At 62.7% G+C, this 57,434-nt stretch carries 50 protein-coding genes and 3 pseudogenes (1 of these 53 running past the window's edge); 20 read left to right on the forward strand and 33 right to left on the reverse strand.

Features of this window, described 5'->3' with window-relative positions; all coding sequences use genetic code 11:
• From VGN68_RS15565 to VGN68_RS15605, 9 genes are all read right to left on the reverse strand, one after another.
• On the reverse strand, positions 1-646 hold a 646-nt coding region (locus tag VGN68_RS15565; RefSeq protein ID WP_327477765.1), incomplete at its 3' end, for a DUF2231 domain-containing protein.
• 86 nt (positions 647-732) lie between these two features.
• Positions 733-1,182 (reverse strand): DUF411 domain-containing protein, encoded by a 450-nt coding sequence (locus VGN68_RS15570; protein WP_327477767.1) that lies wholly within the window; start codon positions 1,180-1,182, stop codon positions 733-735.
• Positions 1,183-1,240: 58 nt separating this feature from the next.
• Positions 1,241-1,624: a DUF305 domain-containing protein gene (locus VGN68_RS15575; RefSeq protein WP_037472990.1), complete on the reverse strand. Its 384-nt coding sequence runs from the start codon at positions 1,622-1,624 to the stop codon at positions 1,241-1,243.
• Positions 1,625-1,672: 48 nt separating this feature from the next.
• Positions 1,673-2,971 carry a copper resistance protein B gene (locus tag VGN68_RS15580; RefSeq protein WP_327477769.1) on the reverse strand — a complete coding sequence of 433 codons (1,299 nt, stop codon included), beginning with the start codon at positions 2,969-2,971 and terminating at the stop codon, positions 1,673-1,675.
• A complete protein-coding gene (locus tag VGN68_RS15585; RefSeq protein ID WP_327477771.1) occupies positions 2,961-5,003 on the reverse strand; it encodes a copper resistance system multicopper oxidase in 2,043 nt (680 codons plus the stop codon). The genes VGN68_RS15580 and VGN68_RS15585 overlap by 11 nt, the downstream gene beginning before the upstream one ends.
• An 88-nt stretch (positions 5,004-5,091) precedes the next feature.
• Complete coding sequence (locus tag VGN68_RS15590) at positions 5,092-5,664, reverse strand: RNA polymerase sigma factor (RefSeq protein ID WP_327477773.1); 573 nt, start codon at positions 5,662-5,664, stop codon at positions 5,092-5,094.
• Complete coding sequence (locus tag VGN68_RS15595; RefSeq protein ID WP_313922333.1) at positions 5,661-6,080, reverse strand: periplasmic heavy metal sensor; 420 nt, start codon at positions 6,078-6,080, stop codon at positions 5,661-5,663. The genes VGN68_RS15590 and VGN68_RS15595 overlap by 4 nt, the downstream gene beginning before the upstream one ends.
• A 20-nt stretch (positions 6,081-6,100) precedes the next feature.
• A complete protein-coding gene (locus VGN68_RS15600; RefSeq protein WP_327477780.1) occupies positions 6,101-6,379 on the reverse strand; it encodes a hypothetical protein in 279 nt (92 codons plus the stop codon).
• Between the two features lie 590 nt (positions 6,380-6,969).
• Entirely contained in the window at positions 6,970-9,114 is a 2,145-nt protein-coding gene (locus VGN68_RS15605; RefSeq protein ID WP_327477782.1) for a TonB-dependent siderophore receptor, read from the reverse strand.
• 294 nt (positions 9,115-9,408) lie between these two features.
• Between VGN68_RS15605 and VGN68_RS15610 the strand changes: the two genes are divergently transcribed.
• The 3 genes from VGN68_RS15610 to VGN68_RS15620 are packed head-to-tail and all read left to right on the forward strand — an operon-like array spanning position 9,409 to position 11,166.
• The gene (locus VGN68_RS15610) at positions 9,409-9,774 is read left to right on the forward strand and encodes a DUF7673 family protein (RefSeq protein ID WP_004212937.1); all 366 of its coding nucleotides are present in this window, start codon (positions 9,409-9,411) and stop codon (positions 9,772-9,774) included.
• Between the two features lie 37 nt (positions 9,775-9,811).
• Complete coding sequence (locus VGN68_RS15615) at positions 9,812-10,207, forward strand: hypothetical protein (protein ID WP_062069509.1); 396 nt, start codon at positions 9,812-9,814, stop codon at positions 10,205-10,207.
• Positions 10,204-11,166 carry a tyrosine-type recombinase/integrase gene (locus tag VGN68_RS15620; RefSeq protein WP_004212934.1) on the forward strand — a complete coding sequence of 321 codons (963 nt, stop codon included), beginning with the start codon at positions 10,204-10,206 and terminating at the stop codon, positions 11,164-11,166. Before VGN68_RS15615 ends, VGN68_RS15620 begins: the two co-directional genes overlap by 4 nt.
• Here VGN68_RS15620 and VGN68_RS15625 read toward each other — a convergent pair.
• From VGN68_RS15625 to VGN68_RS15635, 3 genes are read right to left on the reverse strand one after another with little or no spacing between them, the layout of a single operon-like run.
• Positions 11,163-11,783, reverse strand: a complete 621-nt coding sequence (locus tag VGN68_RS15625; protein WP_062069522.1) for a histidine phosphatase family protein — start codon at positions 11,781-11,783, stop codon at positions 11,163-11,165. The genes VGN68_RS15620 and VGN68_RS15625 overlap by 4 nt on opposite strands.
• Positions 11,784-11,792: 9 nt before the next feature.
• Positions 11,793-12,074 carry a type II toxin-antitoxin system YafQ family toxin gene (locus VGN68_RS15630; protein ID WP_004212931.1) on the reverse strand — a complete coding sequence of 94 codons (282 nt, stop codon included), beginning with the start codon at positions 12,072-12,074 and terminating at the stop codon, positions 11,793-11,795.
• A complete protein-coding gene (locus VGN68_RS15635; RefSeq protein ID WP_004212930.1) occupies positions 12,061-12,327 on the reverse strand; it encodes a type II toxin-antitoxin system RelB/DinJ family antitoxin in 267 nt (88 codons plus the stop codon). Before VGN68_RS15635 ends, VGN68_RS15630 begins: the two co-directional genes overlap by 14 nt.
• 403 nt (positions 12,328-12,730) lie before the next feature.
• On the opposite strand from VGN68_RS15635, the pseudogene VGN68_RS15640 reads away from it, so the two are divergent.
• The 3 genes and pseudogenes from VGN68_RS15640 (at position 12,731) to VGN68_RS15650 (ending at position 14,411) form a co-directional block, all read left to right on the forward strand.
• Positions 12,731-13,371 (forward strand): annotated as a pseudogene (locus VGN68_RS15640) (transcription elongation protein SprT).
• Between the two features lie 75 nt (positions 13,372-13,446).
• The gene (gene parA / locus VGN68_RS15645) at positions 13,447-14,100 is read left to right on the forward strand and encodes a ParA family partition ATPase (RefSeq protein ID WP_327477790.1); all 654 of its coding nucleotides are present in this window, start codon (positions 13,447-13,449) and stop codon (positions 14,098-14,100) included.
• Positions 14,097-14,411, forward strand: coding sequence for a ribbon-helix-helix domain-containing protein (locus VGN68_RS15650; protein ID WP_327477792.1), 315 nt, complete (start codon positions 14,097-14,099; stop codon positions 14,409-14,411). Before parA ends, VGN68_RS15650 begins: the two co-directional genes overlap by 4 nt.
• Positions 14,412-15,083: 672 nt before the next feature.
• Here the strand turns inward: VGN68_RS15650 and VGN68_RS15655 are convergent.
• The 3 genes from VGN68_RS15655 to VGN68_RS15665 are packed head-to-tail and all read right to left on the reverse strand — an operon-like array spanning position 15,084 to position 16,679.
• Positions 15,084-15,380, reverse strand: coding sequence for a GNAT family N-acetyltransferase (locus tag VGN68_RS15655; protein WP_257011066.1), 297 nt, complete (start codon positions 15,378-15,380; stop codon positions 15,084-15,086).
• 28 nt (positions 15,381-15,408) lie between these two features.
• Positions 15,409-16,008, reverse strand: a complete 600-nt coding sequence (locus VGN68_RS15660) for a GNAT family N-acetyltransferase (protein ID WP_004212923.1) — start codon at positions 16,006-16,008, stop codon at positions 15,409-15,411.
• Positions 16,005-16,679 carry a YgjV family protein gene (locus tag VGN68_RS15665; RefSeq protein WP_080604539.1) on the reverse strand — a complete coding sequence of 225 codons (675 nt, stop codon included), beginning with the start codon at positions 16,677-16,679 and terminating at the stop codon, positions 16,005-16,007. Before VGN68_RS15665 ends, VGN68_RS15660 begins: the two co-directional genes overlap by 4 nt.
• Positions 16,680-17,207: 528 nt before the next feature.
• Here VGN68_RS15665 and VGN68_RS15670 point away from each other — a divergent pair.
• A complete protein-coding gene (locus VGN68_RS15670; protein WP_004212919.1) occupies positions 17,208-17,606 on the forward strand; it encodes a hypothetical protein in 399 nt (132 codons plus the stop codon).
• A gap of 72 nt (positions 17,607-17,678) precedes the next feature.
• Here VGN68_RS15670 and VGN68_RS15675 read toward each other — a convergent pair whose 3' ends face one another.
• On the reverse strand, positions 17,679-18,392 hold the full coding sequence (locus VGN68_RS15675; protein WP_004212917.1) for a TonB-dependent receptor: 714 nt from the start codon (positions 18,390-18,392) through the stop codon (positions 17,679-17,681).
• Between VGN68_RS15675 and istB the strand changes: the two are divergent.
• The 3 genes and pseudogenes from istB to VGN68_RS15690 form a co-directional block, all read left to right on the forward strand.
• Positions 18,313-18,651: pseudogene (gene istB, locus VGN68_RS15680) on the forward strand (IS21-like element ISSsp5 family helper ATPase IstB); the annotation flags it as partial. The gene VGN68_RS15675 and the pseudogene istB overlap by 80 nt on opposite strands.
• A gap of 72 nt (positions 18,652-18,723) precedes the next feature.
• Positions 18,724-19,878, forward strand: coding sequence for a TonB-dependent receptor (locus VGN68_RS15685; RefSeq protein ID WP_004212916.1), 1,155 nt, complete (start codon positions 18,724-18,726; stop codon positions 19,876-19,878).
• On the forward strand, positions 19,878-21,578 hold the full coding sequence (locus tag VGN68_RS15690; RefSeq protein ID WP_327477800.1) for an alkaline phosphatase D family protein: 1,701 nt from the start codon (positions 19,878-19,880) through the stop codon (positions 21,576-21,578). Before VGN68_RS15685 ends, VGN68_RS15690 begins: the two co-directional genes overlap by 1 nt.
• Here the strand turns inward: VGN68_RS15690 and VGN68_RS15695 are convergent.
• Positions 21,571-21,840 (reverse strand): hypothetical protein, encoded by a 270-nt coding sequence (locus VGN68_RS15695; RefSeq protein WP_004212913.1) that lies wholly within the window; start codon positions 21,838-21,840, stop codon positions 21,571-21,573. The two genes, VGN68_RS15690 and VGN68_RS15695, sit on opposite strands and share 8 nt — an antisense overlap.
• Positions 21,841-22,011: 171 nt before the next feature.
• Here VGN68_RS15695 and VGN68_RS15700 point away from each other — a divergent pair, with 171 nt between their 5' ends.
• The 3 genes from VGN68_RS15700 (at position 22,012) to VGN68_RS15710 (ending at position 26,188) form a co-directional block, all read left to right on the forward strand.
• Positions 22,012-22,194: a hypothetical protein gene (locus VGN68_RS15700; RefSeq protein WP_143058613.1), complete on the forward strand. Its 183-nt coding sequence runs from the start codon at positions 22,012-22,014 to the stop codon at positions 22,192-22,194.
• A 419-nt stretch (positions 22,195-22,613) separates the two neighbouring features.
• Complete coding sequence (locus VGN68_RS15705) at positions 22,614-25,070, forward strand: TonB-dependent receptor (RefSeq protein ID WP_004212911.1); 2,457 nt, start codon at positions 22,614-22,616, stop codon at positions 25,068-25,070.
• Positions 25,070-26,188: a glycerophosphodiester phosphodiesterase gene (locus tag VGN68_RS15710; protein WP_004212909.1), complete on the forward strand. Its 1,119-nt coding sequence runs from the start codon at positions 25,070-25,072 to the stop codon at positions 26,186-26,188. The genes VGN68_RS15705 and VGN68_RS15710 overlap by 1 nt, the downstream gene beginning before the upstream one ends.
• Positions 26,189-26,915: 727 nt before the next feature.
• On the opposite strand, the gene VGN68_RS15715 is transcribed toward VGN68_RS15710, so the two are convergent.
• The 3 genes from VGN68_RS15715 to VGN68_RS15725 form a co-directional block, all read right to left on the reverse strand.
• On the reverse strand, positions 26,916-29,399 hold the full coding sequence (locus VGN68_RS15715) for a TonB-dependent receptor domain-containing protein (RefSeq protein ID WP_004212907.1): 2,484 nt from the start codon (positions 29,397-29,399) through the stop codon (positions 26,916-26,918).
• 82 nt (positions 29,400-29,481) lie between these two features.
• The gene (locus tag VGN68_RS15720; RefSeq protein WP_004212906.1) at positions 29,482-30,378 is read right to left on the reverse strand and encodes a FecR family protein; all 897 of its coding nucleotides are present in this window, start codon (positions 30,376-30,378) and stop codon (positions 29,482-29,484) included.
• A complete protein-coding gene (locus tag VGN68_RS15725; RefSeq protein WP_004212904.1) occupies positions 30,378-30,953 on the reverse strand; it encodes an RNA polymerase sigma factor in 576 nt (191 codons plus the stop codon). Before VGN68_RS15725 ends, VGN68_RS15720 begins: the two co-directional genes overlap by 1 nt.
• A 124-nt stretch (positions 30,954-31,077) precedes the next feature.
• On the opposite strand from VGN68_RS15725, the gene VGN68_RS15730 reads away from it, so the two are divergent.
• A complete protein-coding gene (locus VGN68_RS15730) occupies positions 31,078-32,574 on the forward strand; it encodes an alkaline phosphatase D family protein (RefSeq protein ID WP_037472268.1) in 1,497 nt (498 codons plus the stop codon).
• Between the two features lie 74 nt (positions 32,575-32,648).
• Here VGN68_RS15730 and VGN68_RS15735 read toward each other — a convergent pair.
• The 3 genes and pseudogenes from VGN68_RS15735 to VGN68_RS15745 all read right to left on the reverse strand — a co-directional run.
• A pseudogene (locus VGN68_RS15735) lies at positions 32,649-34,082 on the reverse strand (catalase); the annotation flags it as partial.
• A 7-nt stretch (positions 34,083-34,089) separates the two neighbouring features.
• A complete protein-coding gene (locus VGN68_RS15740) occupies positions 34,090-34,956 on the reverse strand; it encodes a recombinase family protein (protein ID WP_004212898.1) in 867 nt (288 codons plus the stop codon).
• A gap of 142 nt (positions 34,957-35,098) precedes the next feature.
• Positions 35,099-38,008 carry a Tn3 family transposase gene (locus VGN68_RS15745; protein WP_021224283.1) on the reverse strand — a complete coding sequence of 970 codons (2,910 nt, stop codon included), beginning with the start codon at positions 38,006-38,008 and terminating at the stop codon, positions 35,099-35,101.
• 149 nt (positions 38,009-38,157) lie between these two features.
• Between VGN68_RS15745 and VGN68_RS15750 the strand changes: the two genes are divergently transcribed.
• Together VGN68_RS15750 and VGN68_RS15755 are read left to right on the forward strand one after the other, a co-directional pair.
• Complete coding sequence (locus VGN68_RS15750; protein ID WP_327477811.1) at positions 38,158-39,660, forward strand: DHA2 family efflux MFS transporter permease subunit; 1,503 nt, start codon at positions 38,158-38,160, stop codon at positions 39,658-39,660.
• 194 nt (positions 39,661-39,854) lie between these two features.
• Complete coding sequence (locus VGN68_RS15755; protein WP_327477813.1) at positions 39,855-40,301, forward strand: GNAT family N-acetyltransferase; 447 nt, start codon at positions 39,855-39,857, stop codon at positions 40,299-40,301.
• A gap of 89 nt (positions 40,302-40,390) precedes the next feature.
• Here the strand turns inward: VGN68_RS15755 and VGN68_RS15760 are convergent, their stop codons facing one another.
• The 5 genes from VGN68_RS15760 to VGN68_RS15780 all read right to left on the reverse strand — a co-directional run bounded on the left by VGN68_RS15760 (position 40,391) and on the right by VGN68_RS15780 (position 44,774).
• Positions 40,391-41,503, reverse strand: coding sequence for a replication initiator protein A (locus VGN68_RS15760; protein ID WP_062069515.1), 1,113 nt, complete (start codon positions 41,501-41,503; stop codon positions 40,391-40,393).
• A gap of 733 nt (positions 41,504-42,236) precedes the next feature.
• Positions 42,237-43,913, reverse strand: a complete 1,677-nt coding sequence (locus VGN68_RS15765; RefSeq protein WP_066268898.1) for a type IV secretory system conjugative DNA transfer family protein — start codon at positions 43,911-43,913, stop codon at positions 42,237-42,239.
• 6 nt (positions 43,914-43,919) lie between these two features.
• Positions 43,920-44,210 carry a hypothetical protein gene (locus VGN68_RS15770; protein ID WP_062346066.1) on the reverse strand — a complete coding sequence of 97 codons (291 nt, stop codon included), beginning with the start codon at positions 44,208-44,210 and terminating at the stop codon, positions 43,920-43,922.
• A complete protein-coding gene (locus VGN68_RS15775; RefSeq protein ID WP_066268892.1) occupies positions 44,207-44,431 on the reverse strand; it encodes a conjugal transfer protein TraD in 225 nt (74 codons plus the stop codon). Before VGN68_RS15775 ends, VGN68_RS15770 begins: the two co-directional genes overlap by 4 nt.
• Positions 44,432-44,468: 37 nt before the next feature.
• Positions 44,469-44,774 (reverse strand): conjugal transfer protein TraD, encoded by a 306-nt coding sequence (locus VGN68_RS15780; protein WP_066268908.1) that lies wholly within the window; start codon positions 44,772-44,774, stop codon positions 44,469-44,471.
• A 174-nt stretch (positions 44,775-44,948) separates the two neighbouring features.
• On the opposite strand from VGN68_RS15780, the gene traA reads away from it, so the two are divergent.
• The 3 genes from traA to VGN68_RS15795 all read left to right on the forward strand — a co-directional run bounded on the left by traA (position 44,949) and on the right by VGN68_RS15795 (position 49,694).
• Complete coding sequence (gene traA / locus VGN68_RS15785; protein ID WP_066268888.1) at positions 44,949-48,053, forward strand: Ti-type conjugative transfer relaxase TraA; 3,105 nt, start codon at positions 44,949-44,951, stop codon at positions 48,051-48,053.
• Between the two features lie 14 nt (positions 48,054-48,067).
• Positions 48,068-48,778: a DUF6118 family protein gene (locus VGN68_RS15790; RefSeq protein ID WP_066268885.1), complete on the forward strand. Its 711-nt coding sequence runs from the start codon at positions 48,068-48,070 to the stop codon at positions 48,776-48,778.
• Between the two features lie 469 nt (positions 48,779-49,247).
• Complete coding sequence (locus tag VGN68_RS15795) at positions 49,248-49,694, forward strand: flagellar hook-basal body complex protein FliE (protein ID WP_197421634.1); 447 nt, start codon at positions 49,248-49,250, stop codon at positions 49,692-49,694.
• A 304-nt stretch (positions 49,695-49,998) separates the two neighbouring features.
• Here the strand turns inward: VGN68_RS15795 and VGN68_RS15800 are convergent, their stop codons facing one another.
• The 5 genes from VGN68_RS15800 to copC form a co-directional block, all read right to left on the reverse strand.
• Complete coding sequence (locus VGN68_RS15800) at positions 49,999-50,391, reverse strand: YybH family protein (protein ID WP_327477831.1); 393 nt, start codon at positions 50,389-50,391, stop codon at positions 49,999-50,001.
• Between the two features lie 364 nt (positions 50,392-50,755).
• Positions 50,756-52,639 carry an FTR1 family protein gene (locus tag VGN68_RS15805; protein WP_327477833.1) on the reverse strand — a complete coding sequence of 628 codons (1,884 nt, stop codon included), beginning with the start codon at positions 52,637-52,639 and terminating at the stop codon, positions 50,756-50,758.
• Positions 52,640-52,948: 309 nt separating this feature from the next.
• Entirely contained in the window at positions 52,949-55,639 is a 2,691-nt protein-coding gene (locus VGN68_RS15810; protein WP_327477835.1) for a vitamin K epoxide reductase family protein, read from the reverse strand.
• 62 nt (positions 55,640-55,701) lie between these two features.
• The gene (gene copD, locus VGN68_RS15815; protein ID WP_327477838.1) at positions 55,702-56,628 is read right to left on the reverse strand and encodes a copper homeostasis membrane protein CopD; all 927 of its coding nucleotides are present in this window, start codon (positions 56,626-56,628) and stop codon (positions 55,702-55,704) included.
• A gap of 4 nt (positions 56,629-56,632) precedes the next feature.
• Positions 56,633-57,001 (reverse strand): copper homeostasis periplasmic binding protein CopC, encoded by a 369-nt coding sequence (copC, locus tag VGN68_RS15820; protein WP_037475981.1) that lies wholly within the window; start codon positions 56,999-57,001, stop codon positions 56,633-56,635.
• 222 nt (positions 57,002-57,223) lie between these two features.
• Between copC and VGN68_RS15825 the strand changes: the two genes are divergently transcribed.
• Positions 57,224-57,434, forward strand: partial view of an NAD(P)/FAD-dependent oxidoreductase gene (locus VGN68_RS15825; RefSeq protein WP_327477841.1) — the 5' portion only. It continues 245 nt past the right edge of the window; the window shows 211 of its 456 coding nt (coding positions 1-211); its start codon is at positions 57,224-57,226; its stop codon lies off the right edge, out of view.

Here is a 57,434-nt window from a genome sequence, read left to right on the forward strand (position 1 = left end):
CCCCCCCCCCCACGCCGAAGACCGCGATCAAGGTCCCGAGCCAGCGATGCGTCATCAGGATCGGGTTGCGATCGGTCAGGTAGAACCCGCCCGCGAACCAACCCAGAAACGCCGCCGCGATCGCTCCCAGCGCGCCGACCACCAGCATTATATGTGCGACATGCTGATAGTCGCGGTTGCGGCGCCACAACCCGAACAGCTCCACCCCGAACGCACCGATGAACAGTGCGATGGGAAAATGAATGACCATGGTGTGCAGCCGGCCCAGCCAGCTCACAAGCCGTTCACCGAAACTCTTGTTCTTGTTGGCGGTCTCCTCGTGCATGCCGCCCATGTCCATGTCGTCGCCGGCGATGTCGCGGCCGCCCATGTTCATGTCCACGGTCGACATAGAGCCCATGCCCATGTGGCCGTCGCCAGCGTCTGCTCCATCCTTTTTCTGAGTCTCGACTGCGCTGTTAGCACCTGGCCCGGCCCCGAGCGCATCGTGATCTTCATGCGCCGCTGCCGATGTGCTTACTGACATTGCAACCGCAAGGAGCAAAGCGAAGGCTCCGCTTCGTTTACCGCGCATCACCCAACCCCTTGTTTCGTGTTCATCAATGCCCGTTTGCCTCACCCGGCCAAATCCTTTCGTGAAACCCATCGCCCGCTCTTCAAGACGAACTGGGCCGTGGAGCTACACCAGCTGCGGCGACCGCGTCTGCCGCCCCAGCCTGAAAAAACCGCCGATCAGCTGCCGTGGCGGGCGAACAGGCGGCGCCCCCCGGGGCCGAAGGCGACCACGTCATAGGCCTGTGCCTTGACGCCCGGCACTTCCATTCCCGGCGAGCCGAGCGGCATACCGCCGACCGCGAGGCCCCGTACGCCCTCGGGCCGGGTCGCCAGAGCTCGCTTCACGTCGGCAATCGGCACGTGGCCCTCGAAAGCCATGCCATCGGCGATTGCTGTGTGGCAGGACGAGACGTCCGCTGGGACTCCCGCGCGCTTCTGCAGCGCCGGGCGATTGGAATCATCGACGACGCGCACCTGGCGCCCGAGCTGCCGCTGCACCTGCGCTGCCCACTTGGCGCAACAGCCGCAGCCGGGATCGCGGTGCATAACGATCGGGGTGGCCGCGCTGACGGCAACCGGAACCAACAAGGCTGCGGCAGTAAGCGCGGATCGTAAAGCTGTCTTCATGGAAAAACTCCTTGGTCATTCCTCCCGCCCCCTCGTGGGGCGGGAGGAACGAAGATTATCACTGAGGTCGCTTGCTCATCGACCGGAGCATCGCCTGGAGTTCACCGATGCTCTTGTTTTGCTCGGCAATAGACTTCTGAGCCATTTGCCGGGTCTTCGCATCGGGCGCCTCGCGGAGAACGATCTGCGACATGGCAATCGCACCGCGGTGATGCTCGATCATCTTGCGGGCCCACGTCTCATTTGCATTGGCGCCTTTGGCCCTCATCATCTTCTCGTGCATCGCCATCTCGGCGGGCATGAAGGGCGTGTTCATGCCAGGCATGTTGTCGTGGTTCATGCCCTGCATTTTCGAGTGGTCCATGCCTTGCATCTGCTGCTGAGCCAAAGCCGGGCTCGCTGCCATCGCCGCCAGAGCCAGAGCTGTAAGTGTCTTAAACATTGCCTGCTCCTTCTTGGACTTAGTCAACGCAACAAAGCCCAATCGGCCTCAAAACCATGTGCGAATGCCCAGAACAAGGCTGGTCGATGACGCATCCTCGCCGTCCTCGCGTGCAAAACGAGCAGAGCGGCCCACTCTGCGCTCGTATGAAACACCGATATAAGGGGCAAACTCGCGCTTCACCTCGTAGCGCAGCCGCAAGCCAAGCTCGAGGTCCGACAAGCCCGAGCCGATCCGGTCTTCCGGAACGTCTTGCGCCGCAAATTCCGCTTCGAGACGAGGCTGGAGGATCAGGCGCTGGGTGATACGCTGATCGTAATACCCTTCAACGCGGCCGAGCACGTCACCCTTGCTAGACAAGAACAGTGCGCCCTCCACATCGAAAAAGCCTGGGGCCAGGCTCTCGAACCCAACCGTAGCGTAGACACGGGAGGGGTTGGGCTTGAAGTCGTAACGAATCCCGGCCTGGAAGTCGGTGAAGGGTCCGATCGCCCGTGCATAGAGCGCCTGCAGCTCCGCCCTTTCCAGGCTTCTCCCAAAGTTCCCTTCGCCTTCGGTTTTAAGAACCAGGCGATTGATGTCGCCACCGTACCAGGCACCGCCATCCCATCGATAGGCGTCGCGACCGTCGCGGACCTGGTATTCGGCCAGATTGAATATGACCTGTGAGAAATTCTGTCCCCCGTGCATCTGCAGATGCTGCTGCGAATGCGCCATAGCGGCGGCAGAGTAGACTTGGTCCGCGGCCCGATCCGTCGGGATCGGCGGCGGCGGAGCGTTGCCGGCCGGCAGGTTGGTCCCGACCATCGTCGTCCCCGTGGTCGGAGGAGACATGCTTCCCATATCGTGACCCGCCATGCCTTGCATGGCCCCCGAACCCTGATCCATTCCCGGCATCGAACCATGGTCCATGCCCGGCATGGCACTTGGCTGGCCGGGGGCGGCACCGCCGGAGGTATCTGGCATCGCCGACATGTCGTGCCCGGCGTCAGGATTCGGGTTGGCTTCAGGCGTACTCATGCCCGGCATCGCCGTCATGTCATGACCGGCGTGAGGATCTACCACGACCGTTCCCGGTGCCGGAGGCCTGGCGGACCGATCTGCGGCGGACCTGGCCCCCGATCCCGCCTTCGCGCGCGGTATCGACCTGGCAGCGGGCTTCACGGACTTCTTGCGCGCGGCGGGCTTGGCCGCTGCTGGCTTCTTAGTGGCAGGCTTTTTCACCGTTGTCGTCTTTGGCGGTGGCATCTTCATGCCCGGCATATTGGAATGGTCCATCTGCGCGGCCGCAGATGTTGCCAAGCCAAGCGCCGCGCCGCCCGCGATCAGGAGGAGCTTAAACTGCATCGCGGTTCTCCTCGCCCATCGGGCGAACGGTCACGACACGCATCATCCCTGCGGTCATGTGATAAAGATTGTGGCAATGGAACGCCCAGTCGCCCACCGCATCGGTCGTCACGTCGAACGTCATTTTGCCGCCAGGCGCTACATTCACCGTGTGCTTGCGAGGCGCGAAGTCGCCATGCCCGGTCACCAGTTCGAAGAAGTGCCCGTGCAAGTGGATTGGATGCGGCATCATGGTGTCATTGATCAGGGTGACGCGCGCCCGCTCGTCCTTGCGGAACGGGATTGGGTCAGCGGGATCGCTGAGCTTCTGGCCGTCAAAGCCCCACATATAGCGCTCCATATTGCCGGTCAGATGGAGTTCGAACTGGCGCGCCGGGGCACGAACGTCCGGGTTGCGATCCAGCGCGACAAGGTCGCGATAAGTGAGCACGCGATGATCGACGCCTTCCAGCCCCTGCGGCGGCTCGCCCGTGCGGTCCTTCGGCATCGGCGAGATGGTCTGCACCCCAGGCCCCATCTTGACGCCGGGCGCGTTCTTGGGGTTGCGCATGTTCATGTCCATGCTCATGCCGCCGGAGCCGTGATCCATTCCAGCCATGCCGCCCGCGCCCATGCTGCCATGGTCCATCCCGGCCATGCTTCCGCTTCCCGTCTGGGGCGGGGTTGTGCCCGACGCGCCGGCACCCATCTGGCTGTGGTCCATTCCCGCCATCGCGCCGGAGTTCATTTTGCCATGATCCATGCCGGCCATGCCCGCCATCCCGGACCCAACCGCGACCGCTCCGTGGTCAGTCGGTCCCTTCCAGCCGGTTAGCTTCCACAGGTTACGCGATGCGTTCTGCTGCACAGTGGGGTCCAGGCCGCGCTTAGCCACCGGGTTCTCGTCGGACATCCCCGACATTCCCTCCATCCCTCCCATGTCCATGCCCATGTCGGTCATGGTCAGGAGCGTGCGCGGGCGGAGCGGCGGGACTGGGGCGATCATGCCCTCGCGTGGTGCCAGGGTCGCGCGTCCCATGCCGGAACGGTCGATCGCTTCAGACACGAAGCTGTAGGCGCGGTCGCCGGGCGTCACGATCACGTCGAACGTCTCGGCGACCCCTATCTGGAATTCGTCCACGGCGACTGGCCGGACGTTCTGGCCATCGGCCTGCACCACCGTCATCGGCAGGTCAGGGATGCGGACGTTGAAGTTGGTCTGCGCCGCGGCGTTGACGATGCGCAACCGAACCCGCTCCCCCGGCCGGAAGAGACCCGTCCAGTTGTCATAAGGCCCAAAGCCATTGACCAGGAAGGTGTAGGTCGAACCCGTGACGTCCGCGATGTCCGCCGGGTCCATCCGCATCTGCCCCCAGTTCAGGCGATCCTTGAGGGGCATTTCACGGCCGGCCAGCAGCCCGCTCAATGTCGGGCGCTGATAGTTGAAATAGGCACCGCCCATCTGCTTGAGCTTGCGGAAGATCTCCTCACCGGTCATCTGGCTGTGATCGGAGAGCACGATCACATGCTCGCGGTCGAATGCGATCGGGTCGGGTCCCGCGGGATCGATGACGATGGGGCCGTAGAGCCCGCCCTGCTCCTGCTCGCCCGAGTGGCTGTGGTACCAGTAGGTGCCTGACTGCACGACTGGAAATTCGTACACGAAAGTCGAACGTGCCTTGATGCCGGGGAAGCTGATGCCCGGCACGCCGTCCATTTGGAACGGCAGAATGAGGCCGTGCCAGTGGATCGAGCTATCCTCGTCAAGATTGTTGGTCACCGCGAGCCGGACCTTCTGGCCCTCCTTGAGGCGGACGAGTGGCGCCGGGACCGTGCCGTTCACCCCGATCGCGGGCGTTGTAATTCCGTCCATGACCAGCTTCATCCGGTCGATCGTCAGCGCGATTTCCGTGCCTGATACGGTCGGCAGCGGCTTGGCGATGCCGCGCGACACAGGTTGCGCCCAGGCTGGCAGATAGGCCGACATGGCCAGCGTGCCGCCGAGCATGGCGGTTCCGCGCATCACGTCGCGCCGGTTCAGATTGCGGCTCATGCTGTTCCTTCACTCCAATTCAATGCTTGCAGCCGGGGGACGCCGCCGCTGACATTACCCCTTATTACGCATGAACCAGCCCGCCCCCTCATGCGCAATTAAGAATATTCGACAATTTTATTCGCGCGCGCCGGAGCCGCGTCTCCACGGCCTTGCCGCTGATCCCCAGCGCGGCGGCAGTTTCCCCTTGGGACAAGCCTTCCACGGTCCGCAGCAAGAGCGTCTCCTTGAGCGTGGCCGGCAGCTGGGACACCGCGCGCGAAAGCCGGACTAGTTCTGCGCGATCGAAGGTTACCGCGTCGGCGCCTGGCGCCTCGTCTCGCTCACCCTCGATCGTCTCAGGCGGCAGCGAAGAGGCGAACGATAGTATCTGGCGTATGCGTCGCCGCCGAAGCCAATCGCGGCTCTTGTTGATTGCCACGCGGGCCAGCCACGCAGCGAGCGGCCGATCTCCGTCATACTTTCGCAAGTTCTGAAAGGCGGCCGCGAAGCATTCCTGAGTGAGGTCAAGCGCCTCTTCGGCATCGCCGATATGTGCACGGATCAGGCGGTAAACCGGCCCCTTGTGCCGGCGCATGATCTCGGCGAAGGCGGCCTGACGTCCAGCGAGCGTCAAGGCGGCGAGTTCGCCGTCCGTGCAGGCCGAAAGTTCAAGACTCACCGCGCGTCTGCGGTCAGCGCCTTAACCACCGCGCGGTCGAACGTCCTCGCCTGGTCGGGCCGCAGGATCTGCCGCATCGCGAACATATGGTTCAACGTCTCCTTTTGGAGCTCGCCCATCGCGCCGTGCGAACGATCGACGGCCGCCGCGACCTGCGGCCCATTGCCATGCTCGACCTCGATGGCGTCGGCGAGCCGCGCGTTGTCGGCCCTGAGTTCCAGCTCCAAGGCACGCCTTCGAACGGCGAAGCGGGACTCCAGCGTCTCGAGCTTGGTCCGTTGAGCCTCGTCCAACCCGAGCCCGTCGTGGAGCAAGCTATGAAGTTCCACGCCCGGGCTCGGTGGGGAAGGGAACAACTCGCGCCCAGCCCACACGCCTGCGATCGCTGCCAAGAACACGACGGCCGCGATCAGCATCGTTCTCCGGGCGCTGCTCGTCACTGGAACGCCAGCAAGGTCGAAGGCGCTAGCGGCGTGGCGGGCCCGAAAGGCGTCAGCGTCGGCATCTGCGCAGTCGCCGCTGCGGACGACAATCCGCTGCCCAGCACTCCCAAGACGACTGCGCCTACCGCTGCCAGCATGCCAGCCCGCAGTGTCACTCCGCTGCCGGCGCGCTGCTCCGCTGCGATTAACCGCATGACATCGCCTTCCAGTTCAGCGAGCCGGGGATGAAGCGGCTGCTCGGCAAGGCGGCGCAACGCGCTGTCTAAATCCATATCCATGTTCATTCCTCCGTCGTGCTAACATCCATTACGCACGGCCGGCGAACACCCCTCGAATCCGACGTGAACGAATACCCCGAAGCGCGAACGCCCCCGAGCGCCGCGGCGCACTCTTCCATTGCATCCAATCGTTCACAGCTCGCACGCAGGCCGGCGATCCACGCGTCCCGCTGTTTTCAAGTTCCTGATTCACCTCTGTTGGCAGGCCGAGCACAGCTACGGCGGCAACCATGGTGTTTATTAGGTTAATTGAGGATGGTGACTATTACGTGCGTGGCGGATGCGGGTAACGGCATGGCCGTGCATATGTCGACGTTTGTCGCGACCAGATAGCGCGATTGGCAACAAGCCGCCGATATTGCTCGTGAGCCGGGCAGCGGCACATGACCATTCCGCTGTCCGCAGGAGTTGGGTGACGGCAAGCGGAATGGTCCAAGAACGGGCAGCGGCGATAGATCGACACTATCGTCTTCTGGAGGAAATGGAGGGGCCATGTCTGTGTCTGCCCCCCCGCCGAGGAGGCGGTTTAGTGCGTGCTGAACAACTACGGTGAAAGCATCCAGCACCAAAGGAAAAGCCTTTGTCTAAAAGCTCATTCTAACCGTCGCTCGCGCGGTTGTCGGCGCACCGGGCATGATGTTGTTATCGTTGTAGGCGGACGAGAAATAATTGCTGTCGAGGAGGTTCTCGACGTTGATTTGCGCCTCGATGTGGGGGGTGAGCTTGAAGAACGCGGCGGCATCGACGCGGGTGAACGCAGGCAGGACGGCGGCATTGCTGACGGAGGTGAAGCTTTTTGTCTGGTGGTAGACGCCGACCCCGGCTCCCAAGCGAGGGGTGAAGTCGTAGCGGGTCCAGAGCGAAGCCTGCTGCTTGGGCACAAGCGGGACCTCGCGGCCGGCAGGAGCCGCACTCGTTGTCTTGCGGATTTTTGCGTCCTGCAGCGTGTAGCCGGCGCTGATTTGCCATTGGGGTGTGATCGCGCCGTTGAGGCCGATCTCAAGCCCTTTGCTGCGCTGCGCGCCCGTTAGCACCGTCCGCGTGGCGTCGTTGGGGTCGGTCGCGCGGGTGTTGGTGCGATCGAGCCGGTAGACGGCAGCGGTCAGGTTAAGCGTTGGGGAAACATCCCATTTGAGGCCGACTTCGTAATTGTCGAACTTCTCTGGTTCCAGCGCGGCGGTTGTTATGTCGAGCGATGAAAACTGATCGCCCGATTGCGGCAGGAAGGACCGGCTATAGCTGGCGTAGATCGAGACGGGTTGCACCGGCTTCAGCACTACCCCAAGGCGGGGAGACCAGAGGGTGTCGGTCCGGCTATAGCTCCGCCCGGCGACGAGATCATCGATGCTGAGCTTGAAGCGGTCGCGGCGAACGCCGCCGATGACATCGACATGTTCGCCGATCGAGATCTGGTCCTGCACATAGAAGGCCGTGGCGTCGGCATTTGTCCGGATAGACCGGTAGCCGGTGTTGGCGGTGGTGCGCAGCGTGACTGGCGGCACCGTGATTCGGTCAGCCAACGCGACAAAGACGCGCCGCCCTCCATTGACGATATCACCACTTCCGAAAAAGCCATTGATCCGCTGGTTGCGCGTGCGCTGATCGCCATATTCGAAGCCGGCGAGCAGCACGTGGCGGACGGGGCCGGTGGTGACGGTCCAGACGAGATCGTTCTGGTTGAGCAGGTTCTTGCGCGTCGTGGGATCGCTATATGCCTCGAGGCCGACGCTCTGGACGGCGCCGCGCGGGGTGGCCGGGGTTACCGCGAAAGTGTTTCGATAGAGCTTGTCATAATCTCCGTAGAGGACGCGACTGGTTACGGTCAGGTTGTCGCTAAACCGATGCTCGATGCGCCCGCTTAGGACCTTAGCCTCGAAATCGCTGACGTTGAATCCCGGCACACCAAAAAAGGTATCGCGAAAACCGGTAAGGGGGCGTGACGGGCTGGTCAGAGAGCCTTGGGCAGCCGAGGGAACGCCTCGATCGATCGTGCGCTTGTCATTGTTGTATTCGAAGCCCAGGTCGATCCGTGTGGTGCCGCCTAGCGATACGGCAAAGGTCGGATTGATCGCGAGCCGGCGTCCGTCGTAGAAGTCCCGGTTGCTGTTGAACTCCTCATAGACGGCGTTCAGTCGAGCCGAGGCGGACTGGCTGATCGGTTGGTTGATGTCGGTGTCGATATACCATGCGCCATATGTATCCGCCGAACCGCTGCTACTGATGAAGGCGTTGGCACCGGGGCGCTTGGTGACGCGGTTGACGATCCCACCCCCACCACCGCGGCCGAAGATCATTGCGTTGGGACCTTTCAGGACCTCGATCCGCTCTGCGTTGTAGAGGCCGCGGTAATATTGCACGTCGTCACGCAGGCCATCGACAAAGAAGTCTGCGGTGCTGTTGTTGCCGCGCAGAATGATCTGATCGCGGTGACCCTCACCCTGAGATATCACCGCGCCGGGGACATAGCGAAGCACGTCGGCGATCGAGCGCATAGCTTGATCGTCAATCTGCGCCTCGGTGATGATCGATGCCGCCTGTGGAACGTCCTTGAGACTGGTCGGAGTGCGGGTGGCGGTGCTGGTCGCATCGACCTGGTAGCCGTCCCGGACGCCGGTGACGATGATTGTTTGGCGTGCGTCCGTAGCCGGGGGAGCTGGCTGGTCCTGGGCCGTTGCGGGCACGGCCATTAATCCAAGGCCTAACGCGCCGCTTAATGTACTTTTTTTCATTTTACCCCCTTGCGAATCGTTCTCAATCTGTGCGCCGCCCTATGATATATGCAACTGCTTCGCAATAGCCGATGTCTGACTTGAAAGTGCGTGATGAAGGTAATGGTGCGCATCGACCCCCTAAGTTGGAGACGCCCGAACGGTGTGCCGCCAGATCGGTGAGCAAGCCCTGCCGTCGCTCACCAGATTAGGGGGCGAGTTCGGGATCTCGGCGCCTGCGGTGGTCGTTTCGCTAGCGTCGCGCCTCTATATGTGATAATGTCCTTTATCACACACTCTAGGGACCATGATCGCATGACCGGGACGGCCGCCACGACACCCCCGCAACGTCGCCCCGTCATCCGGGCCGTCAGTTTCGATGAGGCCGGCGCGGCGATCGGCAGCTTGCTGCCGATCGCGCGGCCGCCCACACGCGCGGCCGAAACCGGCGCATCCGGCAAGGTCGCGGATTTCCTGCTGGCCTGGTGGAACGGCGACGAGTGCGGGCATTTCCCGATCATCCACCTTTGCAACGTCGATGCCGTCATTGCCGAGGATATGCTTACGGTCATGGCCTATCTGGCGCAGGAGTCGACCACCTACGCCGATGCCTGGGGCTACCGCGACGCGATGGGCGACCTTTGGGTGCGCTATCGCGGCGACCCCGCAGAGAGCGTTTAAACGCCTCCGAAGATCCACCGCAAAAAGGGATGCCGGCATGATCGAAAATGACGACGAGGCTTTTGCCGACAACTACGCCGAGCGCGACCAAGCCAAGGCGCTGTGCGAGCAGGCGCGCGCGGGCGGGTTGCGTTTCGAGGCGTATCTACCCGGCGACATGGCCGATTGGCTGTTGGCGCAGGTCGAGCGGGGCCATTTCGTTGATCCGTCCGAGGCGGTGTTCGCGATCGTCAAGAACTTTATCGACATGGAGCCGCACCGCGATTTGCGCGACGAGCTGCTACGCCGGATATTAGACGAGTCGGTTGCGCGCGGGCTTGAGGACGTGAAGGCGGGCCGCGTTCGTCCCGCTGATGAGATGTTTGACGAATTGCGCCGGGAGCTGGCGAAGCCTCGCCCCGAGCCGGCCCGTTGGCAGAAGATCGCACGATGAACCAGCTCGCCCCCCTGCCCTCGCCGGCGCTGGCGTTGCCGGCCTTGATCGCGGCGGCCGACGACGCCACGCGGCTGCGCTTCCTTGAGTTCTTCGCCGTCACCATTCGCAACCCGCATACGCGCCGCGCCTATATGCGCGCGGCCGGCGACTTCCTGGCCTGGTGTGAGGCGCGCGGCGTCGCCTCGCTTGAGGCCGTGCAACCGCTCCACGTCGCGGCCTGGGTCGAGGCGCTGGGGCGCGAGCTGGCCGCGCCCAGCGTCAAGCAGCAGCTCGCCGGCGTGCGCCACCTGTTCGACTGGCTGGTGACGGGCCATATCGTGCCGGTGAACCCTGCCGGATCGGTGCGCGGGCCGGCGCATAGCCAGCGGCGCGGCAAGACGCCGGTGCTGGCCCCGGACGAGGCGCGGCGGTTGCTCGACAGCATCGACGTGACCACCCATGCGGGCCTGCGCGACCGCGCCCTGATCGGGTTGATGGTCTATAGTTTCGCGCGGATCGGCGCGGCGCTAGCGATGCGGGTCGAGGACGTGTTCATGCAGAACAGGCGGCTATGGGTCCGACTGCACGAGAAAGGCGGCAAGCGCCATGAAATGCCCTGCCATCACAATCTAGAGGATTATCTGACCGCCTATATCGACGGGTGCGCGCTGCGTGAGGATCGCAAGGGATCGCTGTTCCGCACGATCGCACGCGGGACTAAGCGACTAAGCGATACCCCCCTGCCCCAAGCCAATGCCTTCGCGATGGTGCGCCGGCGCGCAGGCGCGGCCGAGATCGGGACGGCGATCGGCAACCATTCGTTCCGCGCGACCGGAATCACCACCTATCTGAAAAACGGCGGCACGTTGGAGACGGCCGCGACGATGGCGAACCACAGCTCTACCCGCACGACCCAGCTCTATGACCGCCGGCCCGATGACGTGACGCTGGACGAGGTGGAGCGGGTGTTGATCTAGGCGGCGATCGCTGGCGCACATCCCCAGCGCCCGCCCTGCCAATGGAACCCTACCTGCTGCGCGTTGCTGATCGCGGGCGGCTCGCCCTTGTGCCAGAAACCGAGCATCTTGCCCCGATCGTCCAGATGAGCGTCGGCGACGATCGCGCGCGCGGCCTGGATGAATTGCCCATGCCCGAACACATAGACCAGCGAAGCGGCCGGCATGGCGGCGAGGCGGGCAAGCGCCGCCTCGCAGCGCCGGAGCAGATTGGCGAAGCTCTCCGCCCCCTCCCCGTCGCAATAATCAGGATCGGCCTCGCTCCAATAGCGTTCGAGGTGCGGCATCCGCTCGGCGCTGCGCGTGCCGTTCCAGCGCGCCGGTTGCAGATAGGTGAACTCTTCTATCGGCCAGACTTCGACCGGGACGCCGGGGAAGCGCGCGATCGTCGGCGCGGCCGTCTGCCGGGTGCGGGTATAGGGCGACGTGACGATGAGCGCGGGCGCTTGCGTCCAGCTCGCCGCGACCTGGCGCGCTTGTTCGTGGCCGTGCTCCGTCAGCTCGATCGTCGCGAGATCGCGACACGGCACGCCGGCGTTGCCTGTAGATTCGCCGTGGCGGATGAAGATCGCCCGCATATGCGTCATCTATCCGAATACCTCGCTATGCGAGCCAAGGCGCGCGAGGCGCAGCGTTTCGTCGTCGGGCTTGGCGTAGATCAGCACCAGATCGGGCTTGACGTGGCAATCGCGGTAGCCCGCCCAATCGCCGCTCAGATCATGGTCGCGGTATTTGGGATCAAGCGGCGTGTCGGTCGCGAGCGCGGCCAGGACGGGCAGAAGATCGGCATCGAGGGTCGCTCGATGTCGGCCCTTTGATTCCCGCTTGTAGTCGCGCTTGAACCGGGTCGAACGATCAATCGTCCGCATGGAGGTCCGCCATCAGCGCATCGACGCTGGCAAACTTGGTCCCCTTCCCCGCCGCCAGCTCTGCCATTGCCTCGCGTGTCGCGGCGTTCGGAACCTTGACCTCGAAAGGCAAGCGCCGTTCGTCGGCGATACGCAGCATCAGCAGCCGGATAGCGTCGGAGATCGAAAGGCCCATCGCGCCCAGCGCGGCGGTGGCGCGTTCCTTCGTCGTATTGTCGATCCTGGCGCGGACATAGGTGTCGGAAACAGCCATTGGGATTTCCTTCTGAAAACGTAGTCCCAATGTAGTCACAAAATCTGATTTTGGCAATGGGTGCGGTGATTATGCGCCTGCCGCTGGCGCGGCACCGTGGCTCTAGTCGCTCACGCTCCCCAAGCCCGCAAGCGGTCTTGGCCCAAGGTAACGATCCACATGGCGGAAGCGAGATCGCTGCGCGGATCTCGCGCAGCAGTGCCGGGGGAAAGGCGGTCCCGGCCGCCTCTCCCCCGCAACGGCAATCAGCGGGACCGTGGCTCACTCGGCTGCGCCTCCCTGCGCCGCGCACCACTCCCGCAGATTCCCGCTGCCCCCCTCTCTCGCCGGCGTTCTTGGGCGTCCGTGTTCCGGCCGATGGCATGGCCATCGCCGGACAGGCGATTTGAAGGGAGTAAAGACGATGACCCACGAAACCCGCGAAAGCTGGCTCAATGCCGTGGCGCAGGGCATGGCTCTGCTGTTCGAGGCGCTGGACGCCCCCTGCCCGACCGCTTACGCGTGGCGATCGGCTTCACCAGCAGAGGCGCGAAGGGCAAGGCGATCGGTGAGTGCTGGGACAACCGACTTAGCGCGGACGGGCATTTTGAAATCTTCATTCGCCCGGACCTAGCGCACGCGCCCGATGCGATGCCGGCGCAGATCGCGGCCATCCTCGCGCATGAGCTGGTCCATGCCGCCGTCGGCATCCCGGCAGGGCATGGGAAGGCGTTTAAACGGGTCGCGCTGGGGCTGGGGTTGGTCGGGCCTATGCGCGCCACCACCCCCGGCGAGGCGTTCCTTGCGGCCGTCGCACCGATCCTCGATGCCGCTGGCCCCCTCCCCCATGCCCGTCTCGACACGGACGGGGAGTCGACCGCGCCCAAGGAGCAGAAAACCCGGATGCTGAAATGCGAGTGCGCGACGTGCGGCTATACCGCGAGGACCGCGCGCAAATGGCTTGAGCAGGCCGGAGCGCCGCTTTGCCCGATCGAGGATCACGGCCAGATGAGCCATGAGGCGCTGGACGATGACAGCGAGGATGAGGGCGGCGAGGACGGCTAGACGCCCTGCCCTTTCATCCGATAGCCGCTTGCGCTATGACCACATGCAAACATGAGTTCATGTAAGGATATTCACATGCCAACAATCGCGATCATCAGCCAGAAGGGGGGCGCGGGCAAGACCACCCTCGCCTTGCACCTGGCCGCAGCCGCCGAGGATTCCGGGCATACCGCGCTGGTGATCGATCTCGACCCGCAGGCGACGGCGAGCCAATGGGCGGCATGGCGGCAGGACGCGCCCCCGGTCGTGATCGACAGCGCCCCCCCTCGCCTTGCCGCCAAGATCGAGCAAGCGACGGCGCAGGGCGCGGAGTTCATCGTGATCGACACCCCGCCCCATGCCGACAGCGCCGCCAGCGCCGCCGTCGAGGCGGCCGACCTGGTGTTGATACCTTGTCGGCCGAGCGCGTTCGACCTGGCCGCGATCAAGACCACGGCCAGCCTTGTGAAGATGCGCGGCAAGCCCGCTTTCGTGATCTTCACGGCGGGAAGCCCGACCGCGCCACGCATGTATGACGAGGCGGCGCAGCTCGTGCAGGGTTACGGGCTGGACGCCTGCCCGCTGCGTGTCGCGGATCGCGCCGCGTTCCGCCATGCGGCGACCGAGGGAAAAACCGTGATGGAGATCGAACCGAATGGCAAGGCGGCCGATGAGGTGCGTCAGCTTTACAAGTGGGCATGTGAACATGTAAACATGCCAGCAGATAGGAGGCGGAGGGCCAGCGCATGAGCCGGAAGGGATCATTGCTTGCATTGCGGGATCGGGACGCAGCGCCGACGCCGGCGACGGCCGAGCCGGAGGGAAGGGCGGCCGCGCCGCGCGCCCGCAGCACTGGCATAGGCACCGGCAGCAGTTCGAGCAGCAGCCCGGTTGCGCCGAGCCGTCAGGGCAAGAAGGCGATGACGGGCTATTTCAGCCCGGAAATGTCGTTCGCCATGCACATGACCGCCCGCAAGCACGGCATGAGCTTGCAGGACGCGATGGCCGAGGCGTTCAACGACTGGCTCCGAAAGATGGGGGAAAGTCCTGTAGGCAAGTGAGCATGTTCACATGCAAACATATAGCTTAGGGGAAAACTCATGGCCGTGCTAATCGTGTCCGCCATCTTCGCACTGGTGATGATCGGATTGTCCATCCGGGCAAACGCCCGTTTCCGGCAGGAAAGGAAACTGCCGATGCAATGGCGGCTTTCACGATGATTGTGTTGAAAAACTCTCAGAGGCATTTCCTTGGGTAATATTCGAATTCAGGCGCAGTGGCAGGCGCATCAATGATTCGCAGGGCGCGGGCCGTCTGCATCATTGTTACCGAAAATCGGCGGGACGCACCTCAGCACCGACTTTTTCAACACAATCACGATCAGAGCCGCTTTCCAATTTGGTGAATTGGTCCGCACCTCGCGTTCTAGCTCTCAGCTTCACGCCCTTCCTTGCGATCTGTGTGCTGGGGCTGTTCAATGTTACCGCGATGACCCTAACGCCGAGGCCAGGGCAGGAGGGGATGCTGTTACCGTCCCCGATCTTTATTGGAGGCGCGTTCGTGGCGGCCCATGTTTTCCAGCTTTGGTTGATCGGAAGGAGCCTGGGCCGAAGTTAAACTCAATGTCGTCATGTTCACATGCAAACATGGCAGTTAACGCCACGACACTGGGGGCGTTTGCGGGAGGGGGCGGAATCCTACGCCAAGCTCGCCCAGATAGCCGGCGCGAGATCTTACTTGTTGCTGCCTTCTACGGTCGCGCCAGAAAGGCGACGGCTCAGTTCTATCCGGCGATGGCTACGCATTTTGAAGGTGTCTGGCCCAACGCGCCGATACTCAATGAAGCCGAGAGAACGCCAAAATCGCTCTGCCGCTTCATTCGCTTCCAGCACGGCCAACCGAATCTCTGTGGCACCTCTCGCAGCGGCCCAGCTTTCGACCGTCGAGTAAATTGAGCGTCCGACGCCACGACCACGCTGTCGAGCCGCTACCGTGAATCCGTGTCCCGATAATGTACAGGGGCCAGTCAGTCTGGAAAGGCGGGATGATAGTTATGCATCACGCTAACGCATCCTCCTCAGCATCAGCATCGAGCATTCGGCCCATCGCGTAGTAATCGCCAATAACGCCTGATTCTTTATTGGCTGCCACAACATCTCCGCACACGGTATAGCCAAGCCGTTCATAAAATGCGAACGCCCGGTCGTTGCGAACAGCGACGTGGAAGATCAGGAAGAGCAAGCCACGGCGACGTACCCATTCCTCGGCGGACTTCACCAGGCTTGCTCCAAGCCCACGTCCCTGCCACCGTGTCCGGATAGCCAGATTAAAAGAGGCAAATTCTGCAGCGCCTTCGATGCACACGCTCCGTACATCTATGTAGCCGACGAGGTCGCCTATGCGTTGCAGGACGAAGATGCCTCGCTCGCCGGCTACGGCGGCGTTTAGTTCGGCAGTTGTGCGGCGCAGGAGTTCCCCTCGATCCCGGACATCGAAGATCATATGTTCCGCTTCGCGAGCGAGGGCGATCTTCAAGCGTACCAAAGCTTTAGCGTCGTCAAGGTTCGCCGGCCGTAGCTCGCTCCAGCTCTGCTTTCCGCCTACTTGAGCTATCGAACGCGCCGGCGGGAGTGGGCGCGCGTATATTACCTGTGTCATGTGAGGATCTGGACTCCCTGTAACGCGCGCGCGCGCTTTGAGATCGCGAGTTTGCCGAGGGAAAGGTGACCAGAGCGGAAAGCGTGACGTGGGGAAAGCCGCGCCGGATAGCTGAGGCTGCGCGGCCCGTCCGCTTGACGCTGTTCCCGCTTCCAAAAGGCAAAAAGCCCGAGCAGATTCCCCGCGACCGATACAAGATCAACGGCCAAGGCGAACGGTGCGCCAATGAGAAGATTGTGGGCCAGCCAGAAGGGCGCGGCCACGAGAAAGACGATCTTCATCCGCGTCGTTGATCGCTGGGTCCGCGCAATGAAAGAAGATGCACCGCCGCAAGCGGCAAGGCCGGACAGGATTCCATGCCAGGTCGCCACGGTGAGCAACAGCAGCGCGAGCAACGTCGCGCCGTCGAGCGCGAGCTTGGCAACCCGGTCACGAACCACCAGCGCGACGGTGAGCTGCATCAGGGAAAGAAGGCATGCGGCCGAAGCGGTAGGCGCGCCGATCAGCGCGAAGTGAAGCGCGAATGCGCCCGCGCCCGCGCCCTGCACCATGAGCGCTCCCCGGCGCGAGGGTAGGAGCGGCCAGCTCACCACGCAGCCGAGACCAACAGCCCCGAATAGGATCGCAGCTAACCCGGTGCTCGCAAACGTTTGATCGAGGAAAAGCGACATGCACGCTCGCGTCGGGGTTGGTCCGGCTTCCACCGTGAAGGAAGAAGGTTAATGTGGCGTTGTCGTCGACCGCTTTCCCATCGCGAGTCCCGGCCACAATGGCATTTGGCTTTTGACGAGGACTGGTTCATTCTGCGTCCAGCGCGGCGCTCTTCCCCTTGGGTTCCGCCCTTGTTTGGACCAGGACAATGGTGCGTGACGCTTTCAAGCTTCTCGCCATCTCGACGTCGCTCGTGCTTTCTGGCTGCGTCAGTCCGCGAGAAATGGCCGCTCGCCATCGGGCGGCGTGTGCGAGCTACGGCTTCCAGCCTGGAACGGAGAGCTATGCGAATTGCCTTCTCCAGCTCGACGTAGGTGATTACGGCTACGGCCATCATAGGGGTGGCGTGCCGTTGTTTCCCGCCCGGCATCAGGCGCCCGCGCCGCCTCCGCCTATCGCCACGCAGGACTAAGGTCGGCTAAAGTTCACTGATGCCCCATCGTCCTGACCTATTGATCTACGCACTTTCGCTCGGAAGCGCAGCGCCCGTGGCGGCTCAGCAGGTGGTGCCCGCCAAACCACGAACCGCCGCGGGTGCGTCGAAGTTCGTCCAGGACATGCTGACCCGCGGCACAGCCGTCGCAAAGCCTTGGCCGGGTTTCGTGCGGAACAGCAGGATCACGAGCGTAGGAGTGAAAGGTGGTTGCCTCGTTACGCTCACGCTCGCCGACAAAAGCGCCCTCAGCGTGAAACTAGATCAGGTGGTTGCGATCCGACCGCTTTACTCGGCCAACGCGCCCCAGGCGTCGGTGGAGATCAAAGGGGGCGCGCAGCCCTACGAGGGTCTCGATATATTCGTCGGGGACAACGACGCGGTGCGCCGCGTCGGTGATGCCCTGGAGTTCATGCGCCAGTCCTGTGATCCATCGGCGAAGACTGGTTTCTAAACCGGCCAGCGGCGTCTCACCGACTTTTGCGAGGGCGGCTTGATCCGCACCCGACCAAGTTGGCCAACACCGTTATAATCTCATTCTAACCGTTGCGCGCACCGTCGTCGGCGCGCCGGGCATGATGTTGTTGTCGTTGTAGGCGGACGAGAAATAATCGCTGTTAAGCAGATTCTCGACGTTGATTTGCGCCTCGATCTGGGGGGTGAGCTTGAAGAATGCGGCGGCATCGACGCGGGTGAAGGCGGGCAGGATGGCGGTGTTGCTGATGGACGTGAAGCTTTTCGACTGGTGGTAGACACCGGCGCCGGCCCCCAAGCGTGGGGTGAGGTCGTAACGCGTCCAGAGCGAAGCCTGTTGTTTTGGAACCAGCGGAACCTCGCGCCCGGCCGGGGCGGCACTCGTCGTTTTGCGAATTGTCGCGTCCTGCAGCGCATAGCCCGCGCTGATCTGCCACTGGGGTGTGATCGCGCCGCTAAGGCCGAGTTCGAGCCCTTTGCTGCGCTGCGCGCCCGTGAGCACCGTCCGTGCGGGGTCATTGGGGTCGGCCGCGCGGGTGTTGGTGCGGTCAAGCTGGTAGATGGCGGCGGTCAGGTTCAGCGTCGGGCGGATATCCCATTTGAGGCCAAGCTCGTAATTGTCGAACCTCTCCGGCTCCAGCGCGGCGCTGGTGACATCGAGCGATGAGAATTGATCCCCCGACTGCAGCGAAATGATGGAGGCCCGCGACGAGCGCCGTCTTCTGCGCTTCCAGAAGCAGATGGCCGGATACAAGCTGCTCATCATCGACGAACTGGGCTTTGTGCCGCTCTCCAAGACCGGCGCCGAACTGTTGTTCGAGCTGATCTCCCAGCGTTACGAACGCGGCTCCACCTTCATCACCAGCAACCTGCCCTTCGACGAATGGACCGAAACCTTCGGATCTGAGCGTCTCACAGGCGCGCTCCTCGATCGCCTGACCCATCACGTCAGCATCCTCGAGATGAACGGCGAAAGCTATCGCCTCGCGCACAGCCGGGCCCGCAAGGCCAAAACCAGACCCTGAAAATTACACCAATGCCGGGGGGAGTGGCCCTCGGGCTACGCCCTCACGCCACTCCCCCCGGCATGTAACACGATGGCCTGGTTTTACGCCGCCGAATGGCCGACTTTTGCTCCGCCGTTGACAATCGAGGCACGGCTGCAGAATCGCGACAAGGGCAACATCAACTGGACGGTCGGCGGTGCCTGGTTCAAGGACAAGATCAGCCTGTTCAGCACGCTGGACGGCGCCGACACCTTCCGTACCGTGTTCGAAGCGAACTATCTGCAGCGGCGCGAAAGCCTCGCGGCCTTCGCAGACGTCGATTTCAAGGTCGCGCCGCGCCTTCGTGCCGATCTGGGCGTGCGCATCAGCAACGAAAAGAACCGCTTCAGCGGCTACACGCATGATCTCAACCCCTATGGCGTGTCGATCGGATCGCTGGTGTTCGCCCTGCCCGCCGAATTCGACAACAAGCTCAGTGAGACGAGCCCTTCGGGTCGCGCCACGGTCACGTATGAACTGAGCGAGGATGCACGGGTCTATGGCTCGGTCGGACGCGGCTTCCGTGCCGGCGGTTTCGACGGCAGCACGATCTGGTCGACCCCCGAAGCCGATGCATTCAAGTCGGAAAGCGTATGGGCCTATGAAGGCGGGGTGAAGTTCATGCCTGCGCGCGGCCCTGTGCAGTTCGAAGTTGCGGGCTTCTATTATGATTTCTCGAACATTCAGGCCGGTTCCTTCCGCACCTATGATGGCGCCACCACCAGCGTACGCACCAATGTGGGCAAGGCGCGCAGCTATGGCGGCGAGGCCAGCTTCACGATCCGCCCGGTGCGCCCGATGACCATCAATTTCGGCGTCGCGCTGCTCGACACGAAGGTCACCGCGATCGAGGCGATCACCGCTGCCGAAAAGGCGCGCCTGGGCAACGACTTGCCGTTCGCGCCGAACATGACGCTGAACGGCTCGATCCGCTACGAGTTCGCGCTGAACGATCGCATGACGCTGACGCCTCAGGTCGATGCCCGCTACGTCGATGCCTATTATGGCGATCTCGACAATACGGCGCCGGTCGGGGACTTCGCGCTCGTCAATGCGCGCATCGATCTCAAGATCGACCAGCGCTGGACCGTGGCCGGCTTCGTGCGCAACATCGCCGATGTCGATTACACGACCGGCGGATCGGCGACGCAGGCATTCAGCGGCACGCCGCGCACCTGGGGCGTTTCGCTCGGGGCGCGTTTCTGATGGCGCTGACGCGGCGCGGCGTTCTTGCGGGATCGGCGGCGGGCGGGCTTTTGCTCGCCGCCGGTCCCGCCGGGGCAAAAACGAACATGGTCTTCGCGCATGGCGTGGCGAGCGGCGATCCGCATGCCGACAGCGTCCTGCTGTGGACCCGCGTGACCGATCCTGCCCATGGGCCGGTCAGCGGCACATGGGAAATGGCCGAGGATGAACTGTTCACGCGCATCGCTGCGCGCGGATCGTTCAGCACATCGGCGGCGCGGGACCATACGGTCAAGGTGATCGCCTCCGGCCTGAAGGCGGGCCGCAAATATTTCTACCGCTTCCGTGCCATGGACACGGTATCGGCGATCGGGCGGGCAAAAACCCTGCCAACGGGACGCATCGATCGTCTCGATATCGTGCTCGCCTGCTGCGCCATGTATATGTTCGGCGAATTTCACGCCTACCGGGCCATTGCCGATCGGGAAGCGGTGGACCTCATCCTCTTCGTGGGCGACTATATTTACGAATATGGCGCCAACTCGATGCCCGCACTCATGGATGTTCGGGCGATCGAGCCAACGCACGACACGGTCACGCTCGCCGACTATCGCGCACGCTATGCACAGTGGCGTCGTGATCCGGCCCTGCGCGACGCCCATGCCCGCGCGTCGTGGATTTGCATGTGGGACGACCATGAAATCGCGAACGACGACTGGATGCATGGTGCCCAGCATCACGATCCGGCGGCCAACGGCGACTGGGAGGAGCGCAAGGCTGCGGCGGTTCATGCCTATCTGGAATGGATGCCGATCCGCGATCCTGTCACTTCCGATCCCTATGGCATCACCCGCAGCTTCGCGTTCGGCGATCTCGCGACGCTGGCCCTGCCCGAAACCCGGCTCAAGGCCCGCCAGCAGCAATTGTCGCTGGCCAAGGATCTCGACTGGCATGTTGTCGACCGGCGCGGCAGTGGGGAGCGGGTGATATCCGACCCGGCGGAACTCAAGACACTCGACCTCAAGGCCCTGCCGCAAGGCGTCACGCGCGAACCCGATGTCGCAGCCTTCCGCGAGAAACTTGCCGATCCCGCGCGCGAAATGATCGGCGCGGAACAATGCGCATGGCTGGCGGACGAACTGAAGGCCCATAAGGATGCTCGCCGCCCGTGGTTCCTGTTCGGCAGCGCGACCATCCTGTCCAGCTACGTCTATCCCGATCTGACGAAGTTTCCCGATGGCAAGGTAGCGCTGGCGCCGATGTACGCCCTGACGCGCTATGGCCTGCCGCTTCTCAATGTCGATTCCTGGGACGGCTATGCCGGCGAGCGGGACAAGCTGTACGACCAGTTCGAGAAAAGCGGCGCGAACCTGCTCGTGCTGTCGGGCGACAGTCACATGGCCTGGATCAACGAACCCCATCGCGGGGACCGCCGGATTGGTCTCGAGCTTTCCGCCTCCACGCTGACCGGTCCTTCGATCGGGGAACTGCTCCTGCCGTCGGGGCCGGTCGGCGACGCCTTTGTCCACGACAATCGCGATATACGCTGGTGCGACACCAATGCCGTTGGTTTCGTAACGGTATCGCTGACACGCGACCGGGTGGAGGCCGACTTCGTCCGCGTCCTAACGCCGCGCCAGGCGATCGGAAAGCTCGACATCGCGCGCCATGCCAGCGCACGGATCGCCGAAGATGGGTTGAGCGGCTGGGAGATCAGCTGACCGAACGGCACTGCGTCGGAGCGATCCGGCGCAGTGCCAGCAGGCCGATGAGGCCAGCCAGGCATGAGGGCAGCGCGTAGATCGCCCGCAAGGTGGTTTCGCCTAGCCCATGCGCGGCACCCGGCAGGAAGCCGATAAAGGCGAGCGCCGTGAGCGCCCCGAAAACGCCCAGCGCGGCGGCGAGCTTGTTCGCGACATTGAACGGCGCATAGTGCGTGGCAGCAAAGCCATTGCCGCCCGATCGCACCAGATCCGACACCATCGCCCGCAGCAGCTATATAGTCCGCACCCCATGCGAAACTGCGGATGAGCAGATGGGCCAGCAGCAGCGCCCCGGTCCACCCGTGAATCCCCAGTGCCTCCTCTATGAAGAAGAGCGTCACCGCCCCTTCTGCCGCGTCGGCGGCGCCGAGCGCCCGCATAGAGCAACAGGATGAGCACCAGTTCCCGGCGCAGCAGTATCGGGACCAAGGAGTCTCGATTGCCTTGGTACATCCACATCGACGAGGAAAAGACCGCGAGGTCGCTGGCGCTCAAAGGCGCTTTTCTTGCTCCTTTCATGAACGGCTTGTCGCTGACATGGAACGACCGCCTTGCAGGATCTGATGATGATTGAGTTACAAATTACGACGCGGACTTTTTTGTACGAGAGATTCTATCCGTAAAACTGACTCACGGCATAGCAACCGGGCACAACAACTATCGGCTCGGGAGAAAATAGTCTCTGAGCCCAACCCACTATCGTCATTTGCTGCACAATGCCCGATGCTCGCCTGCGAACTTTCCCCTTACCGAAAAGCTTGGGCTACTTACTGAGCGCAGACGGACCAATACACAGCCACGCCTGATATCTCTCGCCGAAATTCGGACCTACACCGCACCTTGACCGCCATCATAAGCGTCAGGACGCAATGCAACATGTCCGCCGCCCAAATGTCATCAAATCGACCCGAAACGGACCGGAAATCGCAACTCGCTCCATTTAACGCGATGCTGCAAGTGCGAAATTGCGCGCTGCTTTGGGGATATTGGGTCATGAATATTTTGCACACGCGTTCGCGCGCCTGCCTGCTAGGCAGTGCCGGCCTGCTCGCTCTGGTAGTAAGCGCGCCCGCTTTTTCGCAGACGCCCACGCCCGCAGCAGACCAAGCGGCGCAGGTCGATGGCGAGGCAACGTCCATCGTCGTGACCGGTGTTAAGGCTACACGCTCTGCGACCGCCATTACCACAACCGAAATCCAGAAGATCCTGCCGGGCGTTGCGCCGTTCAAGGCGATCCAGACCCTGCCGGGTGTCATGTATGTGACTGCCGATCCGTGGGGCAACAACGAGCAGAACGCCTCGCTCTTCATCCATGGCTTCAGCGCTCAGCAGTTGGGCCATACCCTGGACGGCGTGCCGCTGGGCGATCAGAGCTACGGCAATTTCAACGGCCTCTCTCCGCAGCGCGCTATCATCTCCGAAAATGTCGGCAGCGTCGTTGTCGCCACCGGCACCGCGGAACTGGGCATCGCGTCGACCAGCAACCTGGGCGGCGGGATCGAGAATTTCTCCAGCGATCCGCGCCAGCAGATGGGCGCACAGTTGAACCACACTTTCGGCAGCTACGGGACGGCCCGCACATTCGTTCGCCTCGACAGCGGCGAGTTTGGCGACGGCAATAGCGGCTATGTCTCGGTCCTGCGCCATCGTGCGCGCGCCTGGGATTTCCGCGGCAAGCAGAAGGGCTGGGCCGCCAACGCCAAATTCGTCCATGACGACAGCAATGGCAAGCTGACCGCCTATTTCAGCTATTCCGACAAGCAGGAACCCAATGAGGACGCGACCACCGTCTTCAAGAACCCTACCAATGCGGCGCAGGCCTATCAGCCCTATACCCGCCCCTTCTTCTACCCCGATTTCGCCGGCGCGGTCGCTTATCTGAACGCCAGCGGCAATGTGCCGGCCGCCGAGGCGCAGAATTATCGCAACTATTACAGCGCCGCGATCCGGACCGATTATCTGGGCTACATCAAATATCAGGCCCATCTGTCCGACCAAGTCGACTGGTCGAACCAGGTATATTATCATAATAATGACGGCGCGGGCATCGTCGCCGGACCGATCACGGTCGCGGGCCTGCCCAACCTGTTCTCGCTCTATTTCCCCGGCCAGAATCTGAAGACGGCCACCGGCAATTCGGGCTATGCGATCCGTACCACCGAATATCGCATCGATCGCGGCGGCATCCTGTCCTCGATCGACGCGACGTTGGGCAACCATCAGATTCAGCTTGGTGCGTGGTACGAATATAACAGCTCGGCCGCCTATCGGAACTGGTATGCGCTCAATGTGACCCGGCCGCAGGACTACAACCCCTATTCGCTGCCGCCGCATGATCCGCTGTTCACCCAATATGCCAGCGAGATGCGCACCAATGTTCTGCAACTTCATGTGCAGGACAGCTGGCAGGTCACGCCCAGCCTGCTGGTCCAGGGCGGTTTCAAGTCCAGCCTGCAATTTGCCAGCGGCACCTTCCCGGTCCAGCCGATCATCGGATCGCTGCCTGGTTCGGCAAGCGCCCTGCCCGAAGGCGAGATCAACACCAAGCGCTGGTTCCTGCCCGCGATCGGCGCGAAGTGGGACTTCACCGACAGCGAGCAGGTCTATGTCAACGTGCAGAAGAACCTGCGCCACTTCCAGCCTTATGGCGGCGGCGGCGTCACGCCGTGGAGCAGCGGCAGCCAGGCGGCATTCGACAATCTGAAGTTCAATGGCCGCCCCGAAACCTCCTGGGTCTATGAAATCGGCCTACGCAGCCGCCGGACCATCGACAGTTCGTTCCTGACCGGGATCGAAGCGCAGGTGAACTATTATCATGTCGATTTCAGCGATCGCCTGCTTGGCATCACGCCTCCCGGCGCGATCGGCGGCATCGGCGGCAGTGGCATCAGCGGCGGCACACCCGCCGTGTTCAACGTCGGCGGCGTGAAGACGGACGGTATCGACGCGGCGCTGACGCTGCGCTTCGGGCAGGTCTTCTCGCTCTACAACGCCGTGTCCTACAACCGCTCCATCTACGACAGCGACTATAGCACTATCACTGGCGCCGCGACTGGCACGCGGATCGGCGGCATCGCGACCGTGGGCGGCGTCGTGCCCACCGGCGGCAAGCTGATCCCTGTCAGCCCGAAGTGGATGAACAAGACGGTTGCGACGCTGACGCTCGGCGATTTCGATGCCCAGATGATCGGCGACTATGTCGGCCGCCGTGTCACCACCTTCACCAACGATGCATCGGTCAAGTCGGTGTTCCAGGCCAGCGCCCGGATCGCTTATCGCCTGCCCGCCAGCATGGTCGGCCTGCAAAAGGCGGAGATCAGCCTGAACGTCACCAACCTGTTCGACACGACGGGTGCATCGACGGTGCAGGCGAGTGCGAACACCAACAATTACAATGTCTACCCAATCCCGCCGCGCCAGTGGTTCGCCACATTGTCGGTGAACTACTGATGCAGGACAGGTCGGTATCCCGCCGTTCGCTGCTTCAGGCGGGTGCCGGCCTGACCGCCGCATTTGCGACGGATGTGGGGGCAGCGATCGCCGCCCCTGCCCGTCGCAAGGGTCCGCCGCTGCTCATCGCCCATCGCGGCGCATCGGCGCTGCGCCCAGAACATACGCTTGCCGCCTATGCCAAGGCGATCCAAGACGGGGCCGACTATGTCGAGCCTGACCTGGTCGCTACGAAGGACGGCGTGCTGGTCGCGCGGCACGAGAATAATATCGCGGAAACCAGCGACGTTGCCGCCCGGGCCGATTTTGCCGCGCGCAAGACGGTCAAAACGATCGACGGCGAGCGACAGGAAGGTTGGTTCACGGAGGATTTCACCTTCGCGGAACTCAAGACGTTACGCGCGAAAGAGCGGCTGGGCGCCATACGGCCCGAAAGCCAATCCTATGACGGCGCATTCCAGATCGTGTCGATGGAGGAAATCGCCGATTTCGTGGCGGCCGAATCCGCCGCGCGCGGCCGGACCATCGGCCTGATCCCGGAGATCAAGCATTCCACCTATTTCGCAGGCATCGGCCTGCAACAGGAGCAGCGGCTGATCGATATCATCGGCAAGAGCGCCTATCTGCAACGCGCGCCGTTCGCCATCCAGTCGTTCGAGGTCGCTAATCTACGCGCGTTGCGCGGCAGGATCGGCGCCTATCCCAACATCCAGCTGGCCCAGTTGATCGGCGACCCGGCCCAGATGCCGGCCGATGTGCAGGCGGCGGGCAACAAGCGCTTCTATCGCGATATGCTGACGCCCGCAGGTCTTTCCGAAATCGCCAGCTATGCAGATTATCTTGCGCCCCATGTCCGGATGATCATTCCTGTGGACGAGGATCAGCGCCTGACAAAACCCACGGGGCTCGTCGATGCCGCACATGCGGCGGGCCTTCTCGTCAGCATCTGGACCTTCCGCCCGGAAAATCAGTTCCTGGCCGCCGATTTTCGCAGCGACAAAGGCGTTTCCGCGCGCAACGAAGAAGGCAGCATTGCAGAGATGCAGCGCTATCTTGCAACGGGTGTCGATGCGATCTTCACAGACGATCCGGCTTTGGGACGGCGTGCGATTTCCTAGGATAGAGAGAATAAAAACTGCCTATTCCAAATTCACCTCTACCGGTCATTTGATCGCCATCTGGACTGGCCAGCCACAGCAAGTCCACTTCTCTTGACCATCTGCAAGCCCGATCGCAGTTTCGGATCTTCGCGCCGCTTGTGGTCGAATTGCAGCCGTTGGTTGCGCCACCCGAGCCGGCGCGCGCAGTTGCTCCCAACGTCGATCGGCTTTCCAGTCACGTCAGGCCTGATTGGGAAAGCCTGATCCTAGTGCATCTGGAACCCGGCCCGCGCCCGTGCAATTCGTCAGCAGGGCACCGCCCATATATGCTTCGGCGTGAACCGCGTCCGCATGGTGCCATCCTCTGCTATCGTCGGGGAATCGTGATCTTTCGACCTGGATCAGGCCGCACTCGATATGCTCATACGTGCCCAGCCCCTGCCGGCAATTCCCGCCGAGAGCCTGATGTCGTCGAGCTGACGATCCTCGTCGCTTTCAGCCTGCGGTGATCCATGCCATCTGAAGCTGCCACGGTGATGGATAGGCGTCGGCAATGAAGCCGCCTCGTCACCTAGCGCTACCTCCGGCCCGTTTGGCTGCCGATATCGACCGATCTCTTCTACCCGTCAGGACAAATGCGCCATAATGACAAGGCGCCACCTGCCAAGGCATTGGCAGATGGCGCCTCACCGGGCGACCCGAAGGCTGGAGGCCCCGCATAAGCGGAGCCACCTTCGGCCGGTTTTTAGAAGCTCATGCGAACGCCCATCGCATAGGTGGCGGGCGCACCGACCATACGCGACGCGCCGTTCATTTCGGGATAATAGACTTCGTCCGTGATGTTTCGGCCCATGGCATAGATCGACCAGCCATGCGGCGATTCCAGCTCGATCCGGGCATTGAGCAGCGTGTAAGCCGGCGAGGTGTTGCCGACGACCGCGTTCAGGCGGTTCGATTCCTTGCCATGATGGAAGATGTTGGCGCGGCTCTTTAGCACCCAGCCATCACCGAATCTGTAGCTGTGGACGAGGCCGACCCGACCGGTCCATTTCGGCGCACCGGGCAGCGGATCGCCGACAGTCGCGGTCACATCGGCGATGCGGTTGGAATTAAACTCGGTGATCTTCGAATAGAGATAGGTGCCCGATGCGTCGAAATCGAGTTTGTGCCCGCCGCTGTTCAGCAGGTTGACGTCCAGTGCGGCTTCGAAGCCGCGGGTCTTGGCCTTACCGACATTAGTGCGGCCGTTGGTGTCATTGTCGAGGCGCGTCGTCGCCTGAAGATTGTCGAAATCATTGGCGAAGGCGTCAAGCGACAGACGGATCGGCCCTTTATAATAACGCACGCCCGCTTCATAAGCCCAGACCGTCTCGGACTGGAACGGCTCCGTCTCGGCCAGCGTCATGATCGACGTGCCATCAAAGCCGCCCGAACGATAGCCGCGCGCGACCGACGCGAAGACATTCAAATCGTCGGTGATGAACCACTGCGCGGCAGCACGGCCGGACAGGTCGTCATCCTTGAACTGCTTGTCCCACTGAAAATTGGGCGTCGTCGCGAAAAATGTGGCGTAATTGGATATGCCCCAAGGGTTATCGTCGATGTTGCGGCCCTGCGAATCCACATCGTCCTTGGTATAGCGCAGGCCCAGCGTCAGCTTGATCTTGGGCAACAACTCATAATCAGCCTGACCGAACAGCGCGGCGCTACGGCGGCGCTGATTATGGACATTATGATATATGGTCCGCGCGGCCCAGCTGGTCCATTGGCTCTGATAGTCGATCTTGTCGCTCATGTAGAAGCCGCCGATCAACCAGTTGAAACGCCCCTGCTGCTCGTTGCGCAGGCGCATTTCGAGCGATGCCTGGCTCAGATCTTCATCGAACAGATATTCATATTGGGGATAGGGCGTGCCATCGCCATTGCCGCCGATATTGCGCTGGCTCGACTGCCAGCCGGCGACCATGTCGAAGCGGGTGGCATCGTTCAGCAGGTGCGAAAATTGTGCGGACGCGCCTTTGATGTCGATCCGTTGCTGAAAATAGGCCCGCGAATAGAAGCTGTAGGGGTCTTTATCTTCGCCGGCATTGAGAACACTGCTGTCCTCCGCTGCGCTGATGCGGTCATATTGACGGGCATCGCCACGGTCGCGACTGGCAAAGGCCTTCAGCGTCAGACTGGTATCTGGACCGAAATCGATATCCACCGTACCGCGCGCGGCGAACAGATCCTTGTCGCCAAAGCCCTTGCGTGCGCCCGGATCGTTGATCGCAGGCACCTGTCTCTGGACCACGCCGCCGACGCTCAGTTGCGCGCCCGCCAGATCGCCCGCGCCCTTCCCGTTCATGAAGCCGCCGCCCTGATCGGTCATCACTGCCAGTCGCACGCGCATATTGTCGCTGACCGGACCGCCGATCGCCGCTTCCGCGCGCAGGCTGTCATAGCTGCCATAACGCACATCGGCATAGCCGTCGAACGTGTCGCGGCCGCCGCGCGTGATCGCGTTGACGACGCCGGCCGTGGTGTTGCGGCCATAGAGAGTGCCCTGCGGCCCACGCAGCACCTCGATCCGCTCCAGATCGAACAGAGGCATGCCGAGATAGGCGTTGGAGCTTTGATAGACGCCGTCCACATGAAGGGCGACCGACGGGCTGCCATTGGGCTTGTAGTCGTCGGCGCCGCCGATCCCGCGGATGGTCAGCAGGCCATAGCTTTCGCCGCCCGTGCTGTAGTTGATCGACAGGCCCGGTACTTCATCGACCAGACTGGCGAAATCGGTAATCTTGCGTTCTGCCGCTTCCACGCCCGAAACGACGGTGATCGCCTGCGGTACTTTCGACAGGTCTTCGACCCGCTTTTGCGCGGTGACGATGATGTCACCGCCACCCGCAACGCCCGCCCCCGCTTCGGCAGCCGACAATTCGGTCGGCGCCTTGGCGACGGCGAGCGAGATCATCGCCGCGCCCTCGTAGGAAATGGCCACGCCTCGTCCGGCGATCAGGCGGCGCAGCGCCTCGGCACGGGAAAAGCGCCCCTTGAGCGCGATCGAGCGGCGACCGGCGATGGCGTCATAGGGGAAGACCATCTGCACGCCGGCCTGCCGACCGAACTCGTTCAGCGACGTCGCCATATTCTGCGCCGGGATGTTGAAGGCGATAGCGCGATCGCTCGCGGCACTGGCGGGCGCCGCGGCGAGGATCAAGGGTAGTGCGACGACATGAAAACTCATTATTGCCCTCCGATGGAAGCGTCTCTCGGAGGATGGGATGGGTGGGCGCGGCACGACCTCTATCGCAGCTGCAAAAAAATTATCAGCCGGCCGTGAGGGTAATGGCTCCATTTTCGCTGCGCTGCGATCGGATGCCGAACGACGCATGCAATGCGGTCAGCAGATCATTGGGGTTGGTGGTCGTAAAACGCCCCCCCAGCCGAATGCGCGACAGCGCCGGATCGGCGATGACGATCCTGGGGTCGAGATAGCGATTAAATTCGGCCACGACGAAGTCGAGGCTCTCGCCTTCGAACACCAGTTGACCATCTTTCCAGCTGCGCGCCCGGTCCAGCGTTACCGGGTCGGCCGGTCCGATAGCCACGTTCTGGCCGATCACGCGCGCCATCGCCCCTGCTGTAAGCCCATCGCCCCGTACGCTATCGGCCATGCCATTCAGCACGAGAAAGTCGAAGGATTCAGGTTGCTGTCGCGCATTGAAGCTGCCGGTGCCGAGTGTGAATCGTGCGCTTCCTGCCTCCAATGTCAGCTTGCCGCGCAGCGAAGCCGGAACCGTAAGGCCGATCTCGCCACGCTCCAACCAGATGCGGCTTTCCCCCTTGTCGATCCGCCAACTGATCCGCGTGCCTGTATTAAGTTCGATCCGGGTGCCATCGTCCAGCACCAGCGCGCGCCGTTCACCTATCGCCGTTTTGGCATGTTCGCGCGCAGTGGCGCGTACCGCCAGCAGCGCGCCGGCGACCGACGCACCACCGGCCAAGACGCCGGCACGCAACATCCCACGGCGGTTGATGGCGGTGGGCGCCGGTTCGGCCGGACGGTCCTCGACCGCGCGTAGACGCTCCACCTGCTCGAAGGCATGAGCCACCTGGGCAAAGGCGATGGCATGGCGGGGATCGGCCGCACGCCATTGTTCGAAAGCCTGCGGCGTGACCGAGCCTGCATCGAGCGCCGCCAGCCAGCCGGCGGCTTCCTCCATCATTTTCTCTGGTGTCGGTGGCGTTGCCATAAGCGCGAAAACGGGGCCCTTTCTTCCTGCGGTGGCGCTTCCTGCATCGCATAGGCAAGAATGGCCAGCCCTTTGGCAAGATGCTTCTCTACAGTAGAGACCGACAAACCCATCCGCACCGCTATATCGCCCGGCAATAATCCTTCGATCCGCCGCATCTTCACCACCGCGCGCGCCTGTGGCGGCAATTGCTCCATCAGCGCGATCAGCCGTGCCAGCTCCATATTGCCCGATAGCACTGCAAATTGATCCGGCGCGCTATCGGCAATTTCCATCGCTTCCATATCGGCCAGATGCTCGAACCGCACGACGGTGGCGCGACGATGACGTTCATGCGCCAGATTGCGGATGATGGTGAGGACGAAGCTGCGGGGATTGACGATCTCGCGATGATGCGACGCATTGATCGCGCGGGCATAGGCCTCCTGCACCAGATCCTCGGCCTCGGCCGTGGGGACCAGCCGAGCCGCCTGCCGCCGGAAAGCGACCCGGTGCGGCAATATCTCATCAATGAACCAGCGGTCTACATCCCTCAACCAGGTCACGGCGGCTTCCCCCTTCAGATGAGCGGGGCGGTTAGTCAGTCGGCATGACAATATCGGGACAATATCCACATTCGTCGGGGGTCGCTGTCGCATTACTGTCAAACGCCGCCGATAGGGCCGCCCGATGCAAGCCTCTCCCTGGCATCGCCGCGCCGTGCTGGGCGCCATGGTCGCGCTTGGCGCCACGCCGCTCCGGGTGCTCGCCGCACCCTTCACTGCGCAGGCCGACCCCTTTGCGCTCGGCGTCGCCAGCGGCGATCCATCCCGCGACGGCTTCGTTTTGTGGACGCGCCTCGTCGGCCCCGACGCCCACCCTCTTCGGGCCGGATCGATCCCGGTCCGTTACGAGGTCGCCGAGGATGAAGGATTTCGCAACATCGTCCGGACCGGCGCATTGAACGCGCATCCCGAGGCGGCGCACAGCATCCATCTCGAACTGACCGGACTACGACCGGGGCGCCCCTATCATTATCGCTTCCATGCGCTTGGCGCGACCAGCCCGGTCGGGCGTACCGCAACCGTGCCGGACCGCACCAACCGGTTGCGGCTGGCGCTCACATCCTGCCAGCATTGGGAATTGGGATGGTTCGGCGCCTATCGCGACATGCTGGCGGGCGATCCCGACCTGATCGTGCAGGTCGGCGACTATATTTACGAAACATCCTATCCCGACCAGCCCAAGGTCCGCGATTTCGGCGCGCCCGAACCACGCGATCTGGATGGGTACCGCGCCCGCTACGCCCTCTATCGCACCGATCCGGATTTGCAGGAAGCGCACCGGCGCGTGCCCTGGCTCGTCACATGGGACGATCATGAGGTGCTGAACGATTATGCCGCGCTCGCCAATCGAGAGGGGCTACCTCCCGAAATTTTCGCGGCGCGGCGAGCGGCGGCCTATCAGGCCTATTTCGAACATATGCCGATCCGCCCCAGCCTGTGGCGCTCCATGGCCAGCCCGCGCCTCTATCGTGGGGTGGACTGGGGCGAACTGGCATCGCTTTCCATGCTCGACACGCGCCAATTCCGGTCCAACCCGCCATGCGCGGCGCCGTCGGTAGCCCGCAACGTCCGGCTCGATCATTGCGCCGAACGGTTGGCGCCCGATCGGACCATGCTGGGACAGGCGCAGGAGGCATGGCTGGCTCAGCGCCTTTCCCAAGAGCGGCGCCCTTGGACTTTATTGGCGCAGGGCGTGTTTTTTGCGCCGCTGGCGCTCGATGGCGGGGGTGACGCTGTCTATAGCGACCAGTGGGACGGCTATGTCGCAGGCCGCTCACGGCTGCTGGATCAGCTCGCCCGCCCCAATGTCCGCAATCCCCTAATTCTAAGCGGCGACGTCCACAGTTTTTGGCTGAATGATCTGCATCGGGCGGATGGCACCCCGCCAGTGGCGACCGAAATCGTCACCTCCGCCCTTGCTGCCCAATCGCCGCCAGCCGGCCGCTTCGGCGAGGTTCGCGCAAATAACCCCCACATCCGCTTTCATGACCTGAACCATAGCGGCTACGTCCGCATCGAGATCGAACCGACGCGACTAGTGGCACAATTTCGTGCACTGAATCTGAAATCGGCCCGGGCAAAGCCCAAGATCCTGCAACAGGTGGAACAGGATATCAGGTAGGCGACAACTGCATTTAGCCCGGCTAAAAGACATGAGCGACCAGGCGTTAAACTGATCGCTCATCATGTCTTCTCTCAAGCCAGCATACGCAGCGATGGTTCGCGGTCATAGAAGCGGAGAGCCGCCGCCTTGACGAACGCTGCATCGACCCCCGTGACGCCCGCGTCGGGCACCACGCCGGCCTTGTCGAGCAAGGGCTGCGCTGTCTCATTCGCGCCAATCGCCTTGAGATGGCCAAAGGCGTTCATCACAAATTCGACCGCCGCGCCTTCGTTCAGCAGCGTCGCGCAGCCCTCCTGCGACACTATGATCGCCACGGCATCGAAAATCTGACTCGGCGATCCTGCCAGCTGACCATCGGCCTTCTGCTGCTTGCCGTTGGAGAGCTTTGCGCCACCGACTTTGGGCGCGACGATCACAGCCTTGCCCTTGGCTTTTTCTACTGCCGTGACGATTGCTGCCAGTTCGTCCGCATCGCTGCCGTCCGCGATCAGAATGCCGACTTTGCGCCCCTCAAGCGTCGCCAGCATATTCTTATGGATCGAAAGTGCGTCCGAAGGCGGCATGTCGATCGGCTCCTTGGCGGCGGGCGTCTTTTTCGGCAGATCGATCGCTAAGCCGTCCGCAACCCGGCTCGCCAGGTCTTCGTCCACATTGCGTAGATTGGCCACCATCCGGCCGGGCACCTGATCGAGCTGTGCCACCTTCGAGAGTTCGAACACGAAGGACGAGGCGATATGGGCTTGTTCACTGATCGTCTGTGAACGGTAGAATAAACGCGCCTGACTGTAATGATCGGCGAAGGTTTCCGCCCGCACGCGCAGCTTGTCGCCGCTCTCTTCAGGGCCAGTGGCGGCGTTTGCCGTTACAAAGCCGACGTCCGGGCTTTCGCGCGGTCCACCTTCCTCGCCATGCGCCGCCAGGCTGTTGGGTTCATAATTGGCACGGCCCTTGGGCACCATCGTCTGCATTTTTCCGTCCCGCTGGAAATTGCCGAACGGACAGCGCGGTGCGTTTACCGGGATCTGATGGAAGTTGGTGGTGCCGAGACGTGAATTTTGCGTATCCAGATAGGAGAAGAGCCGGCCCTGAAGCAGCGGATCATTCGAAAAATCGATGCCTGGCGGAACATTCGAGGGCAGGAATGCGACCTGCTCGGTTTCGGCGAAGAAATTGTCGACATTGCGGTTGAGCGTCAGTGTGCCGATCAGGCGCACGGGCACATCCTCTTCCGGGATGAGCTTGGTCGCGTCGAGCACGTCATAGGGTTGCGCCTCGGCAAACGCCTCGTCGAACAATTGGATACCCAGATCCCATTGCGGGAAATCGCCGGCGTCGATCGCCTCGAACAGGTCGCGGCGCTGATAGTCATTGTCCGCCGCCTGGAGCTTCAGCGCTTCGTCCCAAATGGTAGACTGAATCCCAAGTCGGGGCTTCCAGTGGAACTTGGCCCAGTCGGCCCGAAGCTGCGATTTTGGCCAGGTTGAAGAACGAACACTGAACGCTTGATTGATTCTACCAGGACCGTTGCTGACCACCGACCTCGTAGATATCGGCTTCCATGGAGCAATTGTAGCTCTCTGCGATGTTGAACATCTCGGAGAGGAGGCTTTGGATTTCCTCATCAAGGGAAATGCCATCCGGATCGGGGTCATAGGCGACGGTCAGTTTGTAATCACAATTGCCGTTTTTTACCATGGCGTAGTCGCGTTCCAGCATCGCCTCAATCCGCTCCCGAGCGGGTTTTCTACCTCTTCCACGCTTGTTGAAGTTCTCGATAATCAGATGCAGGGCGATGCTGGCAGTGGGCGGCTTTTCCGGCAGTTTGGTCTTTGACGGAATAATGTCGAGCGCCCGATAGACGGTCATTCGTGAGACCTTCAGGTCGCGGGCAACGCGGGCCTTGCTGGCGCCGGCGGCAAGGCGACGGCGGATTTCATCGTCATCGACGTTCTTCTTCCGGCCTTTGTAAACGCCTTCGGCGCGCGCCGCTTCGATCCCGGCGCGCTGACGATCCTTGATGAACTTCAGCTCCATATCGGCGACCATGCCGAGTATGGTGATGACCATTCGCCCCATGTCGCCCGCCGTCGTCACCTCTGGCTCAAGGATGCGCAGCGAAGCTCCCTTTTCATCAAGCTCATGCACCAGGTTCAGGACATCGCGCGTGGAGCGGCCGAGCCGGTCGAGCCGCAGCACGACCAGCTCGTCGCCGGTGTGCATAAACTGCATGATCGTTTCCAGTTCCGTGCGCCCGCTCCGCGAGGCCCCCGATCCGGTCTCGGAACGGATAATTTCGCAACCTGCATTCTTGAGGCGGCCAATCTGGATATCCAGATCCTGGTCCGTGGTGCTGACGCGGGCATATCCGATACGAGCCAAGTGCAAAATCCGTCACATTAGGGTGGCTCTTGCAGTGTATCGTCACATTGAGCGCAAACCCACCCTTTTGTGACAGACGAATGGTGTCACTCGGCCCTATCACTCTGGGGTGTACCCAAATGTTATAGGCCGATCAGCCGCCTCACGCTGCAAGCCGTCCAAAATCAATCCGGTCGTTCAGGTCGAGGTCGAAGCGGCCATAAGGGTTCACATGACTGTAGATCAACGGCGTGAGACCACGATAATCTTCCGGCGTCATCCGCCCCGCCCACTTCGGCTCAACCAGTACGGTCTGAAGCATGCGGGTGTTCACATACACCAGCGACGCTTGCAGGAGGTGTAGCGCCAGAACGGAGATTTCCTGCTCATGGATGCGGTTGGTGGCGATCTCGCCGCCCTTGCCGAAGAACACGAAACCATTAGCGCCGTTCCAGTTCTCAACCACATTCAGCCCTTCGTGGATCTCGCGGCGGAATGCCTCCTGACGCAAATACCGGCATAGGAAGATTGTTTTGACCGCGCGGCCGAGTTCACTCAGCGCCTTGTAGGTCGGGTGCATCACTTCGGCTCTGGCAAACCGGAGCAGGATCGCTTCCGGATCGGCGGTGCGCGATTGCATGGCAGCGGCATATTTGACCATTTCGTCATATTGTTGCTCGATCTCGTCCCAGTCGATCGGGCTGGAGAGGATCGGCAGTAAATTGGAAAGCCGCGTGCGCATGCCGGCTTGGGGAAGGGCCAGTTTCTGGCGTGCCACTGCTTTCAGCCGCGGGGCAAGCTCAAATCCAAGGAGTCGGCAGAACGCAAAGCCGACTGCGCTCTGGCCGTGGCTATCGACGTACTGGCGCTGGATTTCCATGTCGGTGCAATGGCGTAGCACGCCTTCGATCATGGAGGCGACCTCCGAGGAAGAGCACCGCTTGAGCTGGGAATAAACGCAGGTCGCGCGCTTCTCCACATGCCAGTAGATCATGACGCCACGGCCGCCATAGCGGGCGTGCCATTCCGTCATCAGGTTGCGGTCCCACGCGCCGAACTTCGTTGAATCGGACGCGCATGCCGTGCCCGCATCTCCCCATACTGCGGCATTGCGGATTGCCAGTGTCGCGTTTGCTACCCGCGCGCACGCCTCCCTCAGCGCTGGCGCGTGGATGAAACGGCGATGGACATGCAGCAATTCCTCGTAACTGACATCGGGTGTTGCGCCAGCGACCCGCTTGAGCCCGGCGTTCGTGCCCAAGCCATAGAGACACAGCAAAAGACGCTGAGCCAAGGCTGCTTTCGACAGGGTAACCCGCGAGGCCGACGTTTCGAAAGCATCCATCAATCCCGTGTCCAGAGCAGCCTCTTTCAACACGTCCAGCAGTCCGGTCATCGGCCAGCGCTGACCGATCTCGCTTTTGATCGAAGCGAGACCCTTCGGTTCGGGCAAGGGCTTGAACGGTGTAATCGATATCCGGTTGTCGCCGCGCCACAGGAGCCGGACCTTGTCGTTTTGTGGAATATTGGCATTGAGGAGCAACAGTTCCCGTTCAAGCTCCTCCCGGATCGAGGCGCAAAACGCCTGCGCATCTGGCGTCAGGCTGAGGCCGGAATAGTACGCATCTCGCCTGATCTCGAAGTCCTTGGGAAGATCGTCATCGGGATTGCGATAGCGATCCGCCCCGACCACCCAGATTTCTTTGGAGCGGATGCGGTCGCGCAGTTGCGTCAGGACGCAAAGCTCATAGCTGATCCGGTTTACCCGCCCATCGTCATCAATGACGGAACTGCGCCATCGCGCTGGAATCACCTCATCGATCGGAACATCCTGCAATGGCACGAAGCGGCATCCGCCATCCACCTTGCTCCTGATCCAGTCGAGGGCCGCCAGGACCGGCCGCCACACCGCGTTGTTCGACCGGAACTCAAGTACGGAAAGCAGGCTTGGCAGCATGCGCCGGTAATGATTGGCCCAGGAACCACGCATCACCTTGTAGATGCGCCGGTCCAGAGCGCCCTTCGCATGGCTCTCCTTGACGATCGCCGCCAGCTTGGCCTTACCGGCGATCGGGAAAATGACATCGCAGATGCGCCCCGATGGTTCATTGATCGAGGCGCTGGCGATCTCGACCAGCAGGCGCTCCTTTCCATAGACCCGCTCGATGTCTTTCGCGATATCGCCCACCACCTTGCGTTTCGAGCGCGTTCCGATCTTGTGAACGGTTTCGATCAGCAGGTCGATCATCGCGTCAGTGAGTTGCGCCTCCCGCGACATTAGATAAATCGCATAAAGGCCGAGCTGTCGCGCCGGCGCATGCCGGCGCATCTCCGAGGCCTTTTCACCGGCAACGCGGCGAACAATCTGATCGACCCATGGCTTGCCCGTAGCCGTCAGGAGATCATGGGGAAGATCAAGTCTCTGGATAAAGGCGAGTTTCTCGGTCACGTCGAGAATGTTGTCGAGCGTTGCCTGTCCGGCGTCACCCTTCATCCTGTTGAATCCGGTCGAGCTGTCCGGATCGGCAAGCGAGGCTTCCAATAACGCCACCGCATCTGACGAAAGCCGATCACTGGCTCCGATCAGCCAGGTGTCCAGATAATCTTGCCGTTGTGAGCGAACGACACGTTCAAGCTCCTTGCGCGACGGCCCATAAATACGCCGGTCCCGGCACCACAGGAAAACATGCTCAAGCATGGCATTGATCGACTGGCCGCCCGGGCACAGCTCGCCAGCAATCCATTCCGTCAATTGCGCGCGATCCACCCGCTTCATGCGGTGATATCCAAGATGGATCAGGATCTCCGCACAATGCCGTCGTGCTGTCCGACTGGAAAAGTCATAACCGGCTATCTCGCCAGCCTCGACACCGAGTTGCTCGGCCAGATACGAGAGGCCATCGGTAGGGATTGAGCCGGGATCGATCGCGAAAAACCCCAGGGAAGCGAAGAATTTCAGCTGCGCGGCGAGGCCAAGGCGCGTCAGGGCCGGCTTCGAATTTACAAAATCAATATCGGCAAAGCTCAGGCTCCATCGTCCGATCAAATCCCCGCCCGGAATACTCCGATCCATCAACCCACTCCCTATGATGGAGCGAACTGTCCTCTTCTATGATTTCCATCGTCAATACCGAATGCCACGTTCCCAAAACGTTCTCCGACTTGGCCAAAATCGCAGCTTGGGGCCGACTGGGCCAATCTGGAGTCACCGCAGTTCAACCCTTGACGGGTGGCAAGCTTATCCTTGCCGCGATTTTGATCGGCATGGGCAACTTCCTGGTCGTGCTGGATACGACCATTGCCAATGTCTCGATCCCGCATATTGCGGGCTCGCTCGGCGTATCCGTGTCGGAGGCGACCTGGGTGATCACCTCCTACGCGGTTGCGGAAGCGATAACCGTACCGCTCACCGGATGGCTTTCGCGTCGCTTTGGCGGGCAGCGGGTCTTCATAACCTCCTATCTCCTGTTCGGAATTCTCTCGCTTCTATGCGGCCTGTCCAGCACGCTTGGCATGCTGATCGGGGCGCGCGTGCTGCTGGGGTTGGCCGGCGGCACGATCATACCGCTTTCGATGACGCTGCTGCTGCGCATCTTTCCGCCCGAGAAGGCGTCGGTGGCGATGATCATCTGGGCGATGACGACCACGGTTGCCCCGATCGCGGGGCCTATTCTGGGCGGCACCATCTCCGACAATGTCGGGTGGGAGTGGATATTCTTCATCAATGTGCCGGTCGCCATGGCCGGGGGAATAGGGTTGCTCTATCTGTTCCGGGGCCAGATCGAGGAAATCGTCAAGGCAAGGATCGATGTGATCGGCCTCATCCTGATGATCATCTGGGTCGGAGCGCTGCAAATCATGCTCGACGAAGGCCGCAACCATGACTGGTTTGCCGCCAATGAGATTCGCGCGCTGGCGATCATCGCCGCGATCGGGTTCGTCGCTTTCCTGATCTGGGAACTGACCGAGAGGCATCCGATCGTGAACCTACGTGTCTTCCGTCACCGCGGGTTCGTGGCCGCTTCGCTTACCTATTCAGTAGCATTCGGCGCCTTCTTCGCGACGGTCGTGCTGATCCCGCTCTGGCTCCAGCAGAATATGGGCTACACAGCGACGTGGGCGGGCTATGCCACCGGCATCATGGGCATCCTGGCGGTCCTCAGCTCACCCGTGATCGGGCAGTTCGCCGAAAAGATGGATGCGCGGCTGATTGTTTCAGTCGGAATCCTCGGGCTTGGTCTGATATCGGTATGGCGTATGGGTTTCACGCCGGACATGACCTTCGCGCAGATGGCTTGGCCGATGCTCGCGACTGGGCCGTTCCTGATGATGTTCTTCATCCCGGTCACGGGTCTGTGCATGGCCACCGTCGACCCTGACGAGCAGGCCGATGCCGCCGGCATCTCCAACTTCATGCGCACGGTGGGAGGCGCCTTCGCGGCCTCGCTGGTGCAGACCGGGTGGGGCGGCGCAGCGCGGGAAAATCAGACCGAGCTGGCCGGTGCGATGTCGCAAGGGCAAGCCACGCTCGACGCGATGACGGCACAAGGCATGTCGCATGGAAGCGCGACAGCCATGCTGACCGGGATGGTCGAAAGTCAGAGTACGATGCTAGCGACCCTCAACATGTTCGCCGCTATCGCGATATGCTTCGCTTTCGCCGCAGCGATCATCTGGTTCGCGCCAAAGCCGAAGGGCCCGATCGACATGAGTGGCGGGCATTGAGAAAGCCCTTGGGAGTCAGATAGCGAATAATTCTGGCGGAGTGGCAAAGGCAGACCGACGAAACCGGCTGACACACCGCTTCAGACGCTAACGCTCTCATCAATCGCAAATTGCGGTCAGCGATGTGCGATAAACAGGTGTTTTGCGACGACGCTGGCTGCTGTCGGCGCTTAGCGTATATCTGGGTCCGTTCTATGTACCAACCCCGTGACACAGCTTCGGTGCTGGGCATCTGGCGTGAGTTCATCGCTAATTCGCCGGTCAATCTCGACTATCAGAATAATGACGCTGAGTTTGCAAACTTGCCTGGGAAGTATGCGGCGCCCAAAGGATGCGTGCTGCTTGCGGACCGGGAGGGGGAAATCGAAGGCTGCGTAGCGATGCGCCAAGTCACACACGAGATATGCGAGATGAAACGACTATATGTTCGTCCCCAGGCTCAGGGACGGCATCTTGGTCGCGCGCTCGCTGAACGTCTGATCGAGGAAGCTCGCACTGTGGGCTACAGCGAAATGAGGCTCGATGTGCAAGCGAAGTTCGTCCCCGCGCGCAAGCTGTATGAGACTCTTGGTTTCGTCGCGGCGGAGCCGATTTCCTTCAACCCGGTTCCCGGCGCATCCTTTCTTGGACTTCACCTGTAGTCGAGTCCGTAGCTATCGACCAGAAAGTGACAAAGGCGGATCAGTCGATATGTTTGCATGTGGACATGAACGCTTGTCCACGTAAGGGATCAGCGCAGTGGCTTGCGTTCGTGCCGTTTCTTGCAGAAGCCTAGGAAAGCGGCGCGGGGGCTTTTCAGCTCGGGCTTGCCCATGTCGTGCCACCACGACACCCATTCGTCATAAAGCGCATACACGTCATAGCCTGGCGCGGCCGTCTTGGCGTCGTGCATGGTTTCCGGGTCGATATAGGGCGCATCGTCGCCGGCGTTGGCGAGCGGATCGGGCTTGGACTTGAGGCCCGAGCGGTTGCGGAACAGGATCACGTCATCATTCATCGTCACCGCATAGTCGGGGAAATGGCCGTGGTCCGCGTCATGCTCGCAGACCTTCTTGACCAAGGCCCGGAACACCCGGAGCGGGCTGTTCGAGCCGCATTTCTTTTGCAGCAGCTCCAGGCCGATCTTCCATTCGTCCTTCACGCCGCAATGCTTGCGGGCCAGCTCATACATGCGCCGCTCGAACGGCTTGCGGAGCCGGAAATAGTCGCGGTGAAGCGTCAGAACATTCTTGCTGATGACCGAGCGATAAACCCAATCCGACAGGGTGATTTCCAGATCGAGCATACGGCCGTCGAACGTCTTGCGTGTGATTCTGGCTTCTTCGATCAGCCCGAAAATCCGCGTTTCCTCGACACCGCCCGTCTGGATATTGGTCCGCACCGTGGTCCCGCGCAGGCGGGTGAGGGCGTCGGCCATCAGCCGATAGCCTTCGCCGCTGGTTTGCCGGTTGGTGGCGACGAGCATGTCATAGGCTTGCAGGCGCACCGTGCGGCTAGGTTGCTGGCCCTGATTCATCTTCGCGACGAGCTGCGAAATACAGTAGATCAATATGTCCTTGTCGTGGATCGTCGCCAGCCCCTTGCCCGAGGGGATAATCTCGATAACGTTGCCGTTATGCTCATAGCGCCGCATCCGGTTGTCGGGCTTGGTCGAGAGCGAGAAAACCGGATGCTCCATCGAGGCCATGTCGTCCTTGGGGATGGCGTCGAGAACATCGCAGATGAACAGGTCTTGGTTAGGGTGCCGCACCGGCAGCAGCGGCGTGCGATCGTCGCCGTCCACGGCCATGGACGGCGCGGCGATCGGCGCGTCAAACAGGGAAGGGGCGGAGTCTATCGTCATTTCACTAACGCCACAGCTACTATCGTCATTTCACATACGCAAGCGGATTATCGTCATTTCAGATTCACCCCCGCGCTATCGTCATTCCGATTACGCTTGGAGGGGGCGGGCCTATCGTCAGAGTGGATTCACCCTATCGTCACTCTGGATTCGCTTTTTCGTCAGAGCGGATTCACCGCGCGTCACAAAAACGCCAATTAATACATTATTTTCAACGCACTATAAAACCGCCCAAATCCCGTAACACGACTCTAAACCCATATATTAACACTAGGGCGAGGCTGTGGATAACTTTAGGCCGCCCCGCTTGATGCGACGTTGAAAGGAAGAAAAGCACCGCCTCTTGGGGCTCCGCCCCGCCGGCTCGCGGCCTTCGGCCGCCCCGGATCGCTATGCGATCCTCCCACCCGGCATCCCCAAAATGAGCCGGCTTCGCCGGCACGCTTTTGTTAATTTGGGGTGTGGTGTAACCGTCACACCCCTATCGCCAGCGCATCATTGAACCCAGCCGCCGAAAATGGCTTTCCAGAAAAGCCAAGCGGATATGTGGGCGTTCTGATCGAGAGGGTAGAGGAGGCGGAAACGTCCCCACAGGGGGCGATTTCCGGCCCGCCCGGCCTCATTCCGGGCGTAGGTCAGGGTTTTCGGCGTCGGAACCGCCTATGGCGCTCTACGGGCTTCCCAGGGCCGCCCGATTTTTCCGGCGCGAGATCCACGCACCGTTTAAACGGCCTCACGCCTTGTCGAAGCGGCCCGCGAACTCGCGATCGGCATAGTATTTGAGCTTGGCGGCGACGATCGGCCGTTGCCCCGCGAGGAACAGGAGCTGGTAATCCTCGCGCAGCGTGCGGACTTCATCGGGGGTGAGCAGCGGGCGAGCGACATGCTGCGCGCCGAACGATATGCCGGTTTCGTCGCTGTCGATCGCGCGGCTCATGGTCTCGAACACGACCGTCTCCTGGCCGAGCAGATCGGAGACGAGCTTGGCACTGTCGTGATCGTTGACCCCGAATATCTGCAAGACGCCAGCGTTGGACAAGAAGGTGCCGGCACGGCGCTCGTAGAGCGCGCGGAGCTGGTGAACGTCTTGCAGGATCGGCCAGAGCTGGATGCCGTAGCCGGCCATGAGGCCCATAGCGCGCTCGACGGGTTCGAGGCGGCCGAGGGCGGCGAACTCATCGAGCAGGAACAGGACGGGGCGGGCGGGGGAGGCCGGCGCGCGCGCCAGATCGGTCAACCCTTGCGCCAGCATCAGGCGCAGCCACCGGGCATAGGTGGCGAGCCGATCGGGCGGCAGCACCAGATAGACGGTTGTGGGCTGCGTCTTCACATCGGCGAAGGTGAAATCCGAGCGGCCCAGCACGGCCGACATGCGCGGGGAATCGAGAAAATGGGTATGGCGCTGCGCGGCCGACAGCACGCCGGCCGCTTCGCGGTCGGACTTGCCCAGGTGGCGGTTGGCGGCACGCGCGATCAGGCCCCGCGCCTGCGTGCTGCGCGACATTTCCCGCAGCATCCTTTGGGAATTATCAGGCGCGAAGGTGAGGCAGTCGCGCAGGGCTTCCAGCGTGTAGTCCTGGCCTTGCGCTTGCGGGTCACAGGCCACCCACAAGAGGATACCGGCGATCAGCGCCTTGGCTTCCTCGTTCCAATGCGCCTCGCCAGCTTCGCCGGGAGCGTCATAGACCAGCGCGTCGGCCAGCGTCATGGCGTCGTCGGCGAGATCGAGGCCGGCAGGGTCGAGGCGATCGAGCGGGTTGAACGCGGCTGAGGGGATGCCCGTCACCCCGAAGGGATCGAGGACATGGACCGGGCCGAACTTCGCGCGATAGCGGGCGGTGATGCGGGCATTCTCGCCCTTGGGGTCGATGCAGATGACCGAACCGGGATAGTCGAGCAGATTGGGAATGATGGTCCCCACGCCCTTGCCGGTGCGCGTCGGCGCGATCGTCAGCAGATGGGCGGGACCGGCGTAGCGCAGCAGCTTGCCCGATTTGCGATCACGGCCGATCAGCAGGTCTTCGCCATTTTGGGCGAGCGGGCGCGTCTCGCGATCGGTGGCGAAGCGGGCCGAACCGTGGGTGTCATCGCCGGCAGGACCGCCATAGCGCAGGATCAGCGGTTGGAAGAGGGCGCGCAGCGTGACGAGGATGATGACCAGGCTCGTCAGCATCATTACGATTTGGTAGATGTTGGAATCGCGGGGCAGGCCGAGCAGCTTGCCGAGGATCAGCGGCACGCCGAGGCCCAGCACCAGGCCGGTGATGAGGAACAGGACCACCACGCCGAACAGGTGGCGGATCAGCGCGACCGGACTGGTGACGAGGGCCGTGATCGCCCATATCGGCTGTTCGCGCGCGATACGGGCGAGGTTGCGAAGCGCACGGCCGAGCTGGCGGAACCATTCCATCGCCGCTTACCCGTCCGCCCGGATCGTCGCCGGCGAGATCGCTAGCGCCGGGTCGGCGTCGGGATGATCGAGCAGCTTGAGAACGATCGCGGTGGCTAGGGGAGGGGGGACAGCTTCTGCGCGCAGCATGTCGAACAGGGCGTGTTCGTCGGCGTCGAGGTCCATGCCTTCGATCGCGAGATTGGCGCGGGCTTCGGCATCGCCTTCGCGCCACAGAGCGATTTCGGCGGGGGTGCCGCGGACATAATCGAGCGCGCGGACCTCTGCCCGGATCGCTTCGACATCGAGCCTGGTCATGGTGCGTCACTCCCTTCCGCTTCCGCGTCGAACGCGCGTTTGCCGCGCCGCTTCCACAGCGTCAGCATGTTGTCGGCATCCTCGCCCTGGGCGCGCGCGGCGAGATCGAGCATCGCGCCGTAGAGGGTCGCGCGATCATCGTCGGTCAGATCGACGAGGCCGGCTTTGTGGACGAGGCCGCCCAGCTCGATCAGGTGGCGGGTGCGTTCCCTGCGTTGCACAACCCATCCTCTCGTATCGGCGCGGCGCGCGGCGGCTTCAACCCTGCGCCTCGCCTGTGCCAGTTTCGTTTCCGCTTTCCGCGTTGCCAGCAGCGCGTCGCGAACCCTTGCGCCCGCGTCCTTGAAAGAAGGCCGCGCCTTTCGAGCGCCACGCCTCCTTTTCTTCCGTGCTGGCGGATGCGACGGCAGCGAGCAGCGCGCCCGCCAGCACATCGAGATCGAGCGCATCGGCCCCGGTGGTGGTGACGAGTTCGCCGAGCTGCTGGACCTTCCTGGCCTTCAATGTCCTGGCCTTGTCGCCGAGCGCTTTCAGCTCCGCGTCATAGTCCCGCACCTTGCGCATCATCCTCTCCCTCGCGCCCATCAACAGGAACCGCAGCGTAGCATGATCGGCGTGATAGGGTAGCGCGTCCGGCAGAAAATACGGCGAAGTCAATCATGCGAACGGCAGAGAGTGTGAGTGCGCGCTTATACGTCGTTGCCGACGTGCGCTCAGAAGTGCAATAAGCAGGGTGTCATGGCGATCTACCATTTCTCGGCCAAGGTTGTGAGTCGCGCCAACGGATCGAGCGCGGTTGCAAGCGCGGCCTATCGTGCAGCGGAACGGCTGCACGATGATCGACTCGGGCGCGACCATGATTTCTCGAATAAGGCAGGCGTCGTCCATTCGGAAATCATACTGCCCGAAGGCGCACCGGAGCGTTTAAACGACCGCGCTTGCCTGTGGAATGAAGTCGAGGCCGGCGAGAAGCGCAAGGACGCGCAGTTGGCGCGCGAAGTCGAGTTCGCGATCCCGCGCGAGATGAACACGGCTCAGGGCGTGAGCCTCGCCCGCGATTTCGTCGAAAAGCAGTTTGTCGATCGGGGCATGGTCGCGGACCTCAATGTGCATTGGGACAGGGGCAAGGACGGCGAGCCCAAGCCGCACGCGCATGTCATGCTGTCGATGCGCGAGGTTGGCCCCGAGGGCTTCGGGCAGAAGGTGCGCGAGTGGAACAGCAATGCGCTCCTGAAGGAGTGGCGCGAGGCGTGGGCCGATCATGTCAACGAGCGGTTGGCCCAGCTGGATATTGATGCCCGCATAGATCATCGCACGTTGGAGGCGCAGGGCATTGACCTTGAGCCGCAACACAAGATCGGACCGGCTGCGTCGCGGATGCCCGAACAAGGGCTTGAGGCCGAGCGGGCCGAGGACCATGCCCGGATCGCGCGCGAGAATGGCGAGAAGATCATTGCGCGGCCCGAGATCGCGCTGGACGCGATCACCCGGCAGCAGGCGACGTTCACGCGGCGCGACCTGGCGCAGTTCGCGTTCCGGCACAGCGACGGCAAGGATCAGTTCGACCAGGTGATGAGCGCGGTGCGGACCTCGCCCGAGCTGGTGGGGCTGGGCAAGGACGGGCGCGGCGAGGACCGCTTTACCTCCCGCGATATGATCGACACCGAGCAGCGGTTGGAACACGCCGCCGATCGTCTTGCCGACAAGGCGAGGCATGGTCTCCCGGCAGCGTCGCTGCAAAGGGGGCTGGACGCCGCCGGGAGTGAGGGCCTGGTGCTCGGGGGAGAGCAGCAAGCTGCGCTGGCGCATATAACCGGCGAGAAGGATATTGCCATCGTGGTCGGCTACGCCGGCACCGGCAAATCCGCCATGCTGGGGGTCGCGCGCGACGAATGGGAGCGCGCTGGCTACCAGGTGCGCGGCGCGGCGCTGTCGGGGATCGCGGCGGAGAGCCTGGAAGGCGGATCGGGCATCGCCTCGCGCACGATCGCCAGTCTCGAATATCAGTGGGACCAGGGCCGGGAGCTGCTAGGTCCGCGCGACGTGCTGGTGATCGACGAGGCCGGCATGATCGGCACGCGCCAGATGGAGCGGGTGCTGTCGGCGGCCGAGCGGGCGGGCGCGAAGGTGGTGCTGGTCGGCGATCCTGAGCAGTTGCAGGCGATCGAGGCGGGCGCGGCGTTTCGCGCGCTGGCCGAGCGGCATGGGGCGGCCGAGATCAGCGAGGTTCGCCGGCAGCATGAGGACTGGCAGAAAGACGCCACGCGGGCGCTGGCGACGGGCAGGACCGGCAAGGCCGTCCATGCCTATGAGGCGCATGGCATGGTGCAGGCGGCGGACACGCGCGAGCAGGCCCGGGCCGAGCTGGTCGACCGATGGGACGCGCAGCGCAGCGCCGATCCGGACAAGACCCGGATCATCCTCACCCATACCAATGCGGAGGTGCGTGACCTGAACCTGGCCGCGCGCGATCGGCTGCGCGCGTCGGGCGAATTGGGCGACGACGTGCGCGTGTCGGCCGAGCGCGGCGCGCGGGAGTTCGCCAGCGGCGACCGCATCATGTTCCTCAAGAACGAGCGCGGGCTTGGCGTGAAGAACGGTTTGCTGGGCAAGGTCGAGCGGGTGTCGCCCGACAGCATGGCGGTGCGGCTCGACGATGGCCGATCGGTGGCGTTCGACCTCAAGGACTATGCCCATGTCGATCATGGCTATGCTGCCACCATCCACAAATCGCAGGGGGTGACTGTCGATCAGGCGCATGTGCTGGCGACGCCGGGGATGGACCGCCATTCGGCCTATGTGGCGCTGTCGCGGCATCGCGAGGGCGTGCAGCTCCATTATGGCCGCGACGACTTCGCCGACACCGGCAAGCTTGTCCGCACGCTGGGCCGCGAGCGGGCGAAGGATATGGCGTCCGACTATCCGATGTTCCGCGACCGCGACGCCGAGGCGCAATCGTTCGCCGATCGGCGCGGGCTGTCGGGTGAGATCCGCGTTGCGGATGCGCCCGAGCGGAAGGGCGTGGAGATCCTCGCGCCGAGCGCGGGAACTTCACGCCAGATGGGCGACGACCGCGGCGCTGGCGAGGCGAAGGCCGCGGGCGAGGGGCGGCCGCGGCGGGGTATGTTCGACAATTTCCGGCCCGCACCCGAGCGGCCAGCGCCGGCGACCAATCGCGGCCAGGGCGAGAGGCCCAAGCGCGGCATGTTCGACGGGTTGAAGCTGTCGGCCGAGCCGGCGAAGGGCGCGGAGCGCACGCCGGCGTTGCCGGATCGCGGCCAGGATCGGACATTCGCGCGCGCGGTCGAGCGGACCTCGCGTTCGGCCGAGGCGATGTTGCAGGCCCGCGCATCGGGCGGGCCGGTGTTGGAACATCAGAAAGTCGCGCTCGAGCGCGCGACCGAGGCGCTTGACCAGATCAGGCCAGGAGCTTCGCGCGACCTCGCATCGGCGATGCAGCGCGATCCGGCCTTGCTGCGCGACGCGGCGGCGGGACGCAGCGGCCCGATGATCGAAGCGATGGCGCAGGAAGCTCGCGTGCGCACCGATCCGAACTTGCGCGCCGATCGGTTTGTGGAACGCTGGCAACAGCTCTCCCAGGACCGAGACCGCCTCTATCGCGCCGGCGACATGACGGGCCGCGAGAAGGCGGGCAAGGAAATGGCGGGCATGGCGAAAAGCCTTGAGCGCGATCCACAGGTGGAATCGATCCTGCGTAATCGCACCCGCGAGCTGGGGCTTGAGATCGGCATGGAGCGCAGCCCGCAGATGGGCGGCGGCGAGCTGGGCCGCCAGTTGACGCATGAGCTGGGAATCGGCCGCGACCGTGGACTTAGCCGGTAGGGAGAGAAACAAACATGGACGAGGACGAGTATCGCGAACCCCATGCCGGCGACGATCCAGTGGCCGCGTTCGAGCGGTTGCGCGGCGAGGTGTCGTTGCTGCGTCATGCGGTCGAAGGGCTGACCGCCGCGCGCGAGTCCATCGACATTCCCGATTATCAGCCGACGCTTGAGCGTACCGAAAAGGTGCTGGGGGTTCTGGCCCAGCAGATCGCCGCGATGCGGAAAAGCCCTGCCCTGTCGATGGACCCGGCGCATATGGCGGGCGAGATCGCGACGGCGGCGATCGGCGCGCGCCGCGAGGACCAGCGTCTTATCACCGAGGCGCGCACGGCGCTGGACCAGGCCGCGCGTGAGATCGGGAGCCGGCTTGCTTCCGCGCGGCGCGGCGACGAGCAGAATCGCTGGCTATATCTGTTCGGCGGTGGCGGCCTGGTGCTGGGGCTGTTGTTCTATGCCGCGTTGGCGGGGCCGATCGCGCGTCTGACGCCCGATAGCTGGCTATGGCCTGAAGGCGTGGCGACGCGCGTTTTGGACGCGCCGACGCAATGGGAGGGGGGGCAGCGGTTGATGCGGGCCGCTGCGCCGGAGCGCTGGGAGGCGATCGTCGCGACCGACAAGCTGTTGCGCGACAATCGCGAGACGATCGAGACGTGCCGCAAGTCGGCGACGAAGGCAAAGAAGCCGGTGCGCTGCACGATCGAGGTCAAGCCGGCGACAGAATAAGGGTGGATCCCGAGCATGATCGGGGTTGCGCGGGGCGGTAATGTCACGGTACAGGGCCGACCCCGCAGCGCAGGCACTTCGATGCCGCTCATAGGTGCACTCCCGGCAGCCGGGCCGACGAGGGAAAAAGCGCCGTCAGGCGCCAGCGTAGGGGCATCAGCGTGGCAAAGGTGAGCCCCCATACCCAAGCTGCCAGCGCGAGCGGCAAGGGTGTCGTGCGCGATTGTCCTTTGATTTAGCGAGAGAAGGCGCGCTGCACAATTAAAATGCCCCGTATGTAGTGAGTCCCATCTCGTCAACTGCCAATGATTAGACCTCTGGTCGCGCATCGTCTGGCAGGCTTGGACGAATCCTATAAGGATCGGCGCACGGCTTTACGATGAAGCAATCATTCCTAAGCGTCGTTAACCATCCTCTAACGCATGCGATGCGATTATACAGCTATGCTAGAGGTCGCACCGGGGTGAACATGAGCAGCATCTTCAACGACGTCATGGCCGTGCGAAGCGCCATCCTCGACAGGAATGCGGCGCTTCGAAATGTAGCAAGCAGCGCGGGTTCTGTTGGTAGCCCCGGGGGTGCGGGAGCAAAATTCGAAGCAGCGATGGATACCGTGCTTGGAAAGGCGGACGGTGCAGACTCGCTTGCAGGGCCTGGCTCAAACCAAAGGATTTTGGGGACTGAACGTACGGAACCAGGCGGCTTTACCTCTACACTGCAAACACAGATTCAAAAGATTAATGAAATCAACGCTCGCGCCGGCCAGTTGACAGTCGCCTATGAGCGCGGCGAAGAGGTCGATATTGCAAAGGTCATGCTCGCGCGGCAGGAGTCGTCGATCGCGTTCGAGGCGACGCTGCAAGTTCGCAATAAGTTGCTTTCCGCGTATAAGGACATCATGAGCATGCCGGTCTAGCGCAATCTTGTCCACCGTATCATTGTGAGCAAGTCAAATAAGCACCGTATCAGCTATGATGGGTTCAGTTCGGCATCGAAGGGTATGTTATGAGAAGATCGAGGGCGATTATCGCGGCCATGTTTCTGTTACCCCTAGCCGTAACGGCTTGTGGCAGCAGCGAGAAAACGTCGGACATCTCCGAGGATCAGATGAACCATTATGCCGGCATAGCGGAGCACGATCACCCGACGAATTCGACCAGCGCGACACCGCAGTCGGCTACGTCGAATCCAGCGAAGAAGCAGTAGCGGCCATAGACCGATCAGGAGCCTTTCAGCTTGCGACCGCTATTGTGCATGCTGACGATTTTCCAGCTATTTCCCTCGCGCGTTAAGACGCTGGTCGCGACGCCAATACGCTCGGCTACGGCTCCGTTCTTGGGTTCGATTCGATAGCGGTAGGTCTCGGTAGCGAGTGCAACCGGTCCCTCAAAGCGAACGCTGACCTTGTAGTCGGAAAATGTGAACGACTTGTACGCCGCCAGCTCTGGCCCAAGATGATGGGCGAGGTAGGTGGCGTAGCTTCCCTCGGAGCCACCCGTTTCGAATATCTGCGAGTCGGCCGCGAAGAATCGCTCTGTCCCCTTCGCATCGAGCTTCTCGATCGCGGCCTTGTACTGCGACAGCACCGCCTGGATGCGGCGGTGACAAAACATGCCATCGGAACGCCGGCGCTGTGCTGAGCGTGGCGGAGTAAAATCCGGCTGATGGTAAGGTTGCTTCTTTTGGGAGCGGCCAGGAAGGCGAGGCCTATTCCAAATATGGCGATGAGGTGCCGCCAGCGGCGGCGGGATGCTCTTGGGGCTGCTATTCTACGCCCCTGGGGCCGACTCGCGCAACATGCACCGGCGAGCCGGGAGGTGATCGGAGCGGCCGACAGGGTCTGCGCCATCGTGAGCCGATCAACGGATGCCGCAAAGCCGCTGTGAAGGCGGAGAAGGCGGTGCGCTGCACGATCCAGTAAAGGCGGCGGAATCCTACGGACGCCTCCCGGCTCAGCCGTAAGGGCGCCGCCCTCCATTATGGACCTGCATCGATGTCAGTGAGCCGATGCCTTGCCAACTGGCCGCGACGGTTCCAGGCGAAGCCGGTTCCGATAGCCACTGCCATCAGGAGCTGCGCCAGCACGGATTGCCATGTAGGGAACAGGCCAAGCATTGAGAGCCTGGGCACATCGCGAAGCGGCGCTATGGCGATGATGCCCGCCTCTTGGAGAGCGGAAACCCCCTTGCCCGCGAGCACGACCGTCAGGATGGCCATCAGCCATGAGCTGTAGCGGAAGAACTGCGTAATCGGCAGCGTACGGCTGTAGCGGAGCATGGCCCAGGCGATCACCGAAAGCAGGAGAACGGCGGTCGCAGCACCCGCCAGCAGCACGGGGCCATTCCCCTGAGACCAGAGCGCGGCATAGAACAGGATCGTCTCGAAAACCTCCCGATAGACCACGACAAACGCGAGACCGAACAGGAACCAGCCCGACCCGCCCGTAAGCGCCCGCGACATCTTCTCCCGGATATAGCGTTGCCACTGATCGGCTTGCGCCTTTCCATGCATCCATATTCCGACCGAGAGCAGCACGATCGCGGCGAATAGCGACCCAAACCCTTCCGTGAGCTCACGGCTCGCGCCGCTGATCCCAATGGCATAGGTGGCGACCGCCCAGGTAATCCCCCCGGCAACGAGCGCGCTGATCCACCCGCCATGCACATAGCGCAGCGCCTCCCCCCGCTCCGCCTTGCTAAGAAACGCGATCATGGCAACGACTATGAGCAGCGCTTCGAGCCCTTCACGCAGCAGGATCGTAAATGCGCCCAGGAACGTGGAGGCCCCCGTAGCGGCATCGGGCGCCAGCGCCGCTTCCGCATCGTCGAATAGTCCGTCGAGCACCGACACCTTTTCCGCGAGATCGTCGGGCGATGCACCGCGGTCGATCGCGGCGCGGAACTCGCCCATAGCGCCTTCGATCCGGCCCATCAGGGTGGCGTCGCGCGCCGTGAGCGTTGGTTCGATCGGCTCGAACCCGTCGAGATAAGCCGACAAGGCCAGCTCCTTCGCCCCGCGCGCATTGCCGCGCCGCGCGGCGGCAACACTTGCCGCGAGCTTGGCACGCGCGACTGCGAGCGAGCCGGGCGCGTGTTGCACCACCTGGTCGGGGTGGCGGCGCAAATAGGCCATGATCGCATCGGCGTTGGCTTTGCCTATGGAGGAGGCGAGTGCAGCCGGGGTGAGGGCGACCAGCGTTTCAAGGTCCGGAATGCGCTGGCGGAGCGCCGGGTCCGACTTCCACAACTGCTCGCCTTCACGCGCCTGCTCGTCGGTGAAGGCGAAACTGCCGGCGCGGAACGCTAACGCCCAGCGTCGATCATTGGACAGATCGGCGAAGCTCTGCATCGCGGTCCCGTCGATCCCTTGCGTCACCACCTGATACAGCGCGAACACGCTCCGCTGGCGGGCGCGCTCGGCATCAGTAAATGCGATCGGGGGCGGGTCGAGCTTGGCTGCGTCCGGGCCGCGACCGTCGCCCGTCAAGCCATGGCAGGATGCACAGGATTGTCGGAACACCCCATCGGCCGAGGCGAGGTCCGGAGCCTTGTTGGGCGCGAGCGGCACTGGATAGACGCGCAGCAGATCAGCTGCCAGCCCATGCGCGGTGGTCGCCACCTGTTCAGCCGGTGCTTTGCGCGCGATCATCCCTTGCAGGTTGTCGGCTCCCTGAACGAGCGCCTGCCGTTCCGGCTTCTCTGGCAGATCGCGCAGCCGCGTCGCAACGGACGCGGCGAACTCGTTCATCTCGGCATATTCAGCCGCGCTCCGGATCCGGCCATCCGCGACCGCTCCGCCATAATCGACGGCCATATAGTCGAGCAGCCGCCATGCGGTTTGTACGTCGCCGGGTGCGGCCATAGCCGCAGCCGGGACAAGTAGCGCGGCGAGCGTGATGGCAAGCTCCAGGAGGGCAAGTTTGGAACACTTCACTTCATATTATCTCTGTCTCGATGCGATGGAGCTTAGCCCGCAGGCCATCAACGATCCTGCGAAGGAATCGCATTAGCATACTGGGCCGTACCGAACAGTGGCGATGCCGCTCAAAGTTGTAGCCGCGGCCCACGGCTCCCCCCGTCACCCCAAAAAACTGCCTTGATGACGCTCGAATAAGCTTCGGTAGCTGGCATGCACCATGCCGAGCCCTCCTCTCTGGATGCAAGTAAGGCCTCAAATTACGTATTTGTCCCAGCTCGCATAATGCTCGGGGCTGCGCTTGCCGCGCGGCAAGCTGAGACCGGCGAGGGCGAGCCCTGCGACCACCGAAACGATCGTCCCCAGAAGGCCGGCCCCCGTGAGCAGTAACGGGGCAGCGATTAGCCAGGCGCCGAGCGCGACATTGATGAAGCGCAGGACGCGAGCGACTTCGGCGGTAGCGATGATCGCGACGGTGATGACCAGGGCGCCTACCACATGGTCGCTGTTCGCCATGGGGCCTTCATTGCCCAGTGTCACCCGGGTGAGCATCAGGAATGCGCCGAGCGCGATACTGACCGCCAGCGTCCACGGCAGCGTCAGCCCGCGCTTCGTGTCGGCCCAAAAGGCGGCAGGTGACGACATCACGTCGGAGGCGTCCTCACTGCCGGCCTCGATCGCATCGCCCTTGAAGAAGGTGCGGATCAGCGGCTTGCCTCGGCGCTTAGCCCACATAAGGAACTGACCCATGGCGATAACCTCATCGAGCGCGAACGGGATCATGATCAGCATGGCGAGCGCGGCGATCAGCGCCAGCGTGCTCCACGTGCCGATGACGATCGGCTGACTGATGATGAAGTAGATGCTGACGACGCCGAGCGGGATGACCAGGATACCGAAGAAGGTCACCATCCACGGCATCGTCCGCCAGCGGTCGCGGGTGCCCATCACCGCCATCAGGATCTCGAGCACGTAGCTCACCGTGCCAAGCCCGCCGTCGGGAATCGGCCAGGCCTTGGACATGCCCGACGTGATAATCTCCTCCGTCCCGTTGCGGGGGTCGGTCAGCGATCCGACAAAGAAGGGCTCCCAGACGCTATCGATGTGCCCCAGCTGGTAGGCGGTCAGGATGCGCGAGGTGAGAAGACCGATCAGGCCCATGGCGACGATCGGCAGCCGCTGCGCGTCGGTCGATGGCGAATAGGTCCAACCAGGCGGGATGTTCTTTGGGTCCATCATGCCGGCCATGCTCATCCCCGGCATCATCGGCACGAGGACCGACAGCGCGATGACTGCGGACCCGACGAGCAGGTTGTTGTTGTACTGCGCGGCGCTCGGGCTCCATAAGATCAGCGGCGCGAAGAACAGCCAAATGCCGATGAACGCGACAGCCCACTGCGCCCACGTCTTGGTGCGCGGGACAAGCGACAGCGCGCCGAACAGCGCGATGGCAAGGCCGCTGACGACATCGCTGATGGCCAGCGCGCTCGCCCGCCACTCGATCGATGGCAACCCGCGATCGACGGTGACGAACCGCGCCGCTTCGCCGACGCTCTGCGTGGTCATGGAGTCATAGATGAGCGGGCTGGAGGCGAGCCACAGACCAAGGCCGATATTGGCGTAAAGCGCCCAGCGTGCGCGGCGCTCGTCGCGGTCCATCATGGCCATGTGATCGCCATGTGCACCGTGACCGGTCATCGCCATCTCTTCAGCACCGGCCCTGTGCCCCATTGCGGCGTGGTCCATGTTGCCATGGTCCATCGCCCCGTGATCCATGCCGGCCATCGCGCCGGTTGCGGCTTCAGGCGTGTGGGGGTCCAACTCGGCCGGCTTCGGATCTGAATTGTCGTTCCAGGCGACCAGGTTTTCGTTGAGCTTGTTGTTTCGGTACCAGGCGCGCGGGTGGCGCTTCAACGCCGCAACGATCGTCGGAAGTGTTTCGCGAAGACTGTGCTTCGGCTCCCATCCAAGCAGCGACCGTGCGCGCGAGATGTCGAGAATATAGTGGTCGTTGCTACTGTCGATCATCCAGGGCTGGATGAAATCGTCGTCGCCGAGTGCCTCGTTCTGAAGAACGATACCGGCCTTCGCGAGCGGCTGCGGGATGCGGATTGTCTTCCAGCCCTCGCCGTGGAGCGCCTCGCCGACGATATCCTGGATTTCGGCGTAGCCGGGGGCATCGGGTTCGCCGATAAGCAGGGGCAGTTCAGACGGAAGATCGTGCCGCCGATCGACCAGGCGCACCACGGCTTCCGCCAGGTCATCGCGGTGCACCGATGATTGCGCCGCGCACAGCATGCCAGGATAGAAATGCGAGATCAGGCGGTGCTCGTAGATCTGCGATATCTGCTGTGCGAGGAACGCAGAGCGCCCATCGTCGTCGTAAACTCCGGCGGGTCGCAGGTAGACGACGGGTATCCGTCCGTGACGCTCGTGCAGCAGCGCCTCTGTGTCAACTTTGGACTGCGGATACGCCCAGGAGGCACCGATCGGCGATTCCTCGTTGATGCGCTCCTGCGGAGTGGCGGTCGGTTTATGGACCAGCATCGTGCTGGCGAAGACGAATTGCTCGACATCGAACGACTGGAGTCCGTCGATCAGCCGCCGGGTGCCTTGGACGGTTACCTTGTCGTAGAGCGGATTGGGATCGCCAGAAATGTCATAATAGGCGGCGAGGTGAATGACGGAAGCGATGCGGTTGCCGTAGCGCGCGCGAACCTCGTCGAGCGCAGCTTGAACCGCTTCATCCGAGCCGACGTCAATGTCGATCGCGGCGGCGGGCGGTGGTGGCTCGGGCGGACCGGCGCGATCGAGACCGACGACCGTGTAGCGCTCGCCGAGCCGGGCGATCAGAGCCGCAGCGATGAAACCGCTCGCGCCCGTGATCAGAACGACGCCGCCGTCACCCTGGCCGCTGCCGGCATCACTGCGTTTGACATCGGCCATGATTTGCTTCCCTTGTTCGTTCATCTCTCATACATCAACAGACCCAGCAGAGGTAACCTCACCTACATGCCCGATGCGGGCGGTGCGAGGGTGCCAAGCCATGCCACAAGTGCCAGGATACCGACTACGCAGGCTGTCTCGACCGCCAGGCTGACTCGCAGCGCCATAAGCGCTCCGTCATGATCGTTCATGGCAATCGATCGTTCGAAGGCCGGCGTGAGGCGGAAGCGATTGAGCGAAGCGAGCCCCAGCATCGCTGCGAACAAGACCAGCTTGGCAAGCAGCAGCAAGCCGTAGAGCGTCGTGCCCAAGGACGTGAAATTGGCTGGGCCTATGAGCAGCCAGCTATTGATCAAGCCGGTGATCACTAAAATGGCAACCACGAGCGTGCCCACCGCCCCGAAGCCGTGCAGCGCCCGATGGGTGAGCTGAAGGTGCGCGGTATCGATCGCCTCGGCGCGGCGCGTCATCAGGAGAAGCAATCCGAACAGTGCGCCAACCCATATACCGCCTGCGAGGAGATGGAGAATATCCGCGCCCAGGTGAAGCCATCCGGTGCTTCCCTCGTCCATGGCGCCGTGCCCGTTCCAAGCGAGTGTCGCCAACGCCGTAGCGGCGGCAATCATGGTGGTCGCCAGCCATGATGCTCTGCCTCGCGCCAGCAGGGTCGCGCCCCCGGCAATGACCAGCGCCATCATTCGCACCTTCCAGGCGGAGCCAACCGGTGGTCCTCCGAGCAACGCAGCCACCGCGGCCTCGTCGACCGGCCAGAATGGGGATCCGGCCATAGACGAGGCCATGAGGGTCAGGCCAGCGGCTGAAAGCAGCAACCCGAGCACAGCACTTCCGGAAAGCCAAGGCCGCAGAGCGATTGCATCCTCGCGCTCGCCGAGCCGAAGGCCATAGAGGCTGAACGCCGACAGGCCGAACAGCACCGCCAGGACCAGATACAACGCCAAGCGGATGGCGATGGTCGGCCAGTCGAGCATTCGCTCACTTCACCGTGAAGGTGTAGCTGCCGGTGATTTTGTGCGTGTCGCCGGAAACGACTTGCCAGTCGACGTTGTAACGCCCGCGCGGAAGACGCTGCTTGGGGATGATGGTTAGCGTACGCCCGTCGGAGCCGACCGCGGCGCTGCTGGGCATCTTCATGGCCGCCATGCCAGGCATCGCGGCCATGATCAGTTCGGCCTTGGAGAAAGCAGGTACGAGTTTCTCGCTGAACTGGAGGCTGATCTTCTCCGGGGTCGCGACGGCCGCGTTGGCGGCGGGGCTGGCGGACACCAGCTTCGGGTGCGCGTTTGCCACGCCGCCTGCGAAGAACAGGGCGGCGGCGGCAGTCGTGATGAACAAGCGACGCATGCGGGTAATCTCCATTTCCGTTGAGTTCACCTGTATTACGCAGCAGGACGGGTCATCCCTCACGATCTTTTTTCGTGCCGCCGCACCCTCTTGATGAGGGGGAAGCGGCATCGGCGCGTATTCACAAGGGAGTACAAAGCGCTTTCTACCTGCGCCTACCGTCCGAATGAGTAGGGCCGCGGGCCCGCCGGGCGCATGCGCGGGGTAATGATGAGGTTGCGGTTGACCAATCAAGGCTGGACTGGCGATCCCGAGGAGGTCATCGACTGTCTGATTGTGGGCGGCGGCCCCGCTGGACTCACGACCGCGATCTATCTTTCCCGCTTTCTCAGGAGCTGCGTCGTTTACGACGCGGCGGCGGGGCGCGCCGCCTCCATCCCGCGCTCGCACAACCTCCCAGGATTTCCCGGCGGCATTTCCGGCGTCACGTTTC

This window comes from Sphingopyxis sp. (assembly GCF_035998965.1).
In the GTDB taxonomy this organism is placed as follows: Bacteria; Pseudomonadota; Alphaproteobacteria; order Sphingomonadales; family Sphingomonadaceae; genus Sphingopyxis.

Excerpts from the sequence above, each read along its gene's own strand:
- VGN68_RS15770 (WP_062346066.1), bottom strand. The coding sequence starts at position 44,210 with ATGACCAGGCTCGATGTCGAAGCGATCCGGGCAGAGGTCCGCGCGCTC.
- VGN68_RS15610 (WP_004212937.1), top strand. The coding sequence starts at position 9,409 with ATGACCGGGACGGCCGCCACGACACCCCCGCAACGTCGCCCCGTCATC.
- VGN68_RS15630 (WP_004212931.1), bottom strand. The coding sequence starts at position 12,074 with ATGCGGACGATTGATCGTTCGACCCGGTTCAAGCGCGACTACAAGCGG.
- VGN68_RS15605 (WP_327477782.1), bottom strand. The coding sequence starts at position 9,114 with ATGAAAAAAAGTACATTAAGCGGCGCGTTAGGCCTTGGATTAATGGCC.
- VGN68_RS15720 (WP_004212906.1), bottom strand. The coding sequence starts at position 30,378 with ATGGAGGAAGCCGCCGGCTGGCTGGCGGCGCTCGATGCAGGCTCGGTC.
- VGN68_RS15660 (WP_004212923.1), bottom strand. The coding sequence starts at position 16,008 with ATGACACAGGTAATATACGCGCGCCCACTCCCGCCGGCGCGTTCGATA.
- VGN68_RS15800 (WP_327477831.1), bottom strand. The coding sequence starts at position 50,391 with ATGTTTTGTCACCGCCGCATCCAGGCGGTGCTGTCGCAGTACAAGGCC.
- VGN68_RS15620 (WP_004212934.1), top strand. The coding sequence starts at position 10,204 with ATGAACCAGCTCGCCCCCCTGCCCTCGCCGGCGCTGGCGTTGCCGGCC.
- VGN68_RS15790 (WP_066268885.1), top strand. The coding sequence starts at position 48,068 with ATGGACGAGGACGAGTATCGCGAACCCCATGCCGGCGACGATCCAGTG.
- VGN68_RS15675 (WP_004212917.1), bottom strand. The coding sequence starts at position 18,392 with ATGATGAGCAGCTTGTATCCGGCCATCTGCTTCTGGAAGCGCAGAAGA.
- traA (WP_066268888.1), top strand. The coding sequence starts at position 44,949 with ATGGCGATCTACCATTTCTCGGCCAAGGTTGTGAGTCGCGCCAACGGA.
- VGN68_RS15600 (WP_327477780.1), bottom strand. The coding sequence starts at position 6,379 with ATGGATTTAGACAGCGCGTTGCGCCGCCTTGCCGAGCAGCCGCTTCAT.
- VGN68_RS15570 (WP_327477767.1), bottom strand. The coding sequence starts at position 1,182 with ATGAAGACAGCTTTACGATCCGCGCTTACTGCCGCAGCCTTGTTGGTT.
- VGN68_RS15615 (WP_062069509.1), top strand. The coding sequence starts at position 9,812 with ATGATCGAAAATGACGACGAGGCTTTTGCCGACAACTACGCCGAGCGC.
- VGN68_RS15625 (WP_062069522.1), bottom strand. The coding sequence starts at position 11,783 with ATGCGGGCGATCTTCATCCGCCACGGCGAATCTACAGGCAACGCCGGC.
- VGN68_RS15580 (WP_327477769.1), bottom strand. The coding sequence starts at position 2,971 with ATGCAGTTTAAGCTCCTCCTGATCGCGGGCGGCGCGGCGCTTGGCTTG.
- VGN68_RS15765 (WP_066268898.1), bottom strand. The coding sequence starts at position 43,913 with ATGGAATGGTTCCGCCAGCTCGGCCGTGCGCTTCGCAACCTCGCCCGT.
- VGN68_RS15705 (WP_004212911.1), top strand. The coding sequence starts at position 22,614 with ATGAATATTTTGCACACGCGTTCGCGCGCCTGCCTGCTAGGCAGTGCC.
- VGN68_RS15595 (WP_313922333.1), bottom strand. The coding sequence starts at position 6,080 with ATGCTGATCGCGGCCGTCGTGTTCTTGGCAGCGATCGCAGGCGTGTGG.
- VGN68_RS15575 (WP_037472990.1), bottom strand. The coding sequence starts at position 1,624 with ATGTTTAAGACACTTACAGCTCTGGCTCTGGCGGCGATGGCAGCGAGC.
- VGN68_RS15710 (WP_004212909.1), top strand. The coding sequence starts at position 25,070 with ATGCAGGACAGGTCGGTATCCCGCCGTTCGCTGCTTCAGGCGGGTGCC.
- VGN68_RS15780 (WP_066268908.1), bottom strand. The coding sequence starts at position 44,774 with ATGCGCAAGGTGCGGGACTATGACGCGGAGCTGAAAGCGCTCGGCGAC.
- copD (WP_327477838.1), bottom strand. The coding sequence starts at position 56,628 with ATGCTCGACTGGCCGACCATCGCCATCCGCTTGGCGTTGTATCTGGTC.
- VGN68_RS15665 (WP_080604539.1), bottom strand. The coding sequence starts at position 16,679 with ATGTCGCTTTTCCTCGATCAAACGTTTGCGAGCACCGGGTTAGCTGCG.
- VGN68_RS15760 (WP_062069515.1), bottom strand. The coding sequence starts at position 41,503 with ATGACGATAGACTCCGCCCCTTCCCTGTTTGACGCGCCGATCGCCGCG.
- VGN68_RS15690 (WP_327477800.1), top strand. The coding sequence starts at position 19,878 with ATGGCGCTGACGCGGCGCGGCGTTCTTGCGGGATCGGCGGCGGGCGGG.
- VGN68_RS15795 (WP_197421634.1), top strand. The coding sequence starts at position 49,248 with ATGAGCAGCATCTTCAACGACGTCATGGCCGTGCGAAGCGCCATCCTC.
- VGN68_RS15695 (WP_004212913.1), bottom strand. The coding sequence starts at position 21,840 with ATGGTGTCGGATCTGGTGCGATCGGGCGGCAATGGCTTTGCTGCCACG.
- VGN68_RS15745 (WP_021224283.1), bottom strand. The coding sequence starts at position 38,008 with ATGGATCGGAGTATTCCGGGCGGGGATTTGATCGGACGATGGAGCCTG.
- copC (WP_037475981.1), bottom strand. The coding sequence starts at position 57,001 with ATGCGTCGCTTGTTCATCACGACTGCCGCCGCCGCCCTGTTCTTCGCA.
- parA (WP_327477790.1), top strand. The coding sequence starts at position 13,447 with ATGCCAACAATCGCGATCATCAGCCAGAAGGGGGGCGCGGGCAAGACC.
- VGN68_RS15650 (WP_327477792.1), top strand. The coding sequence starts at position 14,097 with ATGAGCCGGAAGGGATCATTGCTTGCATTGCGGGATCGGGACGCAGCG.
- VGN68_RS15585 (WP_327477771.1), bottom strand. The coding sequence starts at position 5,003 with ATGAGCCGCAATCTGAACCGGCGCGACGTGATGCGCGGAACCGCCATG.
- VGN68_RS15715 (WP_004212907.1), bottom strand. The coding sequence starts at position 29,399 with ATGAGTTTTCATGTCGTCGCACTACCCTTGATCCTCGCCGCGGCGCCC.
- VGN68_RS15810 (WP_327477835.1), bottom strand. The coding sequence starts at position 55,639 with ATGGCCGATGTCAAACGCAGTGATGCCGGCAGCGGCCAGGGTGACGGC.
- VGN68_RS15805 (WP_327477833.1), bottom strand. The coding sequence starts at position 52,639 with ATGGCCGCACCCGGCGACGTACAAACCGCATGGCGGCTGCTCGACTAT.
- VGN68_RS15700 (WP_143058613.1), top strand. The coding sequence starts at position 22,012 with ATGAGCACCAGTTCCCGGCGCAGCAGTATCGGGACCAAGGAGTCTCGA.
- VGN68_RS15755 (WP_327477813.1), top strand. The coding sequence starts at position 39,855 with ATGTACCAACCCCGTGACACAGCTTCGGTGCTGGGCATCTGGCGTGAG.
- VGN68_RS15730 (WP_037472268.1), top strand. The coding sequence starts at position 31,078 with ATGCAAGCCTCTCCCTGGCATCGCCGCGCCGTGCTGGGCGCCATGGTC.
- VGN68_RS15635 (WP_004212930.1), bottom strand. The coding sequence starts at position 12,327 with ATGGCTGTTTCCGACACCTATGTCCGCGCCAGGATCGACAATACGACG.
- VGN68_RS15685 (WP_004212916.1), top strand. The coding sequence starts at position 18,724 with ATGGCCTGGTTTTACGCCGCCGAATGGCCGACTTTTGCTCCGCCGTTG.